The organism is Mesorhizobium sp. M0833, assembly GCF_040319905.1.
In the GTDB taxonomy this organism is placed as follows: Bacteria; Pseudomonadota; Alphaproteobacteria; order Rhizobiales; family Rhizobiaceae; genus Mesorhizobium.
The window spans coordinates 1-54,352 of sequence record NZ_JAMYOQ010000022.1; the positions used below are offsets into that span (position 1 = coordinate 1).

61 protein-coding genes, 1 tRNA gene and 3 pseudogenes (1 of these 65 cut by a window edge) are annotated in these 54,352 nt (G+C 62.4%); 18 read left to right on the plus strand and 47 right to left on the minus strand.

The features are described from left to right. Positions 1–390 precede the first annotated feature (390 nt). Positions 391–657, minus strand: a complete 267-nt coding sequence (locus NKH98_RS22760; protein WP_352902017.1) for a hypothetical protein — start codon at positions 655–657, stop codon at positions 391–393. 49 nt (positions 658–706) lie between these two features. Between NKH98_RS22760 and NKH98_RS22765 the strand changes: the two genes are divergently transcribed. The 4 genes and pseudogenes from NKH98_RS22765 to NKH98_RS22780 all read left to right on the plus strand — a co-directional run. Then, on the plus strand, positions 707–1,636 hold the full coding sequence (locus tag NKH98_RS22765) for a recombinase family protein (protein ID WP_352901997.1): 930 nt from the start codon (positions 707–709) through the stop codon (positions 1,634–1,636). A gap of 23 nt (positions 1,637–1,659) precedes the next feature. After that, entirely contained in the window at positions 1,660–2,727 is a 1,068-nt protein-coding gene (locus NKH98_RS22770; protein ID WP_352901872.1) for a hypothetical protein, read from the plus strand. Between the two features lie 7 nt (positions 2,728–2,734). Then, a complete protein-coding gene (gene tnpB, locus NKH98_RS22775) occupies positions 2,735–3,013 on the plus strand; it encodes an IS66 family insertion sequence element accessory protein TnpB (protein WP_352901873.1) in 279 nt (92 codons plus the stop codon). Positions 3,014–3,060: 47 nt separating this feature from the next. Continuing rightward, positions 3,061–3,588, plus strand: a pseudogene (locus NKH98_RS22780) (transposase domain-containing protein); the annotation flags it as partial. Between the two features lie 4 nt (positions 3,589–3,592). Here the strand turns inward: NKH98_RS22780 and NKH98_RS22785 are convergent. After that, a pseudogene (locus NKH98_RS22785) lies at positions 3,593–3,967 on the minus strand (transposase); the annotation flags it as partial. An 82-nt stretch (positions 3,968–4,049) separates the two neighbouring features. Next, on the minus strand, positions 4,050–4,286 hold the full coding sequence (locus tag NKH98_RS22790) for a helix-turn-helix domain-containing protein (protein ID WP_352801890.1): 237 nt from the start codon (positions 4,284–4,286) through the stop codon (positions 4,050–4,052). A 167-nt stretch (positions 4,287–4,453) separates the two neighbouring features. Here NKH98_RS22790 and NKH98_RS22795 point away from each other — a divergent pair, with 167 nt between their 5' ends. Then, positions 4,454–4,957, plus strand: coding sequence for a helix-turn-helix domain-containing protein (locus tag NKH98_RS22795; protein ID WP_352901875.1), 504 nt, complete (start codon positions 4,454–4,456; stop codon positions 4,955–4,957). A gap of 16 nt (positions 4,958–4,973) precedes the next feature. Here NKH98_RS22795 and NKH98_RS22800 read toward each other — a convergent pair whose 3' ends face one another. The 4 genes from NKH98_RS22800 to NKH98_RS22815 form a co-directional block, all read right to left on the minus strand. Beyond that, positions 4,974–6,227 (minus strand): CapA family protein, encoded by a 1,254-nt coding sequence (locus NKH98_RS22800; RefSeq protein WP_502894304.1) that lies wholly within the window; start codon positions 6,225–6,227, stop codon positions 4,974–4,976. 77 nt (positions 6,228–6,304) lie between these two features. Beyond that, complete coding sequence (locus NKH98_RS22805) at positions 6,305–7,153, minus strand: transporter substrate-binding domain-containing protein (protein ID WP_502894300.1); 849 nt, start codon at positions 7,151–7,153, stop codon at positions 6,305–6,307. 50 nt (positions 7,154–7,203) lie between these two features. Next, positions 7,204–7,953, minus strand: coding sequence for an ABC transporter permease (locus tag NKH98_RS22810; protein ID WP_352901879.1), 750 nt, complete (start codon positions 7,951–7,953; stop codon positions 7,204–7,206). A 10-nt stretch (positions 7,954–7,963) separates the two neighbouring features. Further along, entirely contained in the window at positions 7,964–8,623 is a 660-nt protein-coding gene (locus NKH98_RS22815; RefSeq protein WP_352901880.1) for an ABC transporter permease, read from the minus strand. Positions 8,624–8,929: 306 nt separating this feature from the next. Here NKH98_RS22815 and NKH98_RS22820 point away from each other — a divergent pair, with 306 nt between their 5' ends. Beyond that, positions 8,930–9,901 carry a LysR family transcriptional regulator gene (locus tag NKH98_RS22820; RefSeq protein WP_352902002.1) on the plus strand — a complete coding sequence of 324 codons (972 nt, stop codon included), beginning with the start codon at positions 8,930–8,932 and terminating at the stop codon, positions 9,899–9,901. 30 nt (positions 9,902–9,931) lie between these two features. Here NKH98_RS22820 and NKH98_RS22825 read toward each other — a convergent pair whose 3' ends face one another. Genes NKH98_RS22825 through trbB form a run of 11 tightly spaced genes read right to left on the minus strand, consistent with a single transcriptional unit; the run spans position 9,932 to position 19,551 of the window. Next, entirely contained in the window at positions 9,932–10,156 is a 225-nt protein-coding gene (locus NKH98_RS22825; protein WP_352648075.1) for a DUF2274 domain-containing protein, read from the minus strand. Position 10,157: 1 nt separating this feature from the next. Further along, the gene (locus NKH98_RS22830) at positions 10,158–11,282 is read right to left on the minus strand and encodes a TraB/TrbI/VirB10 family type IV secretion system protein (protein ID WP_352902004.1); all 1,125 of its coding nucleotides are present in this window, start codon (positions 11,280–11,282) and stop codon (positions 10,158–10,160) included. Between the two features lie 26 nt (positions 11,283–11,308). After that, a complete protein-coding gene (trbG, locus tag NKH98_RS22835) occupies positions 11,309–12,364 on the minus strand; it encodes a P-type conjugative transfer protein TrbG (RefSeq protein ID WP_352901882.1) in 1,056 nt (351 codons plus the stop codon). Next, positions 12,361–13,050: a conjugal transfer protein TrbF gene (trbF, locus tag NKH98_RS22840; protein ID WP_352901883.1), complete on the minus strand. Its 690-nt coding sequence runs from the start codon at positions 13,048–13,050 to the stop codon at positions 12,361–12,363. The genes trbG and trbF overlap by 4 nt, the downstream gene beginning before the upstream one ends. Before the next feature lie 4 nt (positions 13,051–13,054). Beyond that, complete coding sequence (gene trbL, locus NKH98_RS22845; RefSeq protein WP_352901885.1) at positions 13,055–14,404, minus strand: P-type conjugative transfer protein TrbL; 1,350 nt, start codon at positions 14,402–14,404, stop codon at positions 13,055–13,057. Between the two features lie 2 nt (positions 14,405–14,406). Then, positions 14,407–14,733 carry a putative entry exclusion protein TrbK-alt gene (gene trbK-alt, locus NKH98_RS22850; protein WP_352901886.1) on the minus strand — a complete coding sequence of 109 codons (327 nt, stop codon included), beginning with the start codon at positions 14,731–14,733 and terminating at the stop codon, positions 14,407–14,409. Positions 14,734–14,744: 11 nt separating this feature from the next. Further along, positions 14,745–15,503 carry a P-type conjugative transfer protein TrbJ gene (gene trbJ / locus NKH98_RS22855; RefSeq protein ID WP_352901888.1) on the minus strand — a complete coding sequence of 253 codons (759 nt, stop codon included), beginning with the start codon at positions 15,501–15,503 and terminating at the stop codon, positions 14,745–14,747. Next, positions 15,500–17,947 carry a conjugal transfer protein TrbE gene (gene trbE / locus NKH98_RS22860; RefSeq protein ID WP_352901890.1) on the minus strand — a complete coding sequence of 816 codons (2,448 nt, stop codon included), beginning with the start codon at positions 17,945–17,947 and terminating at the stop codon, positions 15,500–15,502. Before trbE ends, trbJ begins: the two co-directional genes overlap by 4 nt. A gap of 10 nt (positions 17,948–17,957) precedes the next feature. Further along, positions 17,958–18,239 carry a VirB3 family type IV secretion system protein gene (locus NKH98_RS22865; RefSeq protein WP_352479122.1) on the minus strand — a complete coding sequence of 94 codons (282 nt, stop codon included), beginning with the start codon at positions 18,237–18,239 and terminating at the stop codon, positions 17,958–17,960. Beyond that, a complete protein-coding gene (locus NKH98_RS22870; protein ID WP_352479121.1) occupies positions 18,239–18,571 on the minus strand; it encodes a TrbC/VirB2 family type IV secretion system protein in 333 nt (110 codons plus the stop codon). Before NKH98_RS22870 ends, NKH98_RS22865 begins: the two co-directional genes overlap by 1 nt. Continuing rightward, a complete protein-coding gene (gene trbB, locus NKH98_RS22875) occupies positions 18,568–19,551 on the minus strand; it encodes a P-type conjugative transfer ATPase TrbB (RefSeq protein ID WP_352801870.1) in 984 nt (327 codons plus the stop codon). Before trbB ends, NKH98_RS22870 begins: the two co-directional genes overlap by 4 nt. A gap of 341 nt (positions 19,552–19,892) precedes the next feature. Here trbB and NKH98_RS22880 point away from each other — a divergent pair, with 341 nt between their 5' ends. Beyond that, positions 19,893–20,333: a hypothetical protein gene (locus tag NKH98_RS22880; protein ID WP_352901893.1), complete on the plus strand. Its 441-nt coding sequence runs from the start codon at positions 19,893–19,895 to the stop codon at positions 20,331–20,333. Between the two features lie 198 nt (positions 20,334–20,531). Here NKH98_RS22880 and NKH98_RS22885 read toward each other — a convergent pair whose 3' ends face one another. The 12 genes from NKH98_RS22885 to NKH98_RS22940 form a co-directional block, all read right to left on the minus strand. Continuing rightward, positions 20,532–20,975, minus strand: coding sequence for a CopG family transcriptional regulator (locus NKH98_RS22885; protein WP_352901895.1), 444 nt, complete (start codon positions 20,973–20,975; stop codon positions 20,532–20,534). Positions 20,976–20,979: 4 nt separating this feature from the next. Then, complete coding sequence (locus tag NKH98_RS22890) at positions 20,980–22,965, minus strand: conjugal transfer protein TraG (RefSeq protein ID WP_352901898.1); 1,986 nt, start codon at positions 22,963–22,965, stop codon at positions 20,980–20,982. Positions 22,966–22,987: 22 nt separating this feature from the next. After that, entirely contained in the window at positions 22,988–24,727 is a 1,740-nt protein-coding gene (locus tag NKH98_RS22895) for a relaxase/mobilization nuclease domain-containing protein (protein ID WP_352901901.1), read from the minus strand. 243 nt (positions 24,728–24,970) lie between these two features. Continuing rightward, entirely contained in the window at positions 24,971–25,741 is a 771-nt protein-coding gene (locus tag NKH98_RS22900; protein WP_352901904.1) for a lytic transglycosylase domain-containing protein, read from the minus strand. 3 nt (positions 25,742–25,744) lie between these two features. After that, entirely contained in the window at positions 25,745–26,080 is a 336-nt protein-coding gene (locus NKH98_RS22905) for a DUF736 domain-containing protein (RefSeq protein ID WP_352901907.1), read from the minus strand. Positions 26,081–26,172: 92 nt separating this feature from the next. Then, on the minus strand, positions 26,173–26,697 hold the full coding sequence (locus NKH98_RS22910) for a S26 family signal peptidase (protein WP_352901910.1): 525 nt from the start codon (positions 26,695–26,697) through the stop codon (positions 26,173–26,175). Continuing rightward, positions 26,694–27,212: a DUF2840 domain-containing protein gene (locus NKH98_RS22915; protein WP_352902006.1), complete on the minus strand. Its 519-nt coding sequence runs from the start codon at positions 27,210–27,212 to the stop codon at positions 26,694–26,696. Before NKH98_RS22915 ends, NKH98_RS22910 begins: the two co-directional genes overlap by 4 nt. A 92-nt stretch (positions 27,213–27,304) precedes the next feature. Continuing rightward, positions 27,305–27,586 carry a helix-turn-helix transcriptional regulator gene (locus NKH98_RS22920; protein ID WP_352479114.1) on the minus strand — a complete coding sequence of 94 codons (282 nt, stop codon included), beginning with the start codon at positions 27,584–27,586 and terminating at the stop codon, positions 27,305–27,307. Positions 27,587–27,710: 124 nt separating this feature from the next. Then, positions 27,711–28,199 carry a DUF2285 domain-containing protein gene (locus tag NKH98_RS22925; RefSeq protein ID WP_352479113.1) on the minus strand — a complete coding sequence of 163 codons (489 nt, stop codon included), beginning with the start codon at positions 28,197–28,199 and terminating at the stop codon, positions 27,711–27,713. Then, a complete protein-coding gene (locus tag NKH98_RS22930) occupies positions 28,135–28,473 on the minus strand; it encodes a transcriptional regulator domain-containing protein (protein WP_352901914.1) in 339 nt (112 codons plus the stop codon). Before NKH98_RS22930 ends, NKH98_RS22925 begins: the two co-directional genes overlap by 65 nt. A 122-nt stretch (positions 28,474–28,595) precedes the next feature. Beyond that, positions 28,596–28,856, minus strand: a complete 261-nt coding sequence (locus tag NKH98_RS22935) for a DNA -binding domain-containing protein (RefSeq protein ID WP_352901917.1) — start codon at positions 28,854–28,856, stop codon at positions 28,596–28,598. A 182-nt stretch (positions 28,857–29,038) separates the two neighbouring features. Further along, positions 29,039–29,365 carry a DUF736 domain-containing protein gene (locus NKH98_RS22940; RefSeq protein WP_352901919.1) on the minus strand — a complete coding sequence of 109 codons (327 nt, stop codon included), beginning with the start codon at positions 29,363–29,365 and terminating at the stop codon, positions 29,039–29,041. Positions 29,366–30,322: 957 nt separating this feature from the next. Between NKH98_RS22940 and NKH98_RS22950 the strand changes: the two are divergent. After that, positions 30,323–30,691 (plus strand): annotated as a pseudogene (locus NKH98_RS22950) (Lrp/AsnC family transcriptional regulator); the annotation flags it as partial. Positions 30,692–30,873: 182 nt separating this feature from the next. On the opposite strand, the gene NKH98_RS22955 reads toward NKH98_RS22950, so the two are convergent. From NKH98_RS22955 to NKH98_RS22975, 5 genes are all read right to left on the minus strand, one after another. Beyond that, positions 30,874–31,041: a hypothetical protein gene (locus tag NKH98_RS22955; RefSeq protein ID WP_352901922.1), complete on the minus strand. Its 168-nt coding sequence runs from the start codon at positions 31,039–31,041 to the stop codon at positions 30,874–30,876. Positions 31,042–31,390: 349 nt separating this feature from the next. Next, positions 31,391–32,320 carry a DUF2493 domain-containing protein gene (locus tag NKH98_RS22960; protein ID WP_352901925.1) on the minus strand — a complete coding sequence of 310 codons (930 nt, stop codon included), beginning with the start codon at positions 32,318–32,320 and terminating at the stop codon, positions 31,391–31,393. A gap of 347 nt (positions 32,321–32,667) precedes the next feature. Further along, on the minus strand, positions 32,668–33,720 hold the full coding sequence (locus NKH98_RS22965) for a DUF7146 domain-containing protein (RefSeq protein ID WP_352901928.1): 1,053 nt from the start codon (positions 33,718–33,720) through the stop codon (positions 32,668–32,670). Between the two features lie 71 nt (positions 33,721–33,791). Next, on the minus strand, positions 33,792–35,903 hold the full coding sequence (locus NKH98_RS22970; RefSeq protein ID WP_352901931.1) for a ParB/RepB/Spo0J family partition protein: 2,112 nt from the start codon (positions 35,901–35,903) through the stop codon (positions 33,792–33,794). Positions 35,904–36,048: 145 nt separating this feature from the next. Next, entirely contained in the window at positions 36,049–37,245 is a 1,197-nt protein-coding gene (locus tag NKH98_RS22975) for a DUF932 domain-containing protein (RefSeq protein ID WP_352901934.1), read from the minus strand. An 842-nt stretch (positions 37,246–38,087) separates the two neighbouring features. On the opposite strand from NKH98_RS22975, the gene NKH98_RS22980 reads away from it, so the two are divergent. The 3 genes from NKH98_RS22980 (at position 38,088) to NKH98_RS22990 (ending at position 39,846) form a co-directional block, all read left to right on the plus strand. Beyond that, a complete protein-coding gene (locus tag NKH98_RS22980) occupies positions 38,088–38,339 on the plus strand; it encodes a hypothetical protein (RefSeq protein ID WP_352479104.1) in 252 nt (83 codons plus the stop codon). A gap of 65 nt (positions 38,340–38,404) precedes the next feature. After that, positions 38,405–38,656 (plus strand): helix-turn-helix domain-containing protein, encoded by a 252-nt coding sequence (locus NKH98_RS22985; RefSeq protein WP_352479103.1) that lies wholly within the window; start codon positions 38,405–38,407, stop codon positions 38,654–38,656. Beyond that, the gene (locus NKH98_RS22990; protein WP_352901938.1) at positions 38,656–39,846 is read left to right on the plus strand and encodes a tyrosine-type recombinase/integrase; all 1,191 of its coding nucleotides are present in this window, start codon (positions 38,656–38,658) and stop codon (positions 39,844–39,846) included. Before NKH98_RS22985 ends, NKH98_RS22990 begins: the two co-directional genes overlap by 1 nt. Positions 39,847–39,961: 115 nt before the next feature. Here NKH98_RS22990 and NKH98_RS22995 read toward each other — a convergent pair. After that, positions 39,962–40,037, minus strand: a tRNA-Ile gene (locus NKH98_RS22995). Between the two features lie 179 nt (positions 40,038–40,216). On the opposite strand from NKH98_RS22995, the gene NKH98_RS23000 reads away from it, so the two are divergent. After that, complete coding sequence (locus tag NKH98_RS23000) at positions 40,217–40,927, plus strand: SIMPL domain-containing protein (RefSeq protein WP_352477767.1); 711 nt, start codon at positions 40,217–40,219, stop codon at positions 40,925–40,927. 129 nt (positions 40,928–41,056) lie between these two features. Here the strand turns inward: NKH98_RS23000 and NKH98_RS23005 are convergent, their stop codons facing one another. The 3 genes from NKH98_RS23005 to NKH98_RS23015 form a co-directional block, all read right to left on the minus strand. Next, entirely contained in the window at positions 41,057–41,419 is a 363-nt protein-coding gene (locus NKH98_RS23005; RefSeq protein WP_352477768.1) for a hypothetical protein, read from the minus strand. A 245-nt stretch (positions 41,420–41,664) separates the two neighbouring features. Next, entirely contained in the window at positions 41,665–42,111 is a 447-nt protein-coding gene (locus NKH98_RS23010; RefSeq protein WP_352478088.1) for a YcgN family cysteine cluster protein, read from the minus strand. Positions 42,112–42,384: 273 nt separating this feature from the next. Continuing rightward, positions 42,385–43,206: a hypothetical protein gene (locus NKH98_RS23015; RefSeq protein WP_352901941.1), complete on the minus strand. Its 822-nt coding sequence runs from the start codon at positions 43,204–43,206 to the stop codon at positions 42,385–42,387. A gap of 75 nt (positions 43,207–43,281) precedes the next feature. Between NKH98_RS23015 and NKH98_RS23020 the strand changes: the two genes are divergently transcribed. Together NKH98_RS23020 and NKH98_RS23025 are read left to right on the plus strand one after the other, a co-directional pair. Next, positions 43,282–44,547, plus strand: coding sequence for an OmpA family protein (locus NKH98_RS23020; RefSeq protein ID WP_352477771.1), 1,266 nt, complete (start codon positions 43,282–43,284; stop codon positions 44,545–44,547). Between the two features lie 237 nt (positions 44,548–44,784). Further along, positions 44,785–45,300, plus strand: a complete 516-nt coding sequence (locus NKH98_RS23025; RefSeq protein WP_254820365.1) for a TIGR00645 family protein — start codon at positions 44,785–44,787, stop codon at positions 45,298–45,300. 53 nt (positions 45,301–45,353) lie between these two features. Here NKH98_RS23025 and NKH98_RS23030 read toward each other — a convergent pair whose 3' ends face one another. From NKH98_RS23030 to NKH98_RS23040, 3 genes are all read right to left on the minus strand, one after another. Continuing rightward, positions 45,354–46,220, minus strand: coding sequence for an SDR family oxidoreductase (locus tag NKH98_RS23030; RefSeq protein WP_352901943.1), 867 nt, complete (start codon positions 46,218–46,220; stop codon positions 45,354–45,356). Positions 46,221–46,334: 114 nt separating this feature from the next. Continuing rightward, entirely contained in the window at positions 46,335–46,967 is a 633-nt protein-coding gene (locus NKH98_RS23035) for a helix-turn-helix transcriptional regulator (RefSeq protein WP_254820363.1), read from the minus strand. 7 nt (positions 46,968–46,974) lie between these two features. Beyond that, positions 46,975–47,844: a S1C family serine protease gene (locus NKH98_RS23040; RefSeq protein ID WP_352477775.1), complete on the minus strand. Its 870-nt coding sequence runs from the start codon at positions 47,842–47,844 to the stop codon at positions 46,975–46,977. Between the two features lie 169 nt (positions 47,845–48,013). On the opposite strand from NKH98_RS23040, the gene NKH98_RS23045 reads away from it, so the two are divergent. Next, positions 48,014–48,961: a S1C family serine protease gene (locus NKH98_RS23045; RefSeq protein WP_254820361.1), complete on the plus strand. Its 948-nt coding sequence runs from the start codon at positions 48,014–48,016 to the stop codon at positions 48,959–48,961. A 118-nt stretch (positions 48,962–49,079) separates the two neighbouring features. On the opposite strand, the gene NKH98_RS23050 is transcribed toward NKH98_RS23045, so the two are convergent. Next, complete coding sequence (locus NKH98_RS23050) at positions 49,080–49,991, minus strand: arginase family protein (RefSeq protein ID WP_352901945.1); 912 nt, start codon at positions 49,989–49,991, stop codon at positions 49,080–49,082. Between the two features lie 118 nt (positions 49,992–50,109). Further along, positions 50,110–50,532 carry a VOC family protein gene (locus tag NKH98_RS23055; RefSeq protein ID WP_352901947.1) on the minus strand — a complete coding sequence of 141 codons (423 nt, stop codon included), beginning with the start codon at positions 50,530–50,532 and terminating at the stop codon, positions 50,110–50,112. 67 nt (positions 50,533–50,599) lie between these two features. Here NKH98_RS23055 and NKH98_RS23060 point away from each other — a divergent pair, with 67 nt between their 5' ends. Beyond that, positions 50,600–51,226 (plus strand): TetR/AcrR family transcriptional regulator, encoded by a 627-nt coding sequence (locus NKH98_RS23060; RefSeq protein ID WP_352901950.1) that lies wholly within the window; start codon positions 50,600–50,602, stop codon positions 51,224–51,226. On the opposite strand, the gene NKH98_RS23065 is transcribed toward NKH98_RS23060, so the two are convergent. Then, a complete protein-coding gene (locus NKH98_RS23065; protein WP_352901953.1) occupies positions 51,159–52,115 on the minus strand; it encodes a LysR family transcriptional regulator in 957 nt (318 codons plus the stop codon). The genes NKH98_RS23060 and NKH98_RS23065 overlap by 68 nt on opposite strands. A gap of 110 nt (positions 52,116–52,225) precedes the next feature. Here NKH98_RS23065 and NKH98_RS23070 point away from each other — a divergent pair, with 110 nt between their 5' ends. Both NKH98_RS23070 and NKH98_RS23075 read left to right on the plus strand, forming a co-directional pair. Continuing rightward, complete coding sequence (locus tag NKH98_RS23070; RefSeq protein WP_352901956.1) at positions 52,226–52,870, plus strand: FMN-dependent NADH-azoreductase; 645 nt, start codon at positions 52,226–52,228, stop codon at positions 52,868–52,870. A 193-nt stretch (positions 52,871–53,063) separates the two neighbouring features. Next, positions 53,064–53,261 (plus strand): hypothetical protein, encoded by a 198-nt coding sequence (locus NKH98_RS23075; protein ID WP_502894302.1) that lies wholly within the window; start codon positions 53,064–53,066, stop codon positions 53,259–53,261. Between the two features lie 5 nt (positions 53,262–53,266). Here the strand turns inward: NKH98_RS23075 and NKH98_RS23080 are convergent, their stop codons facing one another. Next, positions 53,267–53,557: an HlyU family transcriptional regulator gene (locus NKH98_RS23080; protein ID WP_023678291.1), complete on the minus strand. Its 291-nt coding sequence runs from the start codon at positions 53,555–53,557 to the stop codon at positions 53,267–53,269. A 113-nt stretch (positions 53,558–53,670) separates the two neighbouring features. Next, positions 53,671–54,352 carry the 3' portion of a PadR family transcriptional regulator gene (locus tag NKH98_RS23085; RefSeq protein ID WP_352901959.1) on the minus strand. Its footprint extends 2 nt past the window's final position, so 682 of the gene's 684 nt are visible here — the last part of the coding sequence; the start codon is cut by the window's right edge — 1 of its three bases falls inside, at position 54,352; its stop codon occupies positions 53,671–53,673.

Below are 54,352 nucleotides of genomic sequence, written 5' to 3' on the forward strand. Positions count from 1 at the left end.
CACGAAATATTATGTGGCGGAGGCAAGCTGGGTTTGGCCGGCCCTGACGGGCGTCAGGGCGGCTCCGCCACATAATCTCGCCCGACGCATAAGAACGGTTATGTGGCGTGCCACATAACCGTTCAGCGGGGCCGTCTACGTCTTCCGGGCGAAGCGTACGCAATTATCGACATTCTGCATATGGTTTCCGCTTTGCGACGGTTGCCTATCGCTGGCATCCGTTGTTTGGGAGCACGTTGCAGGTTTCGCCATTTCGTCGTGGGAAGGCGTTGACGTGCATCTACACGGAGGAGCGTCCTGACCTTTGCCGCGAACTCCCGAATTGGATGTTCGACGCCGGCTACTGCGCGGGCATGACGCTCGGGCGACCCGAAATCGGCATCGAGGGTCTCAATGAGTTGACGATCGTCCTGACGGCGCTCGGCACGAATCGCAAGCAAGGCGCACAATCCCGCCCTTCAAGGAAGAAGGAGAGGGACGGTGCGAAGAAGCCGATATCACAATCGCGCGCAGCTCATCCTTCAGCTGGAGCGTCAAATTCCTCATCCGCCAGTGGGCAAAAACACGAAGGGACTGGTCGAGACATTGGCCGACCTTCTGCTGGAAGCGCTGGCGGCCGAAGCGGATCAGGGAGGCGGTGATGAACCCGAAGATCACGCCTGATCACCTCGCCCGCTCGGCGGTAGTTTACGTTCGTCAATCGACCATGTCGCAAGTGACGGGCAATCTGGAAAGTCAGCGCCGGCAGTATGACCTGGCGGGAGCCGCAGAAGCGGTCGGCTTTGCATCGGTGACGGTGATCGACGACGATCTTGGCCGCTCGGGGTCCGGCCTGATGCAGCGACCCGGCTTTGAGCGGCTTGCCGCCATGGTCTGCTCCGGCGATGTCGGTGCGGTCTATTGCATCGAGGCGTCACGACTGGCGCGTAACGGACGGGACTGGCATCATCTGATCGACTTGTGCGCGCTGGCCGGCACGCTGGTCGTCGATCCGGATGGCGCATACGATCCGCGGCTCGTCAACGACCGCCTGCTGCTTGGGCTGAAGGGAACGATGTCGGAATACGAACTGAGCCTGATGCGACAGCGCGGCATCGCCGCCCGTGACTCAAAGGCCAAGCGTGGGGAGTTCCGCTTCATGCTTCCGCCAGGCTTCTGCTGGAGCGAGGCCGATAAGGTCGAGATCGATCCTGACGAGCACGTGGCCGACACCATCCGGCTGGTCTTCGCGAAGTTCCGCGAGTTGGGCAGCGCGCGGCAGGTCTTCTTATGGCTGCGATCGGCAGACATTAAAATGCCCGTGGTCCGGCGCAATGTCGAGGTTTGCAAACTCGTCTGGAAGCCTCCCGCTTACCACAGCGTCATGCAGATTCTTCACAATCCGCTTTATGGCGGCGCCTACGCATTCGGCAGAACGGCGCAGCGGACACGGATTGTCGAGGGGCGCGCCCGTAAGGCCAGCGGCTTCAGGAAGTCTCGCGACGAATGGCATGTGTTGTTGCGTGACAATCATCCTGGTTACATCAGCTGGCAGGAATACGAGGAGAATCAGAAGCTCCTGCTCGAGAACGCGCATATGAAGAAGAACTGCGCGCGCAAATCTGCACGTGGAGGCCGCGCCCTCTCACGGGATTGATGCGTTGTGGGCGATGCGGACGAATGATGCGCGTCTTCTATGGCATGGCGAAAGGCAACGCCCATCGCTACCAGTGCCGCGGCGATGATGCCCATGTCGGCGCTGGCCTGTGCATCGGCATTGGCGGTCTGCGGATTGATCGCGCCGTCGCCCTGCAGATCCTAGAAGCCGTCTCCGATCGTGCCGTGGAAGCCGCGATCTTTGCTTCGGAGCAGGCCGAGCGTTCGCGAAAGGACATCGTTGCCGCCGTCGAGCGGGAGCTGGAAGCAGCCCGATACGATGCTTCGCTGGCCGGGCGTCGTTACGAACTGGTCGACCCCGCCAAGCGCCATGTCGCACGCGAACTCGAGGCTCGCTGGAACGATGCGTTGGACCGCGTGGCCACACTGGAGCGCCGGATCGCGGAGCTGTCGGCTCTGTCGGCGACACGCCCAAAGGTCGATCGCGCCCGTTTGCTTCAGCTTGCCCATGATCTACCGGCGGTATGGAACGCACCCTCAACCGACACTCGGACCAAGCAGCGCCTTATCCATATCCTGGTTCAGGAGATCGTATGTGATCTCGATGAGGTGACCAACGAAGCCGTGCTGCTGATCCATTGGACCGGCGGGCGTCACACCGAGGTGTGTGTTGCCCGCGTCAAGACCGGCCGTTGTCCAGATATGGCGGCGAGCGCCGTCGAAGCACTGCGCAAACTCGCCGGACACTGGCCGGACCGCGAGCTTGCCGTATCGCTCAACCGGATGCGCTGCAAGACCGGCGATGGCGAGACCTGGACGACGGTGCGCGTGCGCGAAATGCGCGAGCGGCTCGGCATACCCGGATACGATCCAGCCAAGGCTGATGGCGAAATCATCAGTCTGATGAAAGCCGCCGAACGGCTTGGCATCTGCGTCGGGTCCGCGAAAAGCTTGGCTCTCAAGGGCATCCTGCCGGCGAAACAGATTCTGCCCGGTTCGCCCTGGCTGGTCCCGGTTGAAACACTCGCTTCAGAAGCGGTGCGCATAGGGGTGCAAGGTATCGTCGCTCGTCGACCGAAGTTCTACGAGCACTATCAATACGATAAAGTCGTCCGACTGCCCGGACTCTGACGAGGGGATGCATTATGAAACGAACTGCGCCGACCGCATCAACCTCGTCTACTTCGACGGCACGGGCGTATGCCTGTTCGCCAAGCGGCTGGAGGATGGCAAGTTCTGCTGGCCGGGCATTTCCGATGGTGTCGTGCGACTGACGGCGGCACAGTTGCAGGCACTCCTGGGAGGCCTCGACTGGCGGCGGGTGCACGAGACGCGCGAGATGCGTGTCCAACGACGGCGAGCTGACCATCGGATTATTGCCAAATCACTGGAATCCATGCTTGAATCCGCTTCGTGACTGACGCGGCCGCTGCCCTACCCGACGATCCTCATGCGCTTCAGGCGATGCTTCTGGCCGCGCGCGCGGAGAATGAGCGGCTGCGCCAGATCATCAAGGAGTTGCAGCGCCATCGCTTCGGCCGCAGGGCCGAGAGCCTGCCGGAGGACCAACTGCTTCTGGGGCTGGAGGAAGCCGAACAGGTGGAGGCGGAGGGCCTTGCCCGCGCGGAAGCCGCGGACCCCTCAAAGCGTGATGCTAGGGCCCGTAAGCGTCGCGCCAACCGCGGCTCGTTGCCCGCCCATCTGTCGCGCGTCGAGCAGGTAATCGACATCGCCGACAAGATCTGCCCGTGCTGCCAAGGCCAGCTGCATGTTCTGGGCGAGGACGTCTCCGAGCGTCTCGACATCGTGCCCGCCCAATTCCGGGTGATTGTCACCCGTCGACCGAAGTATGCCTGTCGGGCCTGCGAAGAGGTGGTCGTGCAGGCGCCAGCACCGGCACGTCTCGTCGAAGGCGGCATTCCTACAGAGGCCACGGTGTCTCATGTTCTGGTGTCGAAGTATGCCGACCACCTTCCCCTATATCGTCAGGCCCCCACGCCCGCCGTTCGCTCATCCCGAAGCCCTCCTTCAGGCGAGCGACAGCTTTCCGCTTGGCCGCGGGCGTCACCATTCTTTCCCACAAGATCCTTCACGCGGCATTGTCGAGCATGGCGTCGGCCAGAAGCCGCTTCAGCCGCGTGTTCTCGTCCTCCAGAGCCTTCAGTCGCCGAGCCTCGGAGACATCCATCCCGCCGAAGCGGGCCTTCCAGTTGTAAATCGAGGCGTCGCTGACCCCGTGCTTGCGGCACAGATCGGCAACCGATACCCCGGCCTCATGTTCCTTCAAAATTCCGATGATCTGCTCTTCAGAGAAGCGGCTACTTTCATGTCCTGGTCCTCTCGATGGGCCAGAACGAACTTGAAACCGGATTAGATCAGAGGGGCAAGGTCAGTAAGTCGGTTGCTGCAACGGCTCACTCAACGCGTTCGTGACGAGCTCGCAAACTGAACATTCAAGCGTGAGGATCGATGAGCCGCACACCCTCGCCCCTCTGACCAGCAGATAAGAATTCGACGCCCGCTTTTGTCAGCGCCGCCTCGATGGCCTGCAAAGTACTGATCCGGGAATCGACCTTGCCATTTTCCAATCGGGTGAGCGCATTCAGCGACACAATTGCCTTGTCAGCGAGCTCCTGCTGCGACCAACCAAGCAAAGCTCGTGCGGCTCGAATCTGTCGTGGACTGACCATGAGTCCACAATCGGCAGGCCGATTTTCTTTGCCACATATAGGGTTATTTTGAACCTTATAAGGTATATTAAATAGCGACTAGGCGTTCAGGTGGCATCGACAGCAGCTCCAGCCGCGCGATGCGACAAGTCCTTATAGGGTTAGCAGAGGAGCATCGGGAGGCATCGTTGAAACTGCAACGCTCCATCCTCGTTCAGACTGGATCGAGACCAAAGAAGGCGAGTGGTCCTCATCACGCCGATCAGCATGTCGGCAAACAGATCGCGACGGTCCGCGTTCAGTCGGACGTCTCGCAGGGCCAACTTGCCCGGGCGATAGGCATCAGCTTTCAACAGCTCCAGAAATACGAGAACGCCAGGAACCGCGTCAGCGCATCGATGCTCTACGAGATCGCCAGCACATTGGGCGTCCCCGTAAGTCGCTTCTTCGAGGGCCTGCCGGGTAACGGCCAGAAAAGCGAGGAAGCGAAGCCCCTGCCCGTGGATGAACGGCTGAACTTCATCGCCAGCGCGGAAGGCCGGCGCCTGATTGAAGGGCTGATGAAACTTCCTCCCAGAGTGCGTGGCCGCATCTCAGCCCTCATCGCCGCATTAGGGGACGAGTTGGCATTGGACGACGCGAAAAACGAAATGGCCGACGATTACTCGCGGGCCGAGCGCAAGACGGCCTGACAATCAATAGAACTCGTCAGCCGTATTTTCGCGCGACGGGCACAGTGATGCGACCGGTTGATCCGGAGATCGCGATATCACTACCCAAAAGCCGCGAACGGGATGCAAACCCCTCAAGGATACTTCGAGCGACGTTCCCGATTGCCGCCGTGGGAACAAGCCTGTCCGTTGCCGATCCGATAGACCGAGTGTCCGCGCCGATGACGACAGGCAGAAGGTCTACCTCTTCAAGTCTTCCGCCCGCATCATAACGGCAGGCAGCGACGATGCTTTGCCAGACTTCCGGCGGGTCCCATTCATTTTCGTCGGGGTGCACGTGGAAAAAGAAGTTGCCAAGGCCATAGAAGATCGGCGAGCCATCGTAGATCTCCAGCGCTTGAAGCACGGGAGCGCCGTGGCTGACGAAGAGGTCGGCGCCGGCGTCGATGCAGGACCGGGCAAAGGTCCGCACCCAACGCGGCACGTCCTGCCAACCTGGTTCCCAATGGTGATGGTGCAGATAGGCGACAACGAAATCGCCTTGTGCCGCCGCCTGCCGGATAGCGGACAAATGGACGGCCGCGCTCTGAGAGTCGACCTCGACGATGCGACCGAAGCTTGCAGCTTGCGCAAACACAGTGCCGTAGAAATTGATCTCCTTGCCGCTCACCACGTCCGGCGGATCGTCCGGTTGGGCATGATTGGCGAGTTCGAGGGGGGAGCTTTGCAGATGCTCTCCAAGCCTTGCCAGTCTGCGAAAATGCCCGTCCGGCACCCCAAATTTTCGAGTGGTTACAAGCCGGTTGACGCCAGCTCGCGCCGGACGAAAAGCCGTAGCGTTCCCCGCATACATGTTGGTCGGGCCTGGGCCTGCATCAAGGGCAAGAAGCGCGACCTCGCGCGCCCCAAGCCGGCGGCGGCCCGGTCTGGCCGCGTCCGCCTCGTCCGTCCCAATCCCTGCATGCAGGAACCCGCGCGCTTCGACTTCCTCCAGGGTATTCAACACCCCGTTTGGGCCGAGATCGAAAGCGTGGTTGTTTGCCAGCGCAAGCGCGTTGAAGCCGATTGCCTGCAACGCATCCAGCACCTCGGCCCCGGAATAGCCGAAATACTTGCCCTTGGTCGGCCAACCACCATGCTTTCCGAGGATCGTCGACTCGAAGTTCGTGAAGACGAGGTCGCCCTGCCCCAGGAAGCGGACAATTTCGGCGAACCGTTCGTCCTGGATATTGCGGATGTCGTGCGTGATCAGGGACTGGCCGGTCACAACCGCGCAAAAATGGTCTTTCATGGAGCTCGCCTTTTGGATTTGGGATGTCGGCGCCGGCACGCGGCCAGCGCCACACGATGTCGAAGCCGGTGGCGCAGCTATTTCGCAACGGCCGGTGCGATGTCGGTCTTGAACCATTTGATACTCAGCGCCGTGAGCGTCCCATCCTTGGTGGCCGCGTCGATGGCCGCGTTGAACTTGGTGAGCAACTCGGTATCGTCTTTGCGCATGCCCGCGCCTACGCCCGGGCCCCAGAGGCCGCCCTTCAGTTCCGGGCCAAAAAACTCCGCTATCGACCCAGCCGGGGTCTCCAGGAAATCCCGCCATGTGAAAAAGTCGGCAAGCCCGCCGTCAACACGTCCGGCGGCTAGGTCAAGCTTCAGATTGTCCAGGCTGTCGTAGCTGCGGATGGTCACGACATCGCCGAAGAGATCCTTCAAGACAGCCTCCGAGTTCGACGATCGCAGGACCCCGATGGCCTTGCCGCTCAGTGTCGTTCTAACGTGCTCGATGGCCGCTTTTTCCTTTTCCCCGACTGTCGAGAGGTTGACCCTCTGCTTGGTGTCGCCGGCGTCGAGCCCCAGTTCCTTGCGCACGACGAACTGGTTGAAGCCGCCGGCGTAGGGGACTGAAAATGCGATCGACTGCTTGCGCTTCTCGGTGATCGCCATGCCCGACATGATGACGTCGAACTTGCCGACGACCAGGGCCGGAATTATGCCGTCCCAGTCCTGCGCAACAAAGCTGCATTTGATGTTGATGCGGCGACACAGCTCGCGTCCGACATCGACGTCGTAGCCATAGAGCTCGCCATTGGCATCGGTTCCGTCCCATGGCGGCGAAGCGCCTTCGGTGGCGATCGATAGCGCGCGCTCGCCCTCGGCCCGGACGGGGAAGACTGATATGAATGATGCGAGCAAAACAGCCATGGCAAAGGGTATGCGCATAAGGCACCTCTTTCGTTTTGGTTGGTGGGAATGCAGCGAAAGCTGCACGGTCACGGCGTGGGTGTCGTGATCTCGGATTCGCACAGCGCTGGCTTTGGTCGCAGCCTGCGTCGTGCGCCAGGAGGGCGGTCGGTCGAGAGCCGCCGTTCCAGAAACTGAATTAATTTCACCGCAACCGACGTAAGCGACAGATAGATCGCACCGGCGACAATAAAGATTTCGAAAGGGGCGAAGGTGGCCGACACCATCTGCCTCGCCATGCCGGTGATCTCGAGAAGGGTTACGGTGCTTGCGAGAGACGAACCCTTGATCATGCCTACGACTTCGTTCCCGTAAGCCGGCAGCGAGATCCTGAACGCGATCGGAAAGGTGACAAGGCGGGCAGTTTGCAGTCGTTTCAGGCCGAGAGCCGCGGCGGCCTCGGTAAGACCCTTGGGAACGGACTGCAGACCTCGGCACAGGATCTCAGTCGTATGCGCCGCGCTGTTCAGCGAGAATGTAAACAGGGCGCACCAGAAAGGATCCCGCAGGACCACCCAAAAGACGCTTGCCCGTACCGCCTCGATCTGGCTTAGGCCATAGTAGAGCAGGAAGAGTTGAACGAGCATGGGTGTGCCGCGAAAGACATAGGTGTAGCCCAGCACCGCGAGCGACAGGCTGGGACGCGCGAAGGCGCGGATGAACGCCAGCGGCACCGACAGTAGAAATCCCGCAATCAGCGACAGCGCGGTCAGCGTCAAGGTGAGTGCCACGCCTGAGGAGAGCACCACCACCGCCTCAAGCATCAACTGGAGGTTCACTGCAGTTCCCCTAGCGACCGAAAGCGGGGTAGCGCCGTTCCGCGAACCGGATCGACACCAGCGTCACTGTTGTGAGGCTGAGATAAAGCGCTGAGGCCGCGAGATAGAAGGTCAACGGCGCACGCAGGGACCCGGCACCGACAAAGGCAACGCGCATGATGTCGGTCAGGCCGACAATGGACACCAGAGCGGTATCCTTGAAAAGCGAGATCCACAGATTGCCATATGCCGGCAGCGCCAGCCGCGCCATTTGCGGACCGATGATGAAGGACCAACGCTGCCAGGCATTCAGCCCAAGCGCCTTCGCCGCCTCTGTCTGGCCCGCGGGCACGGCGGCAATCGCACCCCGGAACACTTCCGTCGCATAACCGCTGAACACGACCGAGAGCGCGATCACCCCTGCGGTGAACGCATTCACCTCCACATAGCGGCCGACGACCATGCTGGCGAGCGTGGTGCCTCCAAAGTAGATGAGCAGGATAATGACAAGTTCTGGCACGCCACGAACCACCGTCGTGTAAGCCGTCACAACCCTTCCTAGCCGTGGCGAGGCCGCGCCTTTCGAAATTGCCAACAACAGCCCGAATACTGTACCGACAGACCCGCTGATAAGCGCAAGGCTCAGCGTCACCGTGAATGCGAAAAGAAACTGAGTAGTAAAACCGTTCATGGAGCACCTTTTTCGGCTCGCAATTCAAGCAGATCGTCGCTTGTTCAGCGCTGCTATCTAAAATATTTACCTACGGTTGCGGGTTACTCGAGCAGTAATTTCAAGTTAATTTGCGATTTTGGCATATCATAAACTCCAACATATCTAGATCAATCTATCATTTTTATAATTTACTCTATAACTAATTCTTATATGATCGCGTTAGGTTCAAGCTGATGCCTAGCCTGGAGCTAGCCGGTTTGATCCCTTCGGCCGGCAATCACCCACGCTTTGGCTCAGCACGCGGTCGGAAAAGGAATGCAAAGGATGGAGTTGCTGCAAGGCGGCCTGAAGCTCCGGCAGTTGCAGGTCTTCCGGGAGGTGCTGCGAACCGGTTCGACAAGACGGGCGGCGATGGCCCTCGGGATAAGCCAGCCTGCGGTCAGCCAGCATGTGAAGCAGCTCGAGACAACACTTGGCATCACACTCTTCAAAAGGTCCTCGAACCGCATCGTTCCGTTGCAGGAAGCCTGGGAACTGCTGCGGAACGTCGAGCTCGCTATAACGTCCCTGGATCGACTGGAATCGTCGATCTTCGCGATGAAGAACGATGAAAAGCAGCGGATTGCCATTGCCGCGCCCTCCGTCTTCGGTTTCGTGACCCTGCCCAAGGTTGTGGCGATCATTCACTCGCAGACTGCGTCCAATGTCCGATCGATTTCGGGAAGCTACGATCAGATCGGGGAGCACATACTTGCCGGGCGGGCGGATCTCGGGATCTCAAGGCTGCCCGTTGATCCGCGCCTGTTTGAATGGGCGCCGCTGGGCTCGGCACGCAACGTATGCATCTTTCATCCCGATCATCGTTTCGCAAGGCAGGCGCGCATCGAGGCCCAGGACCTCGCAGGCGAAACGATCGTCGATATCGATCCGCAATTCGCCGCCCATCAAATGAACTTCAATGCCTTGCGCTTCGCCGGCGTCGAACCGGACATACTGGTGGAATTCGACTGCAACGGTCACGAAGCGGGGTATGTTTCGGCGGGCCTTGGTATCTCCATAACCAACGAGATCATAGCGCGCGAGTATGCGGCGTTTCGCCTGGGCGTAAAACCGGTCGAGCCGTCCGCCATCTATCACTACGTTGCGATCTGGCAGAAGGGCAGGACGTTCACCAACGCATTGAATGTTTCGCTTGAAGCGATCATCTCAGTCTTTGCCGCGATGTCTCCCGAAGCGGCGTCGCGTTCAAAAACAACTTCAGCCTCTGTTCCGGAAACAGTGGCCCCGCTGATGTAGGCGATCCCCTGCTTTGCGTCTTAGCCGGATTCAGGTCTTGCGCTCCTGCTTCGCCCTGGCAAAGCCTCGATCGGTCGCAATGAAACGCTCAAGCATTGGCACGATCAGGCGCAGAGGGTCGGCCAATGCCTGACCCGATTCATGCCCGAGTATCTCGGCATATCTGGACAGGTCGCGATGCAGTCGCGCCGGCAATTCGAGCGTGACCTTAACCGGCTTGTCATCGGCAATCGGCCCGAGTTTCAGCTTGGCCATCTCAACCTCCATAGGGTTCGAGAACGAGATCGCGGGTGACGACCACGCGCACGGTAAAGCCCGGCCTTATTGTCAGCGTCGGTGCGACATTGAGCTGGCGCTGAACGATTTGTTGGCCGACCTGGCTGAGGCTGTCGGAGGCACCGCGGCGAAGAGCCCGCACGATGTCGCTCTCCTGGCCAGAGGACCCTGTCTCCGCGCCGACACTCAGAATAGTTGTGAGTGCAGCCGCCTTAAACAATTCAGCCCAATGGTAGTCGACGCCGTCCTCAAGGCCGGCATAGCCTTGGGCATCAGCACCAGGCTGTCGCTCAAGAACGATGGAGCGGCCGTTTGGAAAGATCAGTCTACTCCAGACCAGCAGCACACGGCGCTGGCCGAAGCCGATCCCATTGTCGTACTGGCCAATGACCCGCGTGCCTTGTGGAATCAAAAGCGTCCTTCCGGTCGGACTGTCATAGATGCTCTCCGTCACCTGCGCGGTGATCTGACCGGGCAGATCGGAGCGGATGCCGGTTATGAGTGCGGCGGGGATGACGGCCCCGGCCTGAAGCACAAAGGGCGACGCGGGAGGCATGACATGATCCGGCGCTACGGTGCGCCGATCGGCGGCCGCATTGAGGAAGGCCAGCTGACGATCCTGCGCAGCCGACTGGCCGGGCTGATCGGCAATGTCAGGGCCAGCCATGTTTTGGGAACCTGCTCCTCCAAGCGTTTCGGCCACCGCCGAGGCCGCCCGATCTGTCTGGAAGAAAACACGGGACGTTCGGGCAGCCTCGTCTTCTGCCCGCCGACGTTGCTCAGCCTCGTCGACCGTGGCGGGTGCGATGGTCGGCGGCACCACCGGCTGCCCCTTGTTCTGGGCATCGAGCATCGGCCGACCAAGATCACCTGGCAAAGGCGGCCCAAGAACGGGGCCGGTGTAGTCGCGCGGCAGGCTGGCCAGTCCGTCGGCGGGTTGCCTGTTGGAAGTCGAGTAGAGCTCGTCGCCATGCGGGCCTGTTTCACTCGTCTGAAGCGCGTAGATCAGCGCGCCGCCGACGCCAAGCGATCCGACCAGGCTGATGCCAGCGAGCACCTTGCGCGACAGGCGGGTTACGCGCGGCGGCTCAGCGCGAAGCTGCATGGGTGCAGCACCGGGTTCGTTCTCGTTCACGACTCCTCTCCTCCCCTTTGCCGGAGTGCGCTTGTGTCGCTCGGCGTTGGACTGACGCTTGACGTCCTAGTTACCCTCCTGGTCCCGTCGGTGCGGACGAGCCTGACGGTCTGCTGCCGCTTGCCGCTGCCAAGCCGCAATTCGGCCGCGCCGAAGAGACGGTCGACGATCAGCGTGTTCTGGTAAACGCGGCTGTTGGCGATCTCAGCCTCACCGTCCGGGCCGATGACGAAGATGGGCGGCATCTCGCCTTGCACGATCCCGCGTGGAAACTCGACATAGACGCGCCTGCCGTCGTCATAGACGCTGACCGGCCTCCAAGGCGGCGTGTCGCCTGTGAGGCCGTAGCGGTAATTGCGTGCGGTGACGTCGGGAATAACCGGCGTCGCGGGGATCGGCCGCGACTGTCCGGCCGGCGGCGCGGGATAGGCCCAGGCCACGGCGGGCATATACGGCTTCTCGCCGGATCGCAGCTCGATCATGTAGCTACGCCGGTCGGTGGTGATTACGAGATTGGTGCTGATGTCTGCGCGCGAAGGCTTGACCAGCACATGAACGCGCCGAGTGACCCCCGCTCCGCTTTCGGTGTCGCCGATGATCCAGCGCGCGGTGTCGCCAGCCGCGATCGGACCTTCACCAGTCAGGCTTTCGCCAGGCTCGAGCGCAATGTCCGTTATCTGTCCGGGGGCGGCATAGACCTGATAGAGTGCTCCGTCACTCCAGGGGTATATCTGAATGGCGTTGTAATAGCCTTCTCGCCGTGGCTGGACCCGCGCGGCCGCGTTGGCGTTCTCAACGCGTGCCGCCGGGGTGCCACCGGCCGCGCCACCATGTGCCGGGACCCAGCCCGGTGGAACGTGTAACGGTTTGGGCTTCTCATCGGGAATGGCAACCGGAGCGGCTGGCAAAGGCGGCACGGAGGCATCGTAGCGGATCTGCGGCGATTTCTGAGATGTGGCGCAGCCGCCGAGGACGGAACCAGAAAGCAACACCGCAACAAGGGCGGACCACCCAGACGGACATGTTGCGACACCATGCAAAGGCCCATTCATTGGTTCATCTCCCGCGACCAGTTGATGGCGTTGATGTAGATGCCAAGTGGATTTGCCCGAAGCCGGTCGACGTCGCGAGGCGGCTGGATCACGGTTGTCAGGATGGCGGTCCATCGTTCGGTGGTGGAGAGCTGGCCGTTTTCGTAGTGGCGCTCCGCCCAGGCGACGCGAAAGGAATCCGCAGAGGCGCGAATGACCGACGAGACGTCGACCGAGACTTGCTGCTTGCCGACCCTCGAGAAGGGATCATTGATGCGGGCATACTCGTTGAGCGCCGCGGCGCCCTCGTCAGTGGTCCACTCATAAGCGCGCAGCCAGTTTTGGCGCACGACAATTGGATCGGCCGGGATTGAGCGGACCTGTTCGATGAAGCGGGCGAGATGCCAGGCCACTTGCGGGTCGGTCGGCTTATAGTCCGAATTGGCGGGCGCGAGTGCCTGCGCCTGTCCGAGCGTGTCGACCTGCACCACCCAAGGGACTACGGTCCCTCGCAATAACTGCGACACAAGCGCGGCGGCCATGCCGGCCGATAGGATCAGCGATCCGAAGGCCATATAGCGCCAGTTTCTGGCCTGCACGCGAGCCGCGCCGATGCGTTCGTCCCAGACCTGCGCGGCCTTCTGGTACGGAGTCTCGGGTTGAGGTGTCTTGCCGTAATGGACGGCCGGCCGTCGAAAAATGTTCATGGGGTCAATTGCCTTCGGAGAGAGAAACGGAACTGCCGCTGCCGTGGGCATCGCCAGCGCGGACGGCGTGGGCCGCGGTCTGCACGCCGTGCGACAGGCGCTGGGACCGCTGCATGCGTTTGGCCCAGTCAGGGGTATTGTGTGCCGGCTCGCCCAGCCCGGCGGCGCGGGAGACGGAAGGGCCGCTTGCGCGTTCGGCATTGCCTGCGACCGTTCCCGCTGTCGCGGTTTCACCGATCCCCGCCGTGGCGGACCGTGGACCAGCGGCGGAGGTCGATTGGACAGATTCACTGGCACGTGCGGCGGCACGCCTGAGCGGCGAGTCATTTTGCGAAACACCTGCGCTTGCGAGGCCGCCCAAGCCGGAAATGGCAGCCGTGGCACCACCTTGGCCAGACAGGCCTGCATGCGAGCCGCCGCCACGCGCGGTGGAGGTCCCTGCGGACAAAGCTGCCGACCCGCCGCGTGCCGCCAGGCTTGCGGCGCCGCCGGTGGCAAGCACCATGCCGCCTGCTGCGAGACCTGTGCCGACGGCGGCACCCGCACCGAGCTGCGGCCCGCCGGAGACGATGCCGTTGGCAATGCCCGGGCCGAAGATGCCGAGACCGAGGAGTGACAAGGCAGCCAGCACGATCGCCATGGCCTGATCGATGGTGGGGTTTTCGCCACCAAAGCCTTGAGTGAACTCGCCGAACAGCGTCGAGCCGATCCCGATCACCACAGCCAGCACCAGCACCTTGATGCCCGACGAGATGACGTTGCCGAGCACGCGCTCGGCCATGAAGGCTGTCTTGCCGAAGAGGCCGAAGGGGATCAGCACAAATCCGGCGAGCGTCGACAGCTTGAATTCGATCAGCGTGACGAAGAGCTGCACCGCGAGGATGAAGAAGGCGAGCAGGACCAGCGCCCAGGCAAACAGCAGACAGACGATCTGGATGAAATTTTCGAAGAAGGAGACCCAGCCCATCAGACCGGAGATGGATTCAAGCAACGGTCGTCCTGCGTCGAGCCCGGTTTGTGCCACTTTGCCGGGTCGCAGCAGATCCTGAGCCGAAAACCCTGTGCCACTCGCCTTCAGGCCAAGACCGGAGAAGCTCTCGAAGACGATGCGGGCAAGGCTGTTCCAGTTGGAAATCAGGTAGGCGAAGACGCCAACGAACAGCGTCTTCTTGACCAGCCGGGCAAGAATGTCGTCGTCGGCGCCCCAGCTCCAGAACAGAGCCGCAAGCGTTACATCAATGACGATCAGCGTGGTGGCGATGAAGGCGACCTCACCGCCGAGCAGGCCGAAGCCGCTGTCGATGTAGCGCGTGAAAGTGCCGAGGAACTGGTCGATGATGCCGGTGCTGCCCATGCCTATCGCGCCTCCGGCTTAGTCGTCTCTGGCGACTGCGGCGTGAGCGACTCGGAGGTCAAGCTCCCAGATCGTGCCTTGAACCCGAGGAAGCGATCGCGCTGCTCTGCCCACAAGCGCATGCAATCGTTGTCACGCAAGGCAGCCTCCCCGAGCCCCTGGCAGTGGCGAAGACTTTCACGCAGTGGATCCGGCGCCTTCAGTGCCGGCACGGCAGCTGCCGTGCCGACCGGACTTTCCTGCTTCCGGGTCATCTCCAGCGCGGTCGCCGTTACGGCGATCGTGACGAAGATGACGGCGACGATGCGCGCCACAATCTTGCCGTCCATGGTCCCAAGCCTCAGCGGTTGAACATCTGGGCATTGCCGGCCTGGTAGCCGGAGCCTGGGGTCAGGAAGCGGCGGCGCTGTTCGCGACCCTGTTCGGCGGCCGCGGCACGTTCCGCGTCGGTCAAGGCATGCGCGCGGCCGTTGGCGGCGACAACGGCCGTGAGGTCGGCGAGCTGCTGGGCCTGCAGCGCGAGGAGTTGGTTGCCGGCTTGCGCCGCCTGCAGCGCTCCTGTCGCGGATTGGCTTGAACTGACCAGGGCCGCCATTTGCGTGCGATTGGTCTCGATGTTTCCGACGACGCCTGCCTGGACGCGCATCGCATCCTGAAGACCGCCAACCGTGTTGCGCCAGCGCGAGCGCGCATCGGCAACGAGCGCCTCATCCGAGGCCGAGAGCGAGACGCTGCCGTATTTCTGCTGGAACATCTGGTCGACCTTCTGGACGTCGAAGGCGATGTTCTGCGCCTGGTTGAGTAGCTGCTGAGTGCGCTGCACCGACTGCTGCAATTGCTGAAGCGATGAGAACGGCAAGCTTGCGAGGTTGCGGCCCTGGTTGATCAGCATCTGCGCCTGATTTTGCAACGAAGTGATCTGGTTGGTGATCTGCTGGAGCGATCTAGCTGCCGTCAGCACATTCTGCGTGTAGTTCGATGGATCAAACACGATCAAGGCATGCGCTGGAGTCGCCACCAACGGCGCGACCATCAGCGGCGACGCAACCATGACGGCGGCAAACAGAAGGGCGCGCGAGCGATAAAGACAGGTGTTCATGATCGAGGTTCCTTTTCGGCTCCGGGGATGAGGTTTGGAATGAGACCGGCGGCCCAGCCAACGTTTCGCGCACGCAACCAAGCGGCGAGAAAGTCGTCGCGACCGTATTCGGCATCGATGCTGGCGATGAGGGCCTGGTCCGTCTTGGACGACGCGGCGCAGAGCGCGAGGCCGATCTCGGACAGGCCAAGTTCGAAGAGGCGGTTGCCGCGCCGGGACTGGCAGTAATAGTCGCGCTTGGGTGTCGCGCGTGCCAGGATTTCTATCTGGCGGTCGTTCAGGCCGAAGCGGCGATAGATGGCCGTGATCTGCGGCTCGATCGCGCGCTCGTTCGGCAACAGCAGCCGGGTTGGGCAGCTCTCGATGATCGCAGGTGCGATTGCCGAATTGTCGATATCGGACAAGGACTGGGTCGCAAAGACAACGCTGGCATTCTTCTTGCGCAGCGTCTTCAGCCACTCGCGCAGCTGGCCCGCGAAGCCCTCATCATCGAGCGCCAGCCAACCTTCGTCGATGATGAGCAGCGTCGGCCGTCCGTCGAGGCGGTCACCGATGCGATGGAACAGATAAGACAGCACGGCTGGCGCGGCTCCCGTGCCGATCAGGCCCTCGATTTCGAACGCCTGGACGGATGCCGCGCCAAGATGTTCGGTTTCCGCGTCGAGCAGTCGGCCATAGGGGCCACCAATGCAGTATGAGCGCAGAGCCTGCTTTAAGGCCCTCGCCTGCAACAGCACGCTCAGGCCGGTGATGGTACGCTCGGCGATCGGCGCCGAGGCAAGCGATGTCAGCGCGGTCCAGATATGCTCCTTGGCATCGGGGGTAATGGGAACGGCTTCGCGCGCCAGGATCGCAACAATCCAGTCAGCCGCCCAGGCGCGCTCATAGGTATCGTGGATGCGGGCGAGCGGCTGCAGGGAGACGGAGGCCTGCGCGCCTTCGGTGAGCCCCCCACCGAGATCGTGCCAGTCACCGCCCATGGCCAGTGTCGCGGCGCGGATCGAGCCGCCAAAGTCGAAGGTGAAGACCTGGCTTTGCGGGTAGCGGCGGAACTGCAAGGCCATCAGCGCGAGCAGCACGGACTTGCCGGCGCCGGTGGGGCCGACCACCAAAGTGTGGCCGACGTCGCCGACGTGCAGAGACAACCGGAACGGGGTCGAGCCTTCGGTCTTGCCATAGAGCAAGGGCGGGCCACCGAAATGCTCGTCCCGTTCCGGCCCCGCCCACATGGCAGAGAGGGGAATCATGTGGGCGAGATTGAGCGTCGACAGGGGCGGCTGGCGGACGTTGGCGTAGGCATGTCCAGGCAATGAGCCCAACCAGGCGTCGACGGCGTTGACAGTTTCGACCACGGCCGTGAAGTCGCGACCCTGGATGACCTTTTCGGCAAGCCGCAGTTTCTCGTCGGCTGCTCGCGGATCGGCATCCCAGACCACGATGGTGGCGGTCACATAGGCCATGCCCGACATATCGGCGCCGAGTTCCTGCAAGGCCATGTCGGCGTCGGCAGCCTTGTTGGAGGCGTCCGTGTCCATAAGCACGGACGCCTCGTTGGTCATCACCTCCTTCAGGATCGCTGCGATGCTCTTGCGCTTGGCGAACCATTGCCGCCGGATCTTGGTCAGCAGCTTCGCGGCGTCGACCTTGTCGAGAAGGATGGCGCGTGTGGTCCACCGATAGGGAAAAGCCAGTCGGTTGAGATCGTCGAGCAGGCCTGGCGTCGTCGCAGTCGGAAAGCCGACAATGGTCAGCACCCGAAGATGCTGGTCACCTAGGCGTGGTTCGAGCCCACCTGTCAGGGGCGTGTCTGCGAGCACTGCATCGAGGTAGACCGGAGTCTCGGGGATGCGCACGCGATGACGCTTCGTTGAAACGGTCGAATGCAGATATGTCAGCGTCTGGCTGTCGTCGAGCCAATGGCATTCCGGCATGAAGCCATCGAGCAGCTGGAGCACGCGCTCGCTGCGGTCGACAAAGGCGCGCAGGACTTCCTGCGGATCCACGCCGGACTGTTCTCGCCCCTCGTAAAGCCACCCTTCCGTGCGCGCTGCTTCCTCGGCTGGCGGCAGATAGAGGAGGGTGAGGAAGTAGCTCGATACGAAATGGATGCCGCCCTCCTCGAAGTCGGCCTTGCGCTCAGCATCGACCAGACCTGACGCCGGATCCGGAAACTGGCTTTCGGGATAGGTTGCCGCCTCGTGCCGTTGAGCCTCGACGAAGATGCACCAGCCCGAGCCAAGGCGACGGAAGGTGTTGTTGATGCGCGAGGCGACCGCGACCAGTTCGGCCGCGACGGCGGAGTCGAGATCAGGCGCGCGAAACTTCGCAGTCCGCTGCAAGCTGCCATCCTTGTTGAGCACGACGCCCTGTGCGACAAGGGCAGCCCAGGGTAGATAGTCGGCGAGGCGGCTGGCGCTGCGGCGAAATTCGGCAAGATTCATCATCGCGGCGTCCTCAAACCGACAGGTGACCGGGCATGCGCAGATGCCGGCGGCCAACTTCGAAAAAGAGTGGATCGCGTCTGGCGGCCCATACCGCAGTGGCGTGGCCAAGCGCCCAGATGACGAGACCGACCAGCCAGAGGCGCAGGCCGAGGCCGACCGCGCCGGCGAGGGTGCCGTTCAGGATCGCAATGGAGCGCGGTGCGCCCCCGAGCAGAATGTGCTCGGTTAGCGCCTTGTGCACGGGCACGGCCCATCCCGGAATTGCGTCGAGCTGTTCGAAAGCGGTTGCCATCAGATCAATGCTCCGCCGCCAAACGAGAAGAACGACAGGAAGAAGCTGGACGCCGCGAAGGCGATCGACAAACCAAAGACAATCTGGATCAACCGCCGAAAACCGCCCGAAGTATCGCCGAAGGCAAGCGTGAGGCCCGTCACGATGATGATGATGACGGCTATGATCTTGGAGACAGGACCCTCGATTGATTGCAGGATCTTTTCGAGTGGCTGTTCCCACGGCATCGATGAGCCAGACGCATGGGCGGCCGGAGCGACGATGACACTGATGGCCAGGGTTGTGGCGGTGGCAACGGCATTGCGGTAGGCGCGTGAAATGACGGCGGTCATGAATTGTCTCCTGTGACGGTAGGTTCGGCTTGAATGATGCGATAATCGCCGTCGGGGCCGAGACCCTCGACGCGTGCGAGTTCGGCAAGCCGCCGGGCTGAGCCGCGTCCGGCGAGCACCGCGATGAGATCGATGGTTTCGGCAATCAGCGCGCGGGGTACGGTGATGACGGCTTCCTGGATGAGTTGCTCGAGACGGCGCAGCGCACCAAGGGCGGAACCGGCATGGATGGTGCCGATGCCGCCGGGGTGGCCTGTGCCCCAAGCCTTGAGCAGGTCGAGAGCCTCCGGGCCGCGGACTTCGCCGATCGGGATGCGATCGGGCCGCAGGCGCAGCGAGGAGCGGACCAGATCCGAGAGCGTGGCGACGCCGTCCTTGGTCCGCATGGCGACGAGGTTGGGTGCCGCGCATTGCAGTTCGCGCGTGTCCTCGATGATGACGACGCGATCAGATCCTTTCGCGACCTCGGCGAGCAAGGCGTTGGTCAGCGTCGTCTTGCCCGTGGATGTCCCGCCGGCGACGAGGATGTTGGCACGGCTGGCGACGGCGGCGCGCAAGGTCGCTGCCTGTTCCGTCGTCATGATGCCTGCCGCCACGTAGTTCGCGAGCGTGAAGACGGCGACGGCAGGTTTCCGGATTGCGAAGGCTGGCGCGGCGACGACGGGCGGCAGCAGCCCTTCGAACCGCTCTCCAGTTTCTGGTAACTCCGCCGACACGCGTGGCGAGCGGCCGTGCACTTCCGCGCCGACATGATGGGCGACCAGTCGCACAATGCGCTCGCCGTCGGCGACTGAGATCATCTCGTCAGTCTCGGCCAGGCCTTCCGCGAACCGATCGACCCAGATCCGGCCGTCCGGATTCAACATCACTTCGACGATTTTGGGATCGTCCAGGAATTGGCCGATGGCAGGCCCTAGCGCCGTTCGCAGCATACGCGAGCTGCGCGCTCGTCCTTCGGTCTCGTTGTGCGAAGCAGCCATTTTGTCCCCGTTTCGGTCGGGAACAATTCAGATGGTCCCCGGTCGGGGATGATTAAGAGAGTGGTATTTTGCGCCGCTGCAACAAGTATATCGGCGCGTCGTAGTATGGCGTGTAAATACAGGAGAACGGCGGGCTGCCCTTGCCTCATTCGGCAACGACCCGGTGATCGTCCTAGGGAATCGCAGGTGCCGATGTGCGATGGGCGAAGCAGCATGGCCGAGGTCTGGAAGCAGTTGGACAAAGTCGGACCAACCGCGATCGCTTCAACCATAATGGCTGTAAGGCCGCTGTGAGGTCATCCATCCTGACATGAATGCGCGAACCGTTGTGTTACGGTGCCATGGTGCTTAGGAGACCTGATCTAGCCTGCCCGGATGGAAGAGGAGGGTTCGCCACGACCAGGATCAACCGCCGCGTCCTGCTCACCCGTTCGGGCAGCGCCGTCTTGGCCTCGACTGTTGGGACAAAGGCCTTCGCCGCAGACCCGCCACGTGGGGACAGAGAGCCGTCCAACCAGCTGGGAGCGCTGATTGAGGCGCACAAGAAAGCATACACAGCCTTCGGCAAGGCCGTCCGCGAAACGGGCGGCAACAGCCAGGATCGTGATAGAGGTAGCCGAACTGAGGAAACGGCGCTGCTGGCTATCTGTGCCTATGCTGCAGTCAGGGAAAGCGATCGCTTGTCCAAAGCCGGATATCTTCTAGAGATCGAGGCGCGTGGTGAGCTTGACCTGCCTGAGCATGTGCAGGCTCTTCTCCGCTCGACGATGTGGAACGGATAGGGAAGCCTGGGGCGACTAGATCACTCGAAGAGCGCCGGCTGACGTCGTTTCGGAGCGTTTCCTGCACGAGTTCGCAGCTGACCTTCTGGCCTCATTTGAGGTCCCTCAAGCCGGCGCGGTCGACGGCTGACGACCCCTCTCTCGCTTTTGAATACCTGCACCAGCCCTGGCGAGAGGCGGCAAGGCGAATGCCAAACGCTAAGACTGCGTTGCAACGTCGTCACCGAGATTCATGTCTTCGGAAATCTCGTGCACCAGTTTCGGTCCCTTCGCCAGGCGCCTGCCCAGGGCCGTGACGAAGGAATCGTACCGTTCGGCGGCCTTGGCGCGCGCAGCCTGCGCGGCGGGCTCCGGCAAGGCCGGCGTTGTCGCGAGCCAGAAGCGGACGAACACGGCCAGGGTCTCGACTGCGATGCCGATATCGCGTTCCTGCCGTGCCAGGCGCCGATCGACCTGGTCGAGGCGTTTGGCAATTGCCGCCTCGCGACGCTCATCAGCATCCGGCGAGAGGAACGAGGCGATCGCGGCCTCTGCGATCATGGATTGGGGCTGATCGCGCCGCGCCGCATAGTCGACAAGCATCGCCATGATCCTCTGGTCGAGATAGACGGAGATCTGCACTTTCCTTTTGCGAGCCGTCATGCGCTTACAGCTCCATTCCATCATCGGGATCGAGTGAGACCTGCCGCGCCATGCCCTGCATGAGCCGGGCCAGGCGTCGATTGCGGATGGCATCATCGTCCCCGTCGTCGGCGGGCTCGATCTCGAACTCATTGTCGATTGAGACTGCTTTTTCCACGGCCCCTGCCCGCTCGAGCTCGGGTTGCAGGCGTCGCTCTGATTCCGATGGATCGCCATCGCTGTTTCCGCTCACAGCGGAAGCATCGGCGAGCTCAGGCCGGGTCGGTGGCGGCAGCTGGCTCCAGTCGCCACGATCGGTTGCTGCAGCCCTATCCAACTCTGGCGTCGGCAGGATGCGCTCGCGAAAGCGCGCATCTTCGTAGTAGCGCACCTTCTTCGCCCTGATTGGCGGCGCCCCCGCCACCATCACGATCTCATCGGCTGGCGGAAGCTGCATGATCTCGCCGGGGGTGAGGAGCTGGCGTGGGGTCTCCTGGCGCGACACCATGAGATGTCCGAGCCAGGGCGAGAGCCGATGGCCGGCATAGTTCTTCATTGCACGCATTTCGGTTGCCGTGCCGAGCGCGTCCGAGACCCGCTTGGCGGTCCTTTCATCGTTGGTGGCGAAGCTCACGCGCACGTGACAGTTGTCGAGGATGGAGTTGTTTGGACCGTAAGCCTTCTCGATCTGATTGAGCGACTGCGCGATGAGAAAGCCCTTCAGTCCATACCCGGCCATGAAGGCAAGCGCGCTCTCGAAGAAGTCGAGGCGGCCAAGGGCGGGAAACTCGTCCAGCATCAACAGCAGCCGGTGGCGGTTTGACTTTGTGTGGAGATCCTCAGTGAGACGACGGCCGATCTGATTGAGGATAAGGCGAATGAGCGGTTTGGTGCGACTGATGTCCGAAGGCGGAACGACGAGATACAGCGTTGCCGGTCGCTTCCCGCCGACGATGTCGGCGATGCGCCAGTCGCAATGGCGGGTCGCCTCGGCGACGACCGGATCGCGATAGAGACCGAGGAAGGACATCGCTGTGGAAAGGACGCCTGAGCGTTCGTTGTCGGATTTGTTGAGCAGTTCGCGCGCCGCACTGGCGATGACCGGATGCGGGCCAGCCCCTCCGAGATGCGCGGTCTTCATCATGGCCGCAAGCGTCGATTCGATCGGGCGCTTCGGATCGGAGAGGAAGGCGGCGACGCCGGCGAGCGTCTTGTCCTGCTCTGCATAGAGAACATGGAGGATCGCTCCGACCAGCAGCGCGTGACTTGTCTTTTCCCAATGATTGCGCTTCTCCAGGCTGCCTTCCGGGTCGACCAGAATGTCGGCGATGTTCTGGGCGTCTCGGACCTCCCATTCGCCGCGGCGGACTTCCAGAAGCGGGTTGTAGGCCGACGATTGCGAGTTGGTCGGATCGAAGAGCAGCACGCGGCCGTGCAGAGCGCGGAAGCCGGCGGTGAGTTGCCAGTTTTCTCCCTTGATGTCGTGAACGATTGCCGAGCCCGGCCAGGCAAGCAGGGAGGGCACCACCAGGCCGACGCCTTTCCCCGATCGGGTTGGGGCGAAGCACAGCACATGCTCAGGACCATCGTGGCGCAGATAGTGGCGGTCATAGCGACCCAGCACCACCCCATCGCTGCCGAGCAGACCCGCAGCCTCCACCTCCCGCCGGTCGGCCCAGCGCGCCGAGCCATAGGTCTGCACGTTCTTGACTTCGCGCGCCCGCCACACCGACATGCCGATCGCGACGATGATCGAAAGGAACCCGCCGGACACGGCAATCAAGCCGCCCTCCAGGAAGATATCCGGAGCGTAGGCGTCATAAAAATACCACCACCACAACAGCGCCGGTGGATAATAGACCGGCAGCCCGCCGACATCGAACCAGGGCGGGCCAAGCTGCGCCTGGAACCCAAGCTTCCATGCGGTCCATTGCGTCGCAGCCCATACTGTTAGCAGGACGATCAGGAAGACAGTGAGGATCTGACCCCAGAGTATTTTGGTGGCCGACATCGCTTGATCCTTTCTTTAACTATCACAGGCCGAGAGCCCGCTTGCGGCCAAAGCTCCACTCGACCCCTCCACCATCGCGGGCAACGCCGGAGACATGTTGGCCGAGATGCTTTTCGAGAGAGGGTGTCCAGGGAACCAGCTGGAAACCGAGACCATCATCGATCATGGCGAAGCGGCCGGAGGCGAGCGTGAAACGTTGGCGATAGGTGCCGGCCACATAGCCACCGCCTGTGACTGGGTTGAAGGGCTTCCCTGTGTCGATCGCGAGCTTGTCGCCGATCGTCTCCAGTTCCTTGCGGCGGAGCGTGTCGAGCAGGTTGCTCGTGAAGACGACCCGCCTTCCCTGCCGCTCCGCCAGCCCCTGACTGACAAGGTGTTCGGCGCGCCGGGTCAAGGCATCGCGGACCTCGGCACCGAAACCGGTCTCGGCTAGGGCCACAGGCTCGCGAGCGATGGCCTGGCGGTCGAGCCAGGTCGCACCTGACGCAACAATTTGTTCATCGACGGCAAGATCGGAGCGCACGGCGAGCGCTGCCCGACGCAGGCCGCGCGCATCATCGAAATGGCGCAGCTCGACGATGGATCCCGGCGCGCTGTCGCCAGCAGATTCCAGGTCGGACAGTTTGATGTGATGGGTGCGTCCGTCGACGCCGTCAACCACGGCATAGGCTGTGCCGATCAGCTCGTCGTCGAGCCCACGGTCGACCAGCCGGCCGACAACGGGCGTGTCGAGGCGTTCTGCTGCCAGGACGTAACTGGCCGGACCGCGCTCGATGTGTTGCGCGCTGAGCGCGCGGTGCATGCGCTTGATGATGTCGCCGCGCTCTCCGAGTTCGCGCAATGTCGTCTCGGCCTTGTCGTCGATCAGCCATTGGCCGGGGCCAAGCTGATCGGCGAGACCGAGTGTTTCAAGCTTGCGCAGGCGGCCGACCTTCATCGCATGGAAAGCGTCCGGTTGCCTGTCGGTCTGTGGGGCAAGATCGATGAAGCCGGTGTGGCGGGCATCGCGAGCGAGTTGGCGGTCAAGTTGCGTCCACCGCTCGGATTCGACCTGACGTTCGAGCGCGCGGCGGATCTCGAGATCAGTGCGCAGCCCCAATTCCTGGGTGATGAGGTCGCGAGCCCGGTCGCGCATCCCTTGCCTAATGTAATCCCGCGAGATGACCAGATCCTGGCCATCGTCACGAACCCCACGCACGATCAGGTGGACATGCGGATGCGCGGTGTTCCAGTGATCGACCCCAACCCATTCGAGCCGCGTGGCAAGATCCTTCTCCATCTGCCCGACAAGATCGTGGGCAAAGGACTTGAGGTCCGTCATGTCGAGAGCGTCGTCGGGCGAAACGATGAAGCGGAAATGGTGCCGATCCTCCGCGGTGCGCGCGGCGAAGGCCGCAGCATCTGCATCTTCCGTCCCCGGCCCAAACAGCCGACCCTTCTCCCCGTCCCGGGTTACCCCCTCGCGTCGCAGGTAGCTGAGGTGTGCGCCAAGCACGCCAGCGCGCACGGAATGGCGGACAACGCGGGCTTTGACCACCGCGCCGCGCGACCGCGATGTGATGAAGCGATTGGCCTGGATGCTCGCACGCTGACCGTGACCAAAACGGGAGCGGTTGCTGGGCACAATCCTGCCCGAGCGCGAGATGCCGCCGCCGGCCTTTTTCGCCGCGGCCAGCGCCTGGGCGATGAACCGCCTGGCCTGCTGGGCGCGCGTCGAGCGCATCCGGCCAGGGCGGATGCGGAACTCGCGCTCATTGTCCATGGCGATATTCCGCAACGTTGAAAAGAGCAGGCAAATACAATGACTTGATGTTGCCGCACACATTGCCCCGAATGTGGACAATGTGCACAAGGCGCCAGAAGATCGAGCAGAAACAACTACCGAACCGAGGCGCAATGTGCGCGCTTTTATCTTGCCATCGCTCGGTTGTGTGCGCGGTCTCCAGCCCTGGCGCCCGCCATGGCGCGCTAGAGTCCGCGTCAGCACCAAAGATGGTGTACCGGTTCATGGCTCAGCCCTCTCGCCCGCTTGCGTCACGAACAGGCCGGCCGACCGAGGTGCGGCATTGGATGATTCACGCACACTCTGCGCCCTCGGCACGTCATTGGCCGAGTCTTCGACCGTCCGGGAATCTGCTGCAGGCTTTCCTGCCGGCAGCAGGGCGAAAAGCGGTGCTGTCCTCCATCCTGATGACTTAGGGCGCGCCGGGCCGGTCGCTGTCGTAGCAGTGTCGCTGCCAATGGCGGACGCGACCGCTGTCACATAGGCGTGCGTTTCCCGCGGCAGAGGCCGACCCTGCAATGATGCCTCATAGCGCCCCGGGCCTGCATTGTAGGCCGCAATCCACCCGGGCGATCCATAGCGATCCAGGAGTTCGCGGATGTAAGCGGATCCCGCGACGATGTTGTCGCGCGCATCGTATGGATTGCTGCCGAGCCGATATCGAACCCGCAGTTCGGCCCAGGTTGCCGGTACGATCTGCATCAGGCCCATGGCGCCTTTTGGCGAGGTGGCGCGTTGGTCGCCAGCACTTTCCGCGCAAAGGACCGCACGGATCCAGGCGGGCGGAAGCCTAAAACGCCTCGCCGCGTCCGCGATATGGGCCTCGTAGCTGCGCGCCGCCGGCGTGCCGGCTGTGGCACTCTTCGCCACTGCAATCGTAGTACCGGAAGATAGCACGCAGAGCCCGGCAAGCAGGACGAGCGCGTTGGGCCAACCGACGCGAAGCAATGCGGAAGGGTCTAGATGGTTCGTCGACCGACGGCGCGCGGACATCACTCAATCCTTCTCTGCGCGGTCACGCGGACGCGACCACATCAATGCCCAGGAGGTTTTGTCCTCGCCGTCCTGAAACAGTTTGGCGCGAATGGGCTGCGCGAAGGTCGGGTCGTCAATTTGCAGCGACACGAACTCACCGGCCTTTTCGCCGGAGCGTTTCCAACCGGCGCCGATCGCAGGGCCGTCTTCGCCGCCGGCGTGCACGCGATAGTCGGGCGCGTTTTCGATGTCGCTCGCTTCGGCCTCGACGATTGCGATGTCGAGGTCGAGTCTGAGCGTACGGATGCGCCCACAGTAGCCAGTCTGATTGCGCGTGAATTGTCCGATCTGTGGCATGTACTTTGTCCTTTCAAGGATGTTCGGCGGTGATGTCGGGGACGACCTGAAAGGGCCGTCGGTGGCGCGCTCACCGCGCTCAGCGCGCGCCATTAAAAGCGGCCGTCGCCTTGCTCGTCGGTCCACAGCGGGACCGCGCGGCCGATGATGTGGTCGGTGGAAACGAGGCCGAAGTAGCGGCCGTCGAGGCTGTCGCGGACCTGCCGGTTCATCAGGAACACAGACGCAGCCGGAACAAAGTCACAGCCCTGCCAGCTTGGCAGATCACGGCCGGCGCGATCTCGCTCAAGCGCGGCGCCAACGTCACGGCCGTCGACGGAGATTGCGAGCTTGATCCGGCATACTGTCTGGCCGGAAACCGCAAGGATGCGTTTGAGCAGCAGCACGCCTTTCGGCAGATAGGCCCGCTCGGCAAGGAACTCTGCCAGCGGTTCAGGCGGCCGTACGGCGACAAGGTCGCCAGCCGAAAACTTGCCGCCCCCGTCGATCCGGTAGAAGCCGATCGGCACGCTGGGTGACGCGTTCCAGATAAACCTGGGCGCTGGTGCCGTGAGACCTGGGAGGAACACGCCGGCGCTGGCCAGCGCCATTGCCACGATGATTGTCGACCGCCTCATGGCCGCACCCTTTTCCGAAGGAGGTAGGCACAATGCAGATCAAGCGTGTAGGCGCGCGGCTCTTGCCCGGCCGTCATCCGGTGATGGACGTGCCGCCAGTGATCGGGCGAGACCGTTTCCGGATCGATCCCGAGACGCTCGACGGCGTCAATCATCTGCAGCACCTGTTCGACGCTCGGCCAACCTTGCATCGTCAGCAGGATGTCGCCGCCGGGTCGCACGAAAGGCAGCGTCTGGCAGGCTTGGCCGGGTGCAACGGCATGCACGATATCGAGACGGGAGATGATCGTGCCGAAGTCGTTCGATGCCCATCGGACGAAGGCAAAAATGGCGCCGGGGCGAAACCAAAGGACACGCCGGCGCCGGTCGAGGATCTGCTCTCGATCGGCGGACCCGAAGCGGATCCAGAACTCGATTTTCTCCGCGATCCATGTCAGTTCGACACGGGTGAGGCTGCCGTTCTGCAACGCGTCGCCGGCAGACCCGGTCGAATCCAGGGCCGTGGTATCGGTCATTGTGTGGTCCTGCTCTTTTTGGGAATCAGCCTGATGACGACAAGCAATTGTCCATTGCGCGATCGGCCGCACTGTCTGCGCGGTCCCGCAAATCACCGTCCGGGCCGTCCGGTGAGGATCGCAGGCATCGGCAAATGGCGCTTGGCGGGAAGGACTGAGCCGCGTGGGTCCGAAGTCGAGATCACGGCCCCGCGCTCGGCCCACGCCTGCAGGTCGTCAAGGGCATAGACGACGCGGCCACCGAGTTTGCGATAGGCGGGACCGGTGCCATAGGTGCGATGCTTCTCGAGCGTACGCGATGACAGGCTGAGGAATTCGGCTGCTTCCTTGGTGCGAAGAAAGCGCGGCGGCAAAACGGCTAGATCTGATCGCATGGATGGGCCTCCGTGGGGCTAATGGGAACCGCTGGCGTTCAGCGGCGGATGACGATCACGGTGGCGGAAAGCGGGCTTCGCAGGGGATGGGGAAGATTGGGGGGCGTGATATTTCCACCCCGGGCTAGTGTCGTGTGCGGTGGCGCAGCAGTTGCAGATAGCCTCCGCCGATCATGGCGGCACTGCCTTTGACGAGACCAATGACGGCGTCACGCAGGGATGACGTCTTCCACGGATTGGCGCCTACACGCTCAATTCCGTAACAGGCGTTCGCAATTTCGCGATAGCTGGCGCCGTTCGTGCGGCCATCGGCCGCCTGCATCATCAAGCGCAGGCGACGACGCTGCTGAACGGTTACGCGCGTGTCTGGCGGCACAGGTCGCCGGTGATAGGCCCGCCAGAAACGGACGAGAGCCTCGACGCGTCCCAGCGTTTGAGAATCCAGCGGGATCACCGCCGCCAGCGAATGGTCGCCCTCGCTGCCGGGAAGGAGCAGAATCTGGGTGGCTATCCCGTTGTCATGAATAGCGTGAAATCCCTGCGGGCTCTCACGATGCCTTTCGACTCCGCTGAGCGTCGCAGGGCCGATCGGCAGGCAGTCGGGTGATGACATGAGAGCCAACACCGCGGGATCCACCAGAGGCGACCACAAGACGTCTTGCGCCAGGGCCGAAAGGTCGGGCCGTGCCGGGAAATCGCAACCCCCAGCGTTTCTGGGCCTCAGCGGGAAATGGCTCCCTTTCCGTTTTGGAATGAACAAGGCCCAGGTAGGCGCGATGATAGGCATCTGAGCGGCGTAGACATTCCCAAGCGAGCCCTTCGATTGGCAAGCTGTCGAAGAAGTCGTAGCTGTTGTTGTCCCGCCAACGCGACGTGTTCGGCTTCATCGTGCATCTCCTCGCGAAAGGCCAAGTCGTGCTCGAATCGATTCCGGACTCTGGTGGTTGGCGAAACGTCCCGGGGAGGCATCGGGTGATGCCTTTTCAGCATCACCGGCCGGCAATGCTCGCTAATCGTCACTCTGACGCAGAAGGTATCGGTAGCCCGTACGCGTCATCCATCGTGCTCGAGCGAGATGGCTGTCATAGACGCTCCGGGCACGTTGCGAGTCCTTGGTCGGATCAATCCCGAAGAGCACCTTGACCACCTCGCGCCAATCGGCGCCGTCAGCGTCAGCGTCGAACAGACGCATGTAGAGCTTCACATGGCTGCGATCGTAGTCGGTGAGTTCATCGCCAGTCGGCGCGGTCTCCTCAAATGGCTCAATCATGGCTGCCCTCCCCCGGCAAACGGCCGAGATTTAAGTCCGAATCCTATAGGTCTGGTTTCGCCGGCACAGGAGGCTCGTAGTGCATCACGCGATGCTGTCTCGGCATCGCCCCCGATGAGCCAGCCAAGGCTGCTTCAAAATGGGAGCCCGCCCGATCGGGTCGGGCGGGCTTCTCGGGCGCCCTATTCGGCGTTGCGGCGGCTCGGACGGGACCAGATCAGGCTGTGGCCCTCGCCCTCCTCGTCATCGAAGAGGTTGGCGAAGATCGGGGCGTTGAAACTCGGATCGTCGAGCTTGAGGCCGAGATAATTGCGACCTTCGTTGGACTGCTTGGCCCAGGCGGCGCCGATCTCGGCTCGGCCGACGAAGACCCGGTGGCTGGGGGCGTTGTCGCCGTTGGCGCGGGTTTCGGGAACGATGCGAACGCCGTGGGCCTGGACGCTGAGGGTGACGATGTCGCCCGTAAACTCGTTGTTGCCGGACTTCTTGAAGGTGCCGATGGTAGCCATGATAGTTCTCCTTGATCCTGTTTGTTTCGAGCCACACCATTGTGGTCTCGATGGTGATCGAAAGGTCGGAGGCGATCGCCGGCGCACCCAGGGGCCGAAGCGAAGCGGAGGACGGTGCGGGAGAGACTTTGTTGTACCGCGAGGAATGACGGCGAAGCCGGCAGGGGAAGAAAGTCGCGACGTGCCGTTGCGTCACAGGCGATCGAGGCGAAGCCGTCTTTCGACCAGAAACACCAATCGAAGAGACCGCTATCGGTGTGATTGTGACAACAGGCGGGTAAGGAGATATGGCTCCCGGGATCCGACTTCTTGGAGGAGAACGACGTGACGCTCGATCAGTGCCAAAGGCCTATGCTGCCAGCACTGCTGATCGCATTTCCCTGTGACAAGCCGCGCTCCTAGCCCTCGATGCCATCCTGTCCTCGGATGGGATCGAGGTGGCGGACATGGGTCGGGCCGGCGCGGGCAAGTTGTTGACCGACTGAACGCTGCGATGAGGCAGCGCACCCCGATTAAGCTGGAGCAACTCCAACCGGGCGAAACGGCTGGAGCTTGCCTACAGGACACTGCTTCCAGGAGTTTGCCTCACGCCGCGGGTTGCATGGCCGCCCTCAGCAGCATGCCGAACAGGTCGCGTGGCTCGTCGGGATCGGCTAAGAGGTCGCGCACGCCCGGTTCGGCGGTGTGGCGGGCGAGGCCCGACACGGTCCGGCCGAGATCGAATGATCCCCGCCGAGGAAATCGGCATGGCGTCCGCACTCGCCGCGCAGGCGGCCTCGGCAATGACGAATGTCCAGGCGGATATCTCGAGCAGCGCCTTCAGCGCCAGGTTTTCATGCACGATGCGCCTTACCGGAATTGCCTGGACGACATATCCTCAACAGCGTGGCCAAGACCTGACAGCGTCTCAGCAAGCCCCGCGGTTCTCAGGGCGCTCGCGGCAGCGAGTCTGCTCTCGCCGATCTCGGCCTCTCGCACGCCACGGTCAGGGCGCGTATGGAGCGGCTGGAACGGTCCGGCGACATCATCGGCTACACGGTGGTGCTGCGCGCCGACGCAGGTCGATCAGCGCATGCGCGGTATCATGCTCATTGAGATTGAGGGCCATGCCGCCGCCCGCGTGGTCCTGGCACTGGGCGGCTTCCGGAAGTCTCGACCATCCATACCACCAGTTATCGATGAGATCTGGTGGTTGAACTCGGCACGGCCTCGCTGACCGATTTCGATGCCGTGCTGCGCCGCATCCGGCTGCCAGCCGGCATAACGGGCAGCGAAACGCGCCTGCTCCTGGCCACGCAGCGCACGACGCGGGCACGACTGACCTAGCTGTTGCGGGAAGGCGCTGAATTTGGCGCGTTCTTCATAGGCGGCCGGGTTGTTCATCTTGCCGGTCGCTCGGCCTGTAGCAGCCCCGCCAGATTTGGTCAGTGACATGGAGGTGCGGAGCAATTCGTCGAGGCACGTCTGAGTTCGACGTCGCCTCGCTTGTCGGGGCGTACCAGGCGGGTTCATTCAGCATAGGGGTCGATTTCGCCGACGATCTCCGAGATGTCTCCGTCGTAGTCGTCGATTGGCGCTACGGAGAGTGTGCCGTCCCCTGCGCGGAAGATGACGATGCTGACCATCAGGCTGGTGGCGAGGCTGAAGGCCAAGGCGTTTGCTTCTGCGAGGGACATCTTTTCGGCTCCTGTTTGGAGGCGGGGATCGATCCCCGCGTGACAGGCGCCGTGTCCGGCCGAGGGCCACAATCACCGGAGAGGCGAAGCCGAAGCGGCGGCACGCTTTGCGTAGTCCGACCCTTTACGGGTTGATGGCATCAGGTCCTCGGACCGGACCAAGGAATTGCGCTGATGAACGCGAGGATCGGTTCGTGCTTTCAATTTCAGAAGCCGGTAAGACCGGAAGTTCGAGCCGTGCTGGCCCGCAGTCGTCGCCATCGTGCCGGCAGCGGCACGGCCCGACCGCCGTCCGGAACGAACACACCAGTAACGAGTATGGCGCTGGCGTTGGCCTCGGCCGTCCATCTCATGCGGCGCCGAATTTCAGGACCGGGATGCCGAGCTTGCGTGCCTTGTCGGCGAGGTTGTCCTGAATGCCCGTGCCAGGGAAATGAATGACGCCGATCGGCAAAGTGTCGAGCATTGCATCGTTGCGCTTGAACGGAGCGGCCTTGGCATGCCTGGTCCAGTCAGGCTTGAAGGCGATCTGTGGCACCTTGCGATTGTGAGCCCATCTGGCCGCGATCAACTCGGCCCCCTTGGGCGATCCGCCGTGGAGCAGGACCATATCCGGATGCTTACCATGGACCTGGTCAAGCTTGGCCCAGATCAGGCGATGGTCATTGAAGTCGAGCCCGCCGGTGACGGCGACCTTCGGCCCGGGAGGCAGAAGCGCATGGGTATTGGCGTGCCTCTTGGCGGCAAGGAAATCGCGACTGTCGATCATGGCCGCTGTGAGATTGCGGTGGTTGACGACGGAGCCCGAACGCGGTCGCCAGGTGGAATGCGTGTGACGCTCGAAATGTTCGGCGGCCTGGTCGCGCATCAGTTCGAACGCGTTGCGTCGTTCTATAAGCGTCTGGCCCAGCGCGATGAGGCGCTCGAGCTCTGTGGACTTGACCTCTGAACCGTCCTGTTCGCGCTGCAGCCTTTGCTGGGCGAGCTCGTTGGCGTCGAGGTCGCGTTCGATCCGGGCAACGGCGCGATGGAAGAGATTGACCGTCCCCCAGAGCAGTTCCTCGAGGTCCGGTTCGAGGCGCGTATCGGACAGCGCAACCACGAGGGCGTCGAAAATGTCGGCCATGCTGGCTGCGATGACACAGCCTTCGGGAAGCGGACGCGGATCGGGTTCGTCCTCGAACGGCCGGTAGCCGTAGAGCTGGAGTTCCTGCAGGACGTGATCGCTTGGAGAGAATGGGAGTTGCGGTTCAAAGTCGGTATCGTGCTGGCTGCCCATGGCGGCTTTCTCAGGTGGACCGGTCGCGCCTATCGCGGCCTTCATGGCGACGAAGGCGGCGGGCGGTCCGGACTTGCACCCGCAGCGCCAGCGCAGGGCCGTAACGGAGTGGAGGATGGCGAGCCCGGCTATTTTGTTTCGCGCTGGAAAGGCCTGATACCGGGTGCCCGCGGGGTGCCGCGGGGTGCAAAGGCCGCCGGAAAATAGCCGGGCGCAGCCATTGCCGGTCAGGGCCGGCCGGTGCCCGATCGCCCTTTGGAAGGCCGCAGGGCTCGTCCTCTCCAGCTCGGTCCCGCATAGGCATGTCAAGAGTCCGCAACAACGCTGAGCCCCGTTCTCTTTCTCAGTCAGGCTGCGGGCGACATGAAACGTGCCACATCCTGGGGTGGCATCTGAACCCGCAAAGTCGCCCTCAGAGCATCAAGACCGAGCAGGCGCAGATCCTCGTTGAAGTCGCCGAGTTGCGGTGTCAGCACCCTGGCCTCAATCCCGGCCGCGTTGGCGCGTTCGACGAGCGCCGCCATTGCTCCATCCCCGGCCGGATCATTGTCGCGAACGATATAGAGCCGCCGCAGCGTGGCAGGAAAGACGATGGCCGCCAGATGCGCTGCCGACAGGGCTGAGATCGCCGGCAAGGAGGGCAGCGCTGAACGTTGCGACAACATGGTCTCGATGCCTTCACCGGCCGCCATCACGTCACTTTCGACACCAAAGCGGACCGCGTGCCCAAGCAGTTCGCCCATGGCTCGCCGCGGCGTGTCGATCGGAGCCCGGCCTAGGCGGGCCTCGCTAAAACCGCCCGGATCGAGCCATGTGCGGTGTGCGCCGGTGAGCTTGCCATTGAGGTCGGTCACCGTCGCGATCATCGCGGGCCAAAGCTCGGTTGGCCCCTCATCGTCGGGACGGTAGTAACAGCGCGGATGAAAGCGGAGACTTTCAGTTTCGTGCAAGGCCGTTATTCCGCGTGCACGCAAATATGTCTCCACAAGCGTGCGTGGAATCGGCTGTGACATTGAGACCAGCCGCCGCGCCGCTTCCGTGGAGCCTGCCGAAGCGGACGCCGCTCGGACTGGTTCTTTTGCATTGTGCATTGGCTTGGGCATCGACAAGAAGCGGCGCGCCTCATCGGCAACGTCCTTGAAGCCCGCCACGCCAAGGGATTCGGAAATGACGTCGAGGAGGTCGCCATGTTCGCCGGTGGCGGCGTCGGTCCATTTGCCGGCCGCGCCTCTGCCGGATTCGTTACCTTGCAAACGCACGAACATGGAGCGACCGGGCGCGTTGCGCACATCGCCGACAAGCCAGTAACGACCCGCGCGGTGACCGTTCGAAAGATAGCGGCGGCATACGGCCTCGGCCTGTGCGGCCAGCCGTCGCGCAAGATCAGCGGCATGGTGCATTGCGGACTCCCAAACGAAAAACGGGCCCGCCGTTGCCGACGGGCCCTCGGGTCTACGTGTTGCTCCTTTGGCTATTCGGCCGCGACCGCTTGCGTATCGATCTCGGCGGCTTCATCTTCGATCTGTGGTTCGGTTTCCGCCATAGCCTTTTCGCCGCCGCACTCCGCCATTTCCTCCACATGCTGGTCGATCGAACTGCCGATCACGGTCGAGGAGGGTTCAGTGAGAGCCACGACTGGGCGACCGGGCGTGCGCAGTGGCTCCGGTAACCATCCTGAAGCCGCGAGCAATTCCTGCGCCTTCTCGGCCATGTCGCCCTTCTTCAGATGCTCGATTCGATCGCCGGCACGCGTGCCCCTCGCTTCGCGAACAGACGCGAGAATACGAGCCTTGGTGACGCGGCCAAGATAGGTGTCGACGGTTGGAACCCACCCGGCCGCAACCATATCGAGATCGACGGCCTGCGCGAGCTGGTCGGCATGCGCCAACGCACGCGGCCGACGATTGTAAGCCTCGTACATCGCGTTGACCGACAGCGACACACAATGTGCAAACAAGGCCTGACGGCTGTCGCTGTCGAATGCCAGCAAAGCATCCCACAATTCGCCAGGCTCTCTTGGAAGCACCGCAACCCAGGACTGGTGGCGGGCGTCGACTGCCGACGCCATGCTACTATCGTTCAAGCCCGGCGCTTGCGTGCCGAAACTGACGATCTTCAGATCCAGTTCCAGGCACGTATCGGAGCCGTAGCGATAGAATGCGCGTAGCGTGAGGGCATGGAGCGCGGCGACGAATGCGACATCAGGCTGCTCGCCGAGCGCGTGGCGCAGGGCAAGCGTGCGATGGGCAGTCAGCTCGGTCATCAAGCGGTCCGGGATTGGCTTTAAGCCGTCGTCCTCCTCTTGCTCCATCACGGTCTCGATAGCAGCGCTCGAACCATCGACTTCGAGCTCCGGTCGCGCTGCGACGGCGTCGGTTTCGCCATCGGCTTCCGTTTCGACCGGACGTTCGTCTTCGGGCCGAACATACCCGCGCTCGACCTTGAGGTTGCCCGATGCATCGATGCTGACGAAGGCACCGGCGCGCCCGATTTCCTCTGGATTGAAGACCTCAGGCCTTTCGTCAAGCGCAGCGATTGCGGTTTCGATCTCGCCGAGCCGTTCGTCGACCTCTTCGGGAAGATCATCGGCATCGGCGTAAGTCTCCTCCAGCGCGTCCAACTCGGCTTGGAGCGCATCGCGGGCGGCCTGCTCCGGCTCGGTGAGAGCGGGCTGCTCGCCACGGAGGCGGCGCAGACCGTAGGTGTGGCCGTAGGGAAAGTCAGGAGCGACATCGATCCACTTCCAACCCTCAGCCGAAATTGCCTCAGCCTGCAGCCGGAGCTTCTCGGCAACCAGCGCTTCCAAGAGCCCGACATCCTGCAGCCAACCGCCCTCGTCGCCTTGGAAGAGGTCACGCATGACGACGCCCCCGGCTTCGGTATAGGCGTCGAGCCCGACATATTGCGCACGCTTGTCAGCAGCACGCACTGCGGCTTCTGTCAGCATGCGGCGGATGACGTGCGGTTCCTTGTTGTAACTCTGGGTAAGACATTCGAAGACCTGCTCCTGCCGTTCGTGATCGCCATTAACGGTGAACGCCATGAGTTGGTCGAGGGTCATGCCGTCATCAGCATAGACATCGAGGAGTTTTGGCGAGACTGATGCAAGGCGAAGCCGCTGTTTCACGACGGCCACCGAAACGAACTGGTTGGCGGCGATTTCCTCTTCCGACATGCCCTTCTCGCGAAACGCTAGGAAGGCGCGGAACTGATCCAGCGGATGCAGTGGAGCGCGCTGGATATTTTCGGCGAGCGAATCTTCCTCGGCCAAGCCCCCTTCGCGAACAACGCAGGGCACCGGCGCATTCTTGGCAAGGCGCCTCTGCTTGACAAGGAGTTCGAGAGCGCGATAGCGGCGCCCGCCGGCCGGGATTTCGAACATGCCGGTCTCGTTGCCGTCCGCATCGCGCACAGGCCTGACGGTGATGCTCTGTAGGAGCGTTCGCCGGGCGATGTCCTCCGCCAGGTCTTCGATTGATACGCCGGCCTTGATCCGCCGAACGTTCGCCTGGGAGATGACGAGTTGATTGAAGGGGATGTCGCGCGCCGACGACAGGGTGATTTTCTTCGCAGCCGTAGCCATTGAGAAGCACTCCGCGACGGGCGGCCGAAAGCCTCTCTCTCGACCTCCAACCCGTCATGAAGCTACGGCCCACCTCTCACTCTGAGAGGCGAGCCGTAGAATCGGACGGCAGGAGAGGTGCGGAACCGGAAGGCGTGAATCGCTCTCAGCCCACGCGGCCGAGCAGCTTCTTTGCCTTGGCCTCGAGATCGAGCCGCGCGTCCTGATGTGTTTTGTCGCGCGCCACTGCGGTGATACCTTGGACAAAGTCGAAAACGCTCTCTGGCTTTCGGCCCTCCTCTCCAATCACAGTCTCAATGATCTTCGTGCTCTCAGCCTTGCTGAAACCGCGCTTGCGCAGGAAATCGGCACGCTCGTCATCGGAACGGGCGACGATCCGCTCTCGCGCTGCCCTGATGCCGTTGACGAAAGGCGCCGGGCTTGAGTCGGCGAACCGTCTCAGCGCCGGTGCCGCCTCATGGGCAAAACGGGAGGCCGCATATTTCGAGTGGCGGATTGTGATCTCCTCGAAATCCTCGACGCCCCACAGGTTGCGATTCTGACAGACAGCCCGGAGATAGAAGGATGCCATTCCAAGCGTCTTGGCACCAACCTCGGAGTTCCAGCAATAGAAGCCGCGGAAGTAGAGGTCAGGCGAGCCGTCTGGTAGCCGGCCCGCCTCGATCGGATTGAGGTCATCGACGAGGAACAGGAAGACGTCACGGTCGCTAGCGTAAAGAGTGGTTGTGTGCTTGGTCACATCGACACTCGGATTGTAGATGCCGGTCGACCAGTCCAACACGCCGGGCACTTTCCATCGGGTGTCGCCGGTGCCGTTGCCGGCAATGCATTGAACAGCGGCGACCAACTCATGGTCGTAGATCCGGCCGTAGTCTGGACCGGTGACGGCGCGCAGTTCCATGCGTCCATTGTCTGTCTCAAGCGTCTTGATCTGCTCAGCGCGGCGTGAAGCCAAGCCATACTGAAGGTTGATCCCTGCCAACGAGGCCGGAAGTTGGCGAAGGTAGGTCGACGGTGCACCGATCAGGCCGGCGATTTGTCCAAAGCTCCAGTGGGTCGGCGCGAGTGGGTCGGTCGCACCAGGCAGAACGAGCGACAGGCGCTCGGCGTCGTCGCGGCTGGCTTCGACGCGAACCGCTGCGCTGTCGACCGTCCGTGTCCTGCTATGTTGACTGGGAGTCTGCACGGACGCGAACAGATCTGACAAGGAAAGATACCGCTCGTCGTCTGGGCGGGAAAACCATTCCGACGACACCCGGCCAATCCTCTGTCCCCGACCGACATCGACTTTGTAGCCGCCGCTTCCGCCGCGCACTGCGTCCAGAACTTCAACTTTGCTCATGGCTGATCTCCATGACGGATCGCCGAGAGCCTCTCTCTCGATCTTCAACCCGTCACGGCCAAGACCGCAGCCCTCTCACTCTAACTGGGCGCTGCCTACAAAGAATATTTCGCTTGGGCCGAATACTGCCGGATGATGCAATCGCTGACCTCGACATTCCCAACCATCAAACCGAACTGGATTTGCAGCACGCGGAGGACATTCGCATCATGACCCCGCTTGCCTGAACCCGTGCCAACCGCACCGATGGCGGAAGCCAGTAAAAGACTATCGCTGCACCCGCGATATTCACGCCGACGACGGTCGGCGCCGAGGGAAACGGCGTATAAACCGCAGTCCTGTGCGCGTCTGCAACAACGGACGAGTGTCGCGCGTAGGATGGAGGAAATTCGCCCCCACCGCTGACGGTTAACGGGACAGCCGTAGGAGCGTCAGCATAGCGCCGGCCGCAGGGACGGGACGCGGGACCGAATGTCCCCGCCGGCGGTGGTCCGCATGTTGTGCCCAGGATGGGAGCCGAACGGCGGTCGCTCTGGGTTCCAAGTGTCGATAGCTAGCCGCCGATCGGCGACAATGATCTGTTTCCTGCGGGCAAGGCATTGCGCACCACAATTCTAGCCTGGCATTCATCCGATTTGCACTCCACAGCTTCCTTTTGCCGTACGACCTGTTGAGAGGGCTTCCGCCCAACGCAATGTTCCCTAGTGTGGCAACACACGCTCGCCGTTCAGGGACATCTGCATGAAGTTAGTTTGTTCGGGCAGCATCACGGTGCCATTTCAAAGGACTTCCACCTATCGCAACCGTCCGACGCGTGCCCGGACAGTCCCGGGGCAACGCCCGTGAAGAGTGATGCAATCTCGTATCCCCCGCGAGGTCTCTCTCGTGATGAAGCGGCACGTTATGTCGGCGTTGGATCGACGCTCTTCGAGGAGATGGTTGCTGACGGGCGCATGCCGAGACCTAAGCATATCAATAGCCGCACCATCTGGGACCGTGTAGCCCTCGATATCGCTTTCACCTCGTTGCCGGAGAAGGACAGCGGTCTCCAAGAGCTGTTGGAACGAAGCAAACGGGATGGAGGAAAAAGATGATAGCTACGCCAGTTGCGTATACGCTGTAGACGTAGTATGGCTGTGACTTGTGCGGAAGGCATGATGTGGACGAGAACGAGAAACTTGCGCAAGAACTGAAAGCCTGGCGGGTCAAAGGCGGGATTACTGCGGAAGCCGCCGCCAAGGTTCTTGGAATACCGAAGCGCACGTTTGAAGGCATAGAGCAAGGCAGAGGATTCCCTTACCCTGTGCTCCTGCGCGTTGCCATGGAAAGCAAAACCCTTTCGCTACAGGCGATGCTGGAGGACTCTCCGCGCGTCGAGCGCCGGAGGCAGAAGCCCGAAAGGAGCGTTTGATGGCTAGGCCTTTCAAGGACGCCCGCTACCCTGGGGTCTCTTCGCGCCTCAAAAGAGGGAAGTTGGTTTATCGCTACCGGGCAAAGGGCATGCCCGAAATTCGTCTCCCCGGTCAACCCGGCGGACCGGAATTCGAAGCCGCCTATGAAAGGGCGACACAAGGACAGGGCCTGAAGGCAATTATTATAGACCTGCCTGGTCGGGCGTTGCCAAAGACATTCGGTCATGCTGCGCGGCGACTTGAAGCGACGATGGAGTGGCTGGACTTTGACGAAGCGACGCAGCAGAAGAATGCTCGGCTTATTGAACGCTTTCTAAAGATGCAGGTCGATCCTGCCTATCCGCTGACTTGGCGCGATACGCCAGTAGAGCATCTTGATGCCGACCATCTGCGTGCGATTGTCGAAGCCGTTTTTGCCGCCAACCGGACGGTTGCCAAGCATCTGCTGGTCGCAATCAAGAAGCTCCTGTGGGTGGCGATCGAGATTGAGAAATGGATCAAACCGCAGGACGATCCCTCGCTGTCGATCCGCGTCCGCATTCCTAAGTCGACCGCCAATCCCGCGTGGCCGGTGCCCATTCGTGAAAAGTTCGAAGCGCGCCATCCGATCGGCTCCGCGCCGCGCACTTGTTACGCGCTCGCCTTCTGGCTGGGCAACCGACGCGGCGACATCGCTTCTTTGGAATGGGACGACTTGGTCTCAGAAGAGATCGAATTGTTCGATGGCTCTCTAGAGGTGATCGAGGCGTTCGATTTCCGGCAGAAGAAGAATCGCAACCGTCACGGCGGACGCGAGATGTTCATTCCCATCGTTGACAAGCTGGCTCAAGCATTGGCGCCACTCGATCGTTCGAAAGGCGGAACGGTACTAAAGAATGCCTATGGACGTGCGTTCGCGGAAAAGAGCCTCACCGGCATGATGGCACATTGGAACAAACAGGCCGGCATTCCGGAGGGTTACACCCTGCACGGGCTACGCCGCACCTTCGGCACCTATCTCGCCGAATGCAACATCCAAGCGCGCGCCATCATGGAGGCGATGGGGCATTCTTCAATGACGGTGACGGATGGATATGTCCGAGAGGCCAACAAGAAGCGAATGGCTGTCGACATGGTCCGAGCCATCAACGAGCGTGAGGCCAAACGCGATGCGATGAAGCAGCGAGCGGCTCTGCGCGTCGTCAAGTAAGTGAGACCAACCGACCATGCGCGGGGCGGCATATCAGCCGCCCTTTCTCTGGGCCCATAATGGGCCCAAAACGTTTTGGGCCGAAGCATATTTTTGCCAATAAAATCAATAGTTATGGTGGGCCCGGAGGGACTCGAACCCCCAACCAAGCGGTTATGAGCCGCCGGCTCTAACCATTGAGCTACAGGCCCCACGGCGCTGGATTAGTGTTTTTCCCTGAACCGCACAAGGCTTTCCAACGGCTTTCCGAGCAGGCGTTCCAAGGGGCTGGCAGAGATCGCCCAAATCAGCCCATATTGATAACCTATTGCACGTCGCCCATTGGACCGGCCTACTCGGCGGCCTTGGGATCCCAGATCGAGGAGATTTTATGACCAGACGTATTTTGCCCCTGGCGATCGCCGCCGCAGTCGCATTTCCGGCGATCGCGGCCGCCGCCGATTCACCACCGCCGCCGCGTATCGTCGTCACCGGTGAAGGCGAGGCGGCGATAGCACCCGATCTGGCTCTGCTGACGCTCAGCGTCATGCGCGAAGCCAAGACGGCACGTGCAGCGCTCGATGCCAATAACGACGCCATGGCCGCGGTGATCGCTGCAATGAAATCATCCGGCATCAAGGAGCGCGACCTGCAGACCGCGGGCATCCAGATCAACCCGCGCTATAACTACACCAACAAGCCCGACGGCAGCCAGGAGGCCGAGCTTGTCGCCTATCAGGTGACCAACACGCTGTCGGTGCGCATCCGCGACATCGACAAGACCGGCGACATTCTCGACAAGGCGGTGTCGCTCGGCGTCAACCAGGGCGGCGGCATCTCCTTCTCCAACGACGATCCGGCGGCAGCCGTCACCGAGGCACGCAAGAAGGCGGTCGCCAATGCCATGGCCAAGGCCAAGACGCTGGCCGAAGCAGCCGGCGCCGGCATCGGCCGGGTCCTGGAAATCACCGACCAGAATTTCGCACCACCGCCGATGCCGATCAACGCCAAGGCATTCGATGCCGCTGGCGCGTCGGTCCCGGTGCAAGCCGGCGAGAATTCCTATACCGCACAGGTGACGGTGACTTTCGAATTGAAATGATCATCGCTTGCAGCGTGAAAACCCCGGAGGATCGATCCTCCGGGGTTTTTGAGCCGCGCTTTCCGTCCTGGCGGAAAGGGCTCCGCTACGCTACCGGCTGCAAGTCAACCGGCCGCAGGCCCGAAGACCTTAGCGATAGATAATCGGACAGCCGCGCTCGTTGGCGAATACGATCACGACACGGTCGCCATACTGGCGGCCGGCGACCTTGACCGTGCGGCGGTTGATGTCGATGATGCGGGCGCGGTGCAGGCCCATGCGTTCGGCCTTGTCGATGGCACGCTCCGGCGAACAGGACCGGCGCCAGCCGCCATGACGGCGGTGTTCGCGATAGTAATAACCATCATCTTCGTCGCCGGTATAGACGCCGACGCGCGGATCCTGGTTGTTGCCGAAGCCGAGATAGATGCTGTCTGCATGAGCGGGGATGGCAGCAAGCGTGCCAAGGCCGACAAGAGCCGAAAGAGCAACCGTCTTGATGGTATTGAACATTGTCTTCTCTCCTTGTTGAGGGTTTCAACTCGTTTTCGTCGAACCGATGGGAGGAGAATGCACCCGTCTGTCTGAATTTTTTGCGAACCGGCCGTTCATCTCCAGTTCATGAGGCAGAACCGGAATAGTCTCTCGCTTCTGAAGGCGGTGCTATAGACGGCGGTGCTACATAGGGTGGATAGCATGGTGGATGGACAACGTCCATTTTGCCGTCGGTTCCGGATTCTCGATTTTGCGATAAAATCCTATGGCTCCTTTGCGAGAATATGGTCGAAATAGTCGTCCGGCTCGGCAAGGTCGGTCTCGCTGGCGCTGACTCGGCCGCGCATCGAGATGCCCGCCTCGTGCACGGTCTCGTCGCTTCCAGACACCAGCCTGTGCCACCAATAGAGATCGCGGCCCTCGGCGACCAGCCGGTAAGCGCAAGTCTTGGGCAGCCAGCTGATGGTGCGCACATTCTGCGGCGTCAGCCCGACACAATCCGGAACACGCGCCAGCCGGTTGGCATAGTCGGAACAGCGGCAGCTTCCAGCGTCGAACAGCCGGCAGCCGACGCTGGTCCAGTAGATTTCTCCGGTGTCCTCGTCTTCGAGTTTGGACAGGCAGCATTTGCCGCAGCCGTCGCAGAGTGATTCCCACTCGGCCGGGGTCATCGCCTCGAGCGTCTTGGTCTTCCAGAACGGCTTGTCCATTGTCGGCATGTGGCCCTCGGACGCCTCAAGGTCAAGCACGGCAACCCTTGCGCCTCGTCCGAACGATACGCCAGGAACATACGAATGACACGAAGTCGCCTTCAAAACGCCGGTCAATCGCCCTGTACCACCGCTAAGACCTACAAACAGGAACCAAACATGATTGCTGAAAGTTTGGGCACGGATGGGACGCCACAAGGAGTGTTTATGATGAAACGCCAACCACGGATTCTGGCAGGCACGGCGCTTGGCCTGTTGATGGCGTCCGCGCCGTTAGGCGCGTTCCCGCTGCAAGGCAATGCTGCATTCGGCCCCGCCCGGAACAGCGCAATGTTTATCCCGGCGCAGTCGAATTGTGCCGAGGGCGAATCGGCCGAAGCTTGCGCTCAAGGCGGAAAGTCGGAGCCGGAACAGAAGCCCGGCAAGAGGCGCGACCGGCAAAAACAATCCGAAGCGGCGCCCGCCGAACAATCGGGCGAGCCCGAGCAGAAGCCGCGCAGGAACAAGCGCGAGCAGCAAAAACACAGTGAATCCGCGCCTGCCGAACAGCTCGCGCCTTCCGGCGAAGAGCAGCAAGGAAATCAACGAAGGAAGAAGAGGCAGCAGCAGATCGAAGCCGCTCCGGCTGACCAGCAGGCCGCACCTGCGAACGACGATCAGCAGCAACTCAAACCGCGCAGGAAGAAGCGCGACCAGCAGCAGATCGAAGCCGCTCCGGCTGACCAGCAGGCCGCGCCTGCGAACGACGATCAGCAGCAACTCAAACCGCGCAGGAAGAAGCGCGACCAGCAGCAGGAAGCTGCACCTGCTGAACAACCCGCCAGGCAGGTTGCGCCCGCGAACGACGATCAGCAGCAGCTCAAGCCGCGGGGAAAGAAGCGCGACCAGCAACAGCAGGAGGCCGCGCCTGCCGAACAGCCGGCCGAGCAGGCTGCACCCGCGAACGACAACAACGAGCAAGTCAATCCGCGCAAGAGGAAGAACAAGCAAGACCAGCAGATCGAGGCGGCACCGGCCGAACAGGCGCCGCGCAAGAAGGAACGCCCCGCCGGTGAGCCTCTCCCACAGGCCGAGCCACTTCCAACCGAGAAGCAAGCGGCTCCTGCTCAAGGCGAACAGCCCGAGAACCAGGCGAAAAAGCGTGGCAAGAAGCCCGTTGTGGAAGAGCCGGTGACCGGCGAACAGCAGCCCGCAACCGGTGAGCAGCCCACGACGACGGGCGAACAGGCAGCACCCGCCGAGGGTGGGCTCCCTGCTCAGGGCGAAGCCGCCGCCAACCCGAACGAGGCGCCCATACTGGACAGCCAGAAGGATGTCTTGCGCAAGCGCAAGGCCGGCAAGGAGCGCGGCCAAAATGCCGGTAAGCAGCAGGGCAACCAGCCAGCCCAGCAGGGCGAGAACCAGGTGGAAGCCCCGAAGCCTGCTCCGATCGAGGAGGGACCGCCACCTACCGACGACAAGGCAGCCCAGCAGGAGATCAAGCCTGAAAAGATCGTTCCGGTGACCGAGGAAAAAGGCAAGCGCGTCGAGCGTGCGCCCGACATCGAGGATGTTCGCCGCCGTCCGCGCCCGCAGGGCGCCAACGTCGTCAGGGAATTCGGCGACCGCGTCATCCTGCAGTTCAACAACCAGACCTTCGTGGAAAGCAGCGATGCCCCGCGCATGCACCGCGGCGCCAGGAATGTCTATTATGAGGACCTGTCGGGCGATCGCACCCGGGAAATCGTCGAGCGTGACAATGGTGTCCGGATCGTCACTATCCGCAACCGCTACGGCGACGTCATCCAGCGTTCACGCATCGCGCCTGACGGGCGCGAATATGTGCTGAGCTATGTCGACGAGCGCTACTATGACGATGATGCAGACTGGCGCGACCCGGGCGACGACCTGCCGCCGATGCGCCTTGCCATTCCGCAAGAGGAGTACATTCTGGATTCCGAAGAGGTCGAGGATCCGGACGACTATTACACCTTCCTCGAACGGCCGCCGGTGGAGAGGGTCCAGCGCCTCTATTCGGTCGACGAGGTCAAGCGCTCGGCCCGCGTGCGTGACATCGCCCGCCGGATCGACCTCGATACGCTCAACTTCGAGTTCGGTTCGGCTTCGATTTCCGACACCGAGGTCCAGAAGCTGGAGGGTGTTGCCAACGCCATGGAGAAGCTGCTGAAGAAAAACCCGGCCGAGACCTTCCTGATCGAAGGCCATACCGATGCAGTCGGCACGCCGGAAGCGAACCTCGCTCTGTCCGACCGCCGCGCCGAGGCGGTCGCCGAAGCCTTGACCAACGCCTTTGGCATCCCGCCGGAGAACCTGACGACGCAGGGTTATGGCGAGGAGTATCTCAAGGTAAACACGTCGGGACCCAATCGCGAGAACCGGCGCGTCGCCATCCGCCGGATTACCCCCCTAGTGGCGCCGGTGGCCAGCGCCCAATAAACCGCAATGTGAACCGCGCGATTTGATCAACCATTGAGTCGCGCGGTCATCAATCTTGAAACGCGCGGCTACCAATCCCAAATTCTGGACAGGGCGTTCCCTGCCCTGTCCCGACTCCAGCGGGACACGCGAGCCCCGCCGGTCCCCTCCCGGCGGGGTTTCGTTTTTTTAGGACCTTGCAAACCGCCGCAGCCTGCCCGAAATACGGCGCTCCGCAAAGAAGCCCGGAACCGTCACATGAAGCGCATCGAACTTGCCATCGAATCGATCATTCTCGCCTCGCGCTGGCTGCTGGTCGCCTTCTATCTCGGACTGGGCGCGGCACTTGCCATCTATGCCGTGTCCTTCGGCAAGAAGCTGTTCGAGTTCGTTCCCGTCGCCTTCACGCTCGATGACACCGACACCATCCTGAAAATGCTCGGCCTCATCGATGCCGCGCTGGTCGCCTCACTGGTGGTGATGGTGATCATCTCGGGCTACGAAAACTTCGTCAGCCGCTTCGATGAAAATGACGGCAAGGTGCATTGGCTGGGCACGATCGATGTCGGCTCGCTGAAGGTCAAGGTCGCCTCGACAATCGTAGCGATCTCCTCGATCCACCTCTTGCAGGTGTTCCTGAACTCGGTCTCCTACACGACCGACCAGCTGATGTGGCTGACCATCATTCATCTGGCCTTCGTCGCCTCGGCATTCATGCTTGCTTATATCGACCGGCTGATGGGCCTGGGCAAAGCCAAGAAAGCCGGGGAGTGAGCACGCGTCTGTGCCGGTCTTTTGAGGGATACTTCTGTAGGTAGATGCTTCCGTCAGTAGATAGCTTTGATTTTGGTATCAGTCCGGCCGAACACCTCGTCCGGCACAAAAAAGTCGCCGGCGAGCGGGCCTGTCGCGCCCGGCGCATAGGCCGAGAAATCGCTGACGCCCTCGGCGTGCAGCACTTCTTCGTCGATGTAGAAATTGCCGGTCGCCTCACGCGACGGCCTGACCAGGATGGCGTATGCCGCATCGGCCATGATGTCGGGCGAACGGCTCATCGCTGCCACCGTCGCTCCGCCCAGCAGGTTGCGCACCGCCGCCGTGTCGATGGTAGAGATCGGCCATAGCGAATTGACCGCGATGCCGTCCCTGGCGAACTCGGCGCTCATGCCCAGCGTGCACATCGACATGCCGAACTTCGCCATCGTATAGGCGACATGGTTCTTGAACCATTTGGCCTTCATGTCGAGCGGCGGTGCCAGGTTCAAAATGTGAGGATTTTCCGCCAACCTTAAGTATGGAATGCACATTTTGGAGACGAGAAAAGTGCCGCGCGTATTGATCTGGTGCATCAGGTCGTAACGTTTCATGTCGGTCTCCAGCGTGCCGGTGAGTTGGATGGCGCTGGCGTTGTTGATACAAATATCGATGCCGCCGAACCTCTCCACGGTTTTGGCGACGGCTTCGGCGACCTGCGCTTCATCACGGATGTCGCACAGCGCTGGCAGCCCCTTGCCGCCGGCCCGCTCGATCTCTCGCGCCGCCGTGTAGATCGTCCCCGGCAGCTTCGGATGCGGCTCGGCGGTCTTGGCCGCGATCGTCACGTTGGCGCCGTCGCGCGCCGCGCGCAACGCAATCGCCAGCCCGATGCCGCGCGACCCGCCGGAGATAAATAGTGTCTTTCCCTTGAGCGACATCGTTGCGTCTCCTTGCAACATGAAAGACACGATCCTTGCGCGGCTGAGAACCGCCGCGCAAGGCCCAAGCCACCGCATGCGGGTTACGCTGCGTAGGCCTTGAGACAATTCGAGCTAGACCAGCACTAAGCCCTGCCGCATGGCGATGGCGATCGCATCGGTGCGGTTGGCGGCACCGAGCTTGGTCAGGATAGCCGCGACGTGGAACTTCGCCGTGTGCACGGAGATGTCCAGCCGTCGCGCGATAACCTTGTTGGGCGCGCCCTCGGCCAGCAGCGCCAGCACCTCGCTTTCGCGCGGCGAAAGTGTTGGCCGGGCGATGTGCCCATCAGTCGGTTCCTCATCGAACCGGTCGCTGTCATGGAAGGTAAAATCGTGCCGATCGGATAGAGCATGGCTGTCGCGCGAAATCCGGTAGCCCGCCGCCGCCAGCCGCGCGGCGGCGGCGATCAGCAGCTCGTCCGCTTGCACCGGCAGCACGGCAAACACTGTATCGGCCGGCCGTTCACGGGCCGCTCGCGATAATAGCAGCACGCGAGGCATAGCCGCGTCGAAGAGACCGCCTTGTACTCCATGGTCATCGACGATGGCGACATCCGCCGCCCCGCGCCCGTCGACGTCGCCCGCCAGAACCGGCCGCAGATCATCGGTCGCGGCGAGAGCCGCGGACAGACTTCGTGCGCGCTCGGCGTCAGCGAGCGCGATCAGCACCGTCAGCCGTCTGCCAGCGACCTCACCGCTTACCATCTATCCCTCAGCTCAGTGGCTTTTCACCGATGGTCAGGGAAACCTCACGATTCTCGCCGCCGCGCACCACGCCGAGTGTCACCAAGGCACCGGCACTGTCTGGCCCGAGCTTGTGGATCAGCTCGCGCGGGCCATGCACCGCCTCTGCGTTCCACGACACGATAATGTCGCCGAGGCTGAGACCGGCTGCTTTCGCCGGGCCGTTATCGTCCAGGCTCATCACCATGGCGCCCTGCGTATCACCATTGCGGACCGGATGCAGGCCGGCGCCAAGATAGCCGCGCGCCACATGACCCTTCTCGCGCAGCGTCGTGACTGCCCGTTCGATCGTTTCGTAAGGCATGACCAGTGCCCGCCGGCGTGGCCCGAACAGCAGCATGCCGATCAGTCCGCCCTTGGCGTCGAGCACAGGGCCGCCCTCGAAACGGCCGCCGGCATTGACGGCAAGGTTGATGCGCCGGTCGATCGTGCCGCCCCGCATCGAGCGCCAGGCCGGACCGACCTCGCCGACCGTGCCGAAGGTGGCGAGTGACGTACCGTCACTATTGCCCGCGATGATTGCCAGATTGCCCGGCCGCACCGCCTCCGCCTTTACCAGTGACGGGGCGCTCGGCGCGCCGGCCGGTTTCAAAACGGCCGTGCCGGTGGACGGGTCGCGGCCGACCAGTTCGGCCTTGACGGCTTGGCCCGAAGAAAACGTCAGCTCGATCTCCTCGCCGGCCTCGACCGCCTCCTCGGCAGTGACGAAATAGCCGTCCCGCCAGTGGAAAGCAGTTGACGTCCGGTGGTGCGTCGCGAAGCTGGCCGTCGCGGGTGCCGCAGCTGCCGCGATGTCGGCAATGGCGTCGGATAACGTGCTCAGATTGAAATCGCTCATGATTTGTCTCCTGGGTTCTTCGTGACCCAGATATCGCCCGGCAGGGTGTTGGCGGATACTCGCCTGACGGCTAGTTGAGCATTTGACTGGCCATCTGGTCAGGTCGCGGCCGGTCCGGCCGCTCCGCACATATAGGCATTGTTCATCTTGTTCCAAACGGAGTTCTCAGGTGGCCCTGCCTGCTCAGCAATTGCAATATGACGATGCCCTTCTCGATGCTTATTCGGCGACGGTCGCCGATGCCGTCGACCGCATCGGGCCCGCCGTCTGCCGCATCGAACGCATCGGTGGCCCGGGCGGCCATGGCTCCGGCTTCGTCATCGCGCCGGACGGGCTGGTCGTCACCAACTTCCACGTCGTCGGCGATGCGCGCAGCGTGCGCGTATCTATGCCGGACGGCGCCTCCAGGGAAGGCCGCGTGCTCGGCCGCGATCCCGACACTGACATTGCGCTGGTGCGCGCCGACGGTGACTTTGCCGACGTTGCGCCGCTTGGCGATTCCAAGCGTTTGAGGCGCGGCCAGATTGCAATTGCCATCGGCAACCCGCTCGGCTTCGAATGGACCGTCACCACTGGCGTCGTCTCGGCACTCGGCCGTTCGATGCGTGCCTCCACCGGCCGGCTGATCGACGACGTCATCCAGACCGACGCCGCGCTCAATCCCGGCAATTCCGGCGGACCACTGGTGTCGTCGGCCGGCGAGGTGATCGGCGTTAACACCGCGATGATCCATGGTGCGCAAGGCATCGCCTTCGCGGTTGCCTCCAACACGGCCAATTTCGTCATCTCGGAAATCATCCGCTTCGGCCGCGTGCGCCGTGCCTTCATTGGCGTTTCAGCCGACACCACCAACCTGCCGCGCCGCGCAGCTCTTTTGTCGCAAGTATCGAGCCGCACGGCAGTGCGCCTGCGCACCGTCGAAAAGAACAGCCCGGCGGACAAGGCCGGCCTCAGGGAAGGCGACATCATTGCAGCCATCGACGGCCGCCCGGTCACCGGTGTCGACGATCTGGTGCGCATGCTCGACGCCGAGCGCATCGGCCACGAGACGCTGTGCACGGTGGTGCGCCGCTCCGGCATTACTCAGGTCACGGTGATGCCAGTGGCGCGAAGCTGAGTGCTCGACCTTGATCCCGAACCGAAGGTCAGCGCAGCAAAAGTGGGAACCGGTTTTTCGGACAACATCATGGTCAAACAAGATGAGCCCATCCCGAACCTATCGGGATGGGCAGGCTCTATCGCGGCGCATAGATCCGGCCAAGCAGCGACACCAGCAGCGCGGCCAATTCGCCGGTCGGATCGAGATCCGGATCGAAAATGGTCATATCCATTCCGGTGCAGCGCGGATCCGCCACCAGCGCCGTGAGAATGTCGACGAGATCGTCAGGATCGATGCCGGGGCTGCCCGGTGAATCCACTGCCGGCATGACTGTCTGATCCAGCGCATCGACGTCAAAATGCACCCAGTGGGGCCAGCCGGTTCGCGCCAACGTGCTCCAGGTCTTGTCCAGGACCTTCGCCGCGCCAAGCTCGCGCACGGCAAAGACGTCGATCAACGTCATCGCGGTCGAATGGATGTCCGGCCAGGCGAAGTTGGCGTTGCGGTTCTCGCGTTCGCCGATCTGTATCACCTGTTCGTCCGCGACAAGCGGTCTTGCGATGCCGGGCCACTCGGTCAGCAACGGCTCACCACGTCCGGTTGCGAGCGCAAGGTCCATGCCGGCGGCCGAGCCGAGTGAGGCGTTGACGTCGTAATTGCCCGGATGGCGGAAATCGCTGTGGCCATCGACATGGACCAGCGCAACCGGACCAGATCGCCGTGCTGCGGCCAGCGCGCCAAGCAGGACAGCGCAGTCGCCGCCCACGACCAGCGGGAACTCGCCTCGTCCCAGCGCGCCGGCAACGATTTCGGCGAGTGCGAGATTGAAGCTGCGTATGGCGTTGCCGTTGCGCAGCCGGGTGCCCGGCTGTGGCTCGGTGCTATAGGCGGGCCGATCAAGATCAACCACCTTGGCGGGCGAAAGCATCTCGACCAAGCCGGCTTCGGTAAGCGCCTGCGGCGCGCGCCAGGTCCCCGGAATATGCCCCGGCCGGAGCGGGCGGAGGCCAAGGTTGGAGGGTGCGCGGACAAGGCAGATTTCACGCATGGAGAAGGCCCAGGGTTGATTAACCCCTAAGCATAAACCGCAAAGGCGTGACCAGCCACGCGGCTAAAGCCCTCACGTCGCGTCTGCGGACAGTTCCTGCCAGCGGGCGCTGTCTCGCTCAGCCCGCCGCGCCATCGGCATATTGCGCTAGGAATTCCGGGCTCGGCGGGATCGGCCTGATGACGTCGATCAGCACGCCGTTGGGATCTCTGGTGATGAAATGGCGCTGGCCGAAGGGTTCGTCGCACAGCGCTCGCAGGATCGGTAGCCCGGCGGCGGTGATCCGCTCATAGACGGCATCCGGATCCCTGACCTCGAAATTGATCAGCAGGCCGGAGGTGCGGCCCCGCCCCTCCTTCGGGATCGTCTCATGATCGCCCTGGACGATACCGAGGTTGACGCGACGATCTTCGGCTGAGCGCAGATGGACGTACCAGTCGGCCTCGAACAGCGGCTTGAAGCCGAAATGCGCGATATAAAAGGCTGCAGTGCCGGCAACATCGCCCGTCATCAGCACCGGATAATAGCTCGTCGTCCTCATCTTTCCTTCTCCCGGCGAATAACATACAGTCTGCATCTAAATTTAACTAAACATACAGGCTGCATGTATGCAACAGGGATCCGCTCGCCGCTCCAACCGCGATCGCACCGAGGCGACACGCGCCGAGCTCATCGCCGCGGCGCGAAAACTGTTCACCGAAAAATCCTATGCCGAGACCAGCACACCCGAGATCGTCGCCGCTGCCGGGGTCACGCGCGGCGCGCTCTATCATCACTTTACCGACAAGCAGGCGCTGTTTGCCGCTGTGGTCGAACAGGAGGCGCAAGCCGTCTCGGAAGAGATCGAACGGGCGTCGCCGCCTTCGCTATTTGCCCGCGATGCACTGATTGCCGGCTCGGATGCCTATCTGGCTGCCATGCGTGCCCCCGGCCGCACGCGGCTCTTGCTGCTTGATGGCCCGGCCGTGCTCGGCCGCGCCGCCATGGATGCGATCGACAATCGCCATGGCAACCGTTCGCTGCGCGACGGCCTTGTTGCCACGATGCGGTCGCACTCCATGAAGAGATTGCCTGTGGAAGCACTGACCGCTTTGCTCGCCGCTGCCTTCGACCGCGCAGCGCTCGCCATTGAAGCTGGAGCCTCGATCGAGGACTATCGCGCCGTTCTCATGGCGCTGATCGACGGCCTGTCTCCGGCTCCTTCACAGGCATCTCACCCGGCTCGAACTCGTTGAAACAGCCGAGCTGGCGCTTGAACTGGTCGATCAGCCAGGCGGCCGCCGGTTTCGGGCTGCGATCGGCGCGATGCATGGCATAGAGCGGCGAGCGGACTTCGCTGTAAGGCTCGAGATCGAGTTCGACGAGCCGGCCGTTCGCCAGATCATCGGCAATCAGCCATCGCGGTAGCCCGCCCCAGCCCAGCCCCTCGCGCATCAGCACGTGCTTGGTGCGCACATCCGTCAGCCGCCAGGTGCGGTAGGCGAAGACGCCATAGTCACGCCCGCGCGTACGCTCGGATTGGTCCGAGACGACCAGTTGGATGTGTTCGCGGACATCCTCTAGCGCCACTGGTCTCGGCAGCAGCGCCAGCGGGTGTTCAGGCGCTGCAGCTGGCACCAGGGAGATGAAGCCGATGCGAAGCAGATTTACGTCCGTCTCACCCAGAAGCCCCCCGATGCCGAGATCGGCCTGTCCGCCGACAACATGATCGAGGATCAGGCCAAGCGAGCCGATATGCAGACGCAGCGTCACTGCCGGGAACTGCGCCTCGAATGCCTTTAGCACCCGAACCAGCACCGGCGACGGTAGTGTCACGTCGACCGACAGCGTAACTTCCGCCTCCAATCCCTGCCGGTATCCGTCGACACGCGAGCGGATGCGTTGCAGCACGCCGACCATGCGTCGCGCATCTTCCAGCGTCGCCTTGCCGACATCGGTCAGTTGCGGTTCACGCGTGCCCTCGCGCTCGAACAGCTTCAGCCCGAGCTGCGCTTCGAGGTTGGCGATAGCGTAGCTGATCACCGATTGCGCGCGATTCAATTTGCGCCCGGCGGCCGAGAAGCTGCCGGTCTCGGCCACCGCAACCAGTATCTGCAGTTGGTCAAGCGTCGGGTTCGGGTGCATCGTTCAATCCACAATTTAGATGGATCATATACAAAATATACCAGTTTTTCAAATGGGTCTGCGCACACATATTTGCCGGGAGATTTTAAGTCCAACCCTGGAGACCCATCATGTCGATCCTTCTTGTCACATCCAGCCCACGCGGCGCCGCCTCGCACTCGACCCGCATCGCCACCGAACTCGCCGAGAAGCTGCTTGCCGCCAATCCCTCGGCCAGGCTTGTCGCCCGCGACCTCGTAGCCAACCCGCTGCCGCATATCGACCCCGACTATTCGACCGGCATATATATGCCGGTCGAAGCGCGCAGCCAGCGCCAGGCTGAGGTCGTCGGCGTTTCCGACACGGTGCTGGACGAGCTGTTTGCGGCCGACACCGTCATTCTCGCCACCGGCTTCATCAACTTCAACATCTCCTCGACGCTGAAGTCCTGGGTCGATCACATTGCCCGTTCCGGCAAGAGCTTTGCCTATGGCGAGAACGGCCCCAAGGGCCTCGTCACCGGCAAGAAGGTCTATATCGTGCTGGCTTCGGGCGGCATCTATTCCGAAGGTGCGGCCGTGCAGTTCGATCACGCCATTCCCTACCTGCGCAGCGTACTCGGCTTTCTCGGCATGAACGATGTCGAGGTCATCCGCATCGAAGGAGTCGGGATGGGCGCCGATGCGGTGGCAGCAGCGCTGGCCAAGGCCTCGACGAAGGTCGACGCCATTGTGGCTGCGACCGGAAATGCCGAGCGCGTCGCCACCGCGGCGTAAAGCGTCAGCATAGTCTGAATTGTACAAGGGCAGGCGCCCGGCGCCTGCCCTTGTTGTCGTTGGCGACAACCTATTGTGGTGGGCCACACAACTGCCATTGGTTATTCGTCAGCCGTGGCAAGAAGGGGCCCATCCAGCCGGCGCTGAAGGTCCGCGGCCCGGAATATTTTGCGCATCATCTATGGTCCCGAATATGACGCGCCCAACAATCTCGTGCGCCTCCGAGAACGCGGCCTGGCCGGCAAGCGCAGCCTTGGCGCTCAGAGAGTTCGCGCTTGGCCACGAAGCGCTAACGCGATTTGTCGCCAAGCAGCCGCTACGCCGGGTTCACGAGTGTGTCTTCGCCGTGCTGGAGTTGGAAAGCGGGCCAATCGACCCAAGGCTGTCGTAGCCGATCTACCCGAAGATCTTTTCGCCTTGCTCGTCGACCAGTTGGATGCCCTTTTTGATCGAGATGTCGACAGCGTCATCAAGCCCGGCAAAGCGGTCGGCGCGGATGAATTTGTGCTCCTTCATCACGCCGTCGATCTCCTTCGAAACCACGCCGCAGGTCTGGTACTGGCCCTCCGCCTTGTAGGGCGTGGCACTGATCAAAAATCCCTTGTGCTCGATCTGCTTTGCCGGCGCCGCTGTCTTTGGCTCGGCGGCTTCGTTGCCTCCGCCGAAAAGACGCTTCAGAAAAGACATGGGGTATCCTCCAACGGCAATCATCCTGCACCACATAGCGCGGTGCAGGATGATTTTCAGTACCGGTCCTTGGCCGAGCGGGCAAGGGCCGCAGCTGGCTTGGCACTCAGAGGTCAGTCGCGCGACAACGCTTCCAAGGCCTCTGCGGCAGCTTCCAATATGCTGATTGCCTCGGCCTGCTTTGCTTCAGGCGCATCGACGATTTCGCCGAGCGCGGCGCGCAGCCGGTGACGCACGGCGCGAAATTCGTCGCGCTTTTCCGAGCGGCCGCGGCCGCGCCGTCCACCGTCGCCGTCATCATTCCAGCCGAACCAGTCGCGCGCCTTAGCCATCTTGCGGCCGAAGCGCTCGAGATGTTCGAGCACGTGGTCGATCATCTCGCGATTTTCATTGAGGTGCGCCTGCCCTGCCTCGGTGATTGAAAACACCTTCTTGTTGCCTTCCGCCGCAGAAACGGCGTAGCCGGCCTCTTCCAGGAAGGTCAGCGTCGGATAGACCACGCCGGGGCTCGGGCTGTAGACGCCGCTGGTGCGCTCCTCCAGTGCCTTGATGATGTCGTAGCCGTGACGCGGCGCCTCGGCCAGCAGCGACAGCGTGATCAGCTTGAGATCGCCGTCGGCCAGCATGCGCCCGGCGCGGAACATGTCGCCCGGCCCGCCGCGTCCGCCGCCCCTCATGCCATGTCCGAACGGGCCGAAGCCGCCGCCGCGTCCGCCGAACTTGCCGGCCATATGCATGAAAATGCGCTCGGCGCGTTCGCCAAAATGATGATGCCCGAAATGACTATCTTTGTGC

Excerpts from the sequence above, each read along its gene's own strand:
- NKH98_RS22765 (WP_352901997.1), top strand. The coding sequence starts at position 707 with ATGTCGCAAGTGACGGGCAATCTGGAAAGTCAGCGCCGGCAGTATGAC.
- NKH98_RS22770 (WP_352901872.1), top strand. The coding sequence starts at position 1,660 with ATGATGCGCGTCTTCTATGGCATGGCGAAAGGCAACGCCCATCGCTAC.
- tnpB (WP_352901873.1), top strand. The coding sequence starts at position 2,735 with ATGCATTATGAAACGAACTGCGCCGACCGCATCAACCTCGTCTACTTC.
- NKH98_RS22790 (WP_352801890.1), bottom strand. The coding sequence starts at position 4,286 with ATGGTCAGTCCACGACAGATTCGAGCCGCACGAGCTTTGCTTGGTTGG.
- NKH98_RS22800 (WP_502894304.1), bottom strand. The coding sequence starts at position 6,227 with ATGAAAGACCATTTTTGCGCGGTTGTGACCGGCCAGTCCCTGATCACG.
- NKH98_RS22805 (WP_502894300.1), bottom strand. The coding sequence starts at position 7,153 with ATGCGCATACCCTTTGCCATGGCTGTTTTGCTCGCATCATTCATATCA.
- NKH98_RS22815 (WP_352901880.1), bottom strand. The coding sequence starts at position 8,623 with ATGAACGGTTTTACTACTCAGTTTCTTTTCGCATTCACGGTGACGCTG.
- NKH98_RS22820 (WP_352902002.1), top strand. The coding sequence starts at position 8,930 with ATGGAGTTGCTGCAAGGCGGCCTGAAGCTCCGGCAGTTGCAGGTCTTC.
- NKH98_RS22825 (WP_352648075.1), bottom strand. The coding sequence starts at position 10,156 with ATGGCCAAGCTGAAACTCGGGCCGATTGCCGATGACAAGCCGGTTAAG.
- NKH98_RS22830 (WP_352902004.1), bottom strand. The coding sequence starts at position 11,282 with ATGCAGCTTCGCGCTGAGCCGCCGCGCGTAACCCGCCTGTCGCGCAAG.
- trbG (WP_352901882.1), bottom strand. The coding sequence starts at position 12,364 with ATGAATGGGCCTTTGCATGGTGTCGCAACATGTCCGTCTGGGTGGTCC.
- trbF (WP_352901883.1), bottom strand. The coding sequence starts at position 13,050 with ATGAACATTTTTCGACGGCCGGCCGTCCATTACGGCAAGACACCTCAA.
- trbL (WP_352901885.1), bottom strand. The coding sequence starts at position 14,404 with ATGGGCAGCACCGGCATCATCGACCAGTTCCTCGGCACTTTCACGCGC.
- trbK-alt (WP_352901886.1), bottom strand. The coding sequence starts at position 14,733 with ATGGACGGCAAGATTGTGGCGCGCATCGTCGCCGTCATCTTCGTCACG.
- trbJ (WP_352901888.1), bottom strand. The coding sequence starts at position 15,503 with ATGAACACCTGTCTTTATCGCTCGCGCGCCCTTCTGTTTGCCGCCGTC.
- trbE (WP_352901890.1), bottom strand. The coding sequence starts at position 17,947 with ATGATGAATCTTGCCGAATTTCGCCGCAGCGCCAGCCGCCTCGCCGAC.
- NKH98_RS22865 (WP_352479122.1), bottom strand. The coding sequence starts at position 18,239 with ATGGCAACCGCTTTCGAACAGCTCGACGCAATTCCGGGATGGGCCGTG.
- NKH98_RS22870 (WP_352479121.1), bottom strand. The coding sequence starts at position 18,571 with ATGACCGCCGTCATTTCACGCGCCTACCGCAATGCCGTTGCCACCGCC.
- trbB (WP_352801870.1), bottom strand. The coding sequence starts at position 19,551 with ATGGCTGCTTCGCACAACGAGACCGAAGGACGAGCGCGCAGCTCGCGT.
- NKH98_RS22880 (WP_352901893.1), top strand. The coding sequence starts at position 19,893 with ATGGTGCTTAGGAGACCTGATCTAGCCTGCCCGGATGGAAGAGGAGGG.
- NKH98_RS22885 (WP_352901895.1), bottom strand. The coding sequence starts at position 20,975 with ATGACGGCTCGCAAAAGGAAAGTGCAGATCTCCGTCTATCTCGACCAG.
- NKH98_RS22890 (WP_352901898.1), bottom strand. The coding sequence starts at position 22,965 with ATGTCGGCCACCAAAATACTCTGGGGTCAGATCCTCACTGTCTTCCTG.
- NKH98_RS22895 (WP_352901901.1), bottom strand. The coding sequence starts at position 24,727 with ATGGACAATGAGCGCGAGTTCCGCATCCGCCCTGGCCGGATGCGCTCG.
- NKH98_RS22900 (WP_352901904.1), bottom strand. The coding sequence starts at position 25,741 with ATGTCCGCGCGCCGTCGGTCGACGAACCATCTAGACCCTTCCGCATTG.
- NKH98_RS22905 (WP_352901907.1), bottom strand. The coding sequence starts at position 26,080 with ATGCCACAGATCGGACAATTCACGCGCAATCAGACTGGCTACTGTGGG.
- NKH98_RS22910 (WP_352901910.1), bottom strand. The coding sequence starts at position 26,697 with ATGAGGCGGTCGACAATCATCGTGGCAATGGCGCTGGCCAGCGCCGGC.
- NKH98_RS22915 (WP_352902006.1), bottom strand. The coding sequence starts at position 27,212 with ATGACCGATACCACGGCCCTGGATTCGACCGGGTCTGCCGGCGACGCG.
- NKH98_RS22920 (WP_352479114.1), bottom strand. The coding sequence starts at position 27,586 with ATGCGATCAGATCTAGCCGTTTTGCCGCCGCGCTTTCTTCGCACCAAG.
- NKH98_RS22925 (WP_352479113.1), bottom strand. The coding sequence starts at position 28,199 with ATGTCATCACCCGACTGCCTGCCGATCGGCCCTGCGACGCTCAGCGGA.
- NKH98_RS22930 (WP_352901914.1), bottom strand. The coding sequence starts at position 28,473 with ATGAAGCCGAACACGTCGCGTTGGCGGGACAACAACAGCTACGACTTC.
- NKH98_RS22935 (WP_352901917.1), bottom strand. The coding sequence starts at position 28,856 with ATGATTGAGCCATTTGAGGAGACCGCGCCGACTGGCGATGAACTCACC.
- NKH98_RS22940 (WP_352901919.1), bottom strand. The coding sequence starts at position 29,365 with ATGGCTACCATCGGCACCTTCAAGAAGTCCGGCAACAACGAGTTTACG.
- NKH98_RS22955 (WP_352901922.1), bottom strand. The coding sequence starts at position 31,041 with ATGTCCCTCGCAGAAGCAAACGCCTTGGCCTTCAGCCTCGCCACCAGC.
- NKH98_RS22960 (WP_352901925.1), bottom strand. The coding sequence starts at position 32,320 with ATGGGCAGCCAGCACGATACCGACTTTGAACCGCAACTCCCATTCTCT.
- NKH98_RS22965 (WP_352901928.1), bottom strand. The coding sequence starts at position 33,720 with ATGCACCATGCCGCTGATCTTGCGCGACGGCTGGCCGCACAGGCCGAG.
- NKH98_RS22970 (WP_352901931.1), bottom strand. The coding sequence starts at position 35,903 with ATGGCTACGGCTGCGAAGAAAATCACCCTGTCGTCGGCGCGCGACATC.
- NKH98_RS22975 (WP_352901934.1), bottom strand. The coding sequence starts at position 37,245 with ATGAGCAAAGTTGAAGTTCTGGACGCAGTGCGCGGCGGAAGCGGCGGC.
- NKH98_RS22990 (WP_352901938.1), top strand. The coding sequence starts at position 38,656 with ATGGCTAGGCCTTTCAAGGACGCCCGCTACCCTGGGGTCTCTTCGCGC.
- NKH98_RS23000 (WP_352477767.1), top strand. The coding sequence starts at position 40,217 with ATGACCAGACGTATTTTGCCCCTGGCGATCGCCGCCGCAGTCGCATTT.
- NKH98_RS23005 (WP_352477768.1), bottom strand. The coding sequence starts at position 41,419 with ATGTTCAATACCATCAAGACGGTTGCTCTTTCGGCTCTTGTCGGCCTT.
- NKH98_RS23010 (WP_352478088.1), bottom strand. The coding sequence starts at position 42,111 with ATGGACAAGCCGTTCTGGAAGACCAAGACGCTCGAGGCGATGACCCCG.
- NKH98_RS23025 (WP_254820365.1), top strand. The coding sequence starts at position 44,785 with ATGAAGCGCATCGAACTTGCCATCGAATCGATCATTCTCGCCTCGCGC.
- NKH98_RS23030 (WP_352901943.1), bottom strand. The coding sequence starts at position 46,220 with ATGTCGCTCAAGGGAAAGACACTATTTATCTCCGGCGGGTCGCGCGGC.
- NKH98_RS23035 (WP_254820363.1), bottom strand. The coding sequence starts at position 46,967 with ATGGTAAGCGGTGAGGTCGCTGGCAGACGGCTGACGGTGCTGATCGCG.
- NKH98_RS23040 (WP_352477775.1), bottom strand. The coding sequence starts at position 47,844 with ATGAGCGATTTCAATCTGAGCACGTTATCCGACGCCATTGCCGACATC.
- NKH98_RS23050 (WP_352901945.1), bottom strand. The coding sequence starts at position 49,991 with ATGCGTGAAATCTGCCTTGTCCGCGCACCCTCCAACCTTGGCCTCCGC.
- NKH98_RS23055 (WP_352901947.1), bottom strand. The coding sequence starts at position 50,532 with ATGAGGACGACGAGCTATTATCCGGTGCTGATGACGGGCGATGTTGCC.
- NKH98_RS23060 (WP_352901950.1), top strand. The coding sequence starts at position 50,600 with ATGCAACAGGGATCCGCTCGCCGCTCCAACCGCGATCGCACCGAGGCG.
- NKH98_RS23065 (WP_352901953.1), bottom strand. The coding sequence starts at position 52,115 with ATGCACCCGAACCCGACGCTTGACCAACTGCAGATACTGGTTGCGGTG.
- NKH98_RS23070 (WP_352901956.1), top strand. The coding sequence starts at position 52,226 with ATGTCGATCCTTCTTGTCACATCCAGCCCACGCGGCGCCGCCTCGCAC.
- NKH98_RS23075 (WP_502894302.1), top strand. The coding sequence starts at position 53,064 with ATGACGCGCCCAACAATCTCGTGCGCCTCCGAGAACGCGGCCTGGCCG.
- NKH98_RS23080 (WP_023678291.1), bottom strand. The coding sequence starts at position 53,557 with ATGTCTTTTCTGAAGCGTCTTTTCGGCGGAGGCAACGAAGCCGCCGAG.